Below are 57,671 nucleotides of genomic sequence, written 5' to 3' on the forward strand. Positions count from 1 at the left end.
CTTAAATGAATTTACTTTCAAATATAATTACCGGGGTAACAAATCGATATTCGACATATTAATTAATAAATGTGCCTTACCAATTATTGCCCCTGTCTAATGATAGGCTATTACTCTCTCAAGAGGGGAACTTGTTTTTGGAACGGAAAAAAGCTATTGCTTCTCTATTATTCATCGCAAATTCGCAATGCACGCGGGCTAACACACCCCTAACCCCTCTCAAGAGGGGAACTTGTTTTTGGAACATTTAAGTTTTTGGTCCGATACAGAGGTCAGTCGCTTTATATTGTCCTCTTCAACACCATCTTCTCTTTCCCATAATCAATTACCGCTTTATATTTCATCAATATATCACCACCTATCACGCCCAAAACTTCGGGGTGTCCAAGTTGGCGGTAGGCTATGTTTATGGTTGATAAGTCCAATACGGCGACTTCAAATTTGTCAATCAAAAGTTTGCCCAGGTGTAGATCGGTAATCAAAGCGGTCGATGATTCCATAGTTGTGGTGCCAAGCCCGGTTGACAGACGGTCGCTGATATTTAGCACGGCTTTGGCATAGGCCTGCAGCAATAGGGTTTTGTCGAATGCAGTTTTTGATGCCCCGGTGTCAAGTACCACTTTAAAGCGTTTGCCAAATACACGGATGTTTATTAACGGATGATAGCCTTCCTCATCCAGATCAATAATATGTAACGGAACGCGGTATTTTTTTGTGGTGATTTTTTCGGTTTTAGTCATGGTACGAGGCGTCTTGCGCCATTTCGATAATTATGGTGTCCATGCGCTGCAGCTCATTTTGAATATGAGCCAGCAACTCCGCGTTTGAGGGATCATCCTGGAGTAAAATAAATAGGCCCTGTAAATTAGCTAAGGGACTGCGTATTAAGTGAGACTGCTTCCAGGCCATATCTTTAATACTGTTAATATGATTCTGTATCCGTTCATAAGCACTTTTTAAATCATTCTCGGCCTTTAGCTTGGCAGTGATATCGTTTGTCATCGACAATCTTACAGGGCGGCCTTCAAATACAATGTCGTAGGCCATTATTTGTACGAAGATAATTGAACCGTCTTTTTTAAGGTGACGTACAACGCGGCTGTTGTCCCAGTTTTTCGCCTCTTTCCTGTAGCCTTCCAACTGCAGTTCATAGTCTTCTTCCGGTCGGAATACCTTTGCGTTTTTATTTACGAGTTCTTCTTTAGTATAGCCGTAAAGGCCAGCTCCGGCATCGTTTACAGCAATTATAGTTTGGTCGTCCTTGGCGATCATCCACATTGGCATAGGGTTACTATCAAAAAGCAGCCGGTATTGCTGTTCAGAAGATCTCAGTTCCTCTTCGGTTTTCTTTCGCTCGCTAATGTCAATCATCGAGCCGATAATTGTAGGCAGTCCTTCAATTTCCGCCCTGCTCCCATAAAATTCAAGCCAATTTGACGTGCCATCTTTCTTTTTACCCTTTGCCTCGTAATTCACACTTTCCACTTCGCCTGTTATCCGTCGCCTTACATTTTCAATTGCAATCCCGCGATAACTTTCATCAAGTATTTGTTCCACAGCGAAGGTATTGACCATTTCGGCGGGTTCGTAGCCAAATACCTGGGCAAAGCGAGGGTTTACGTAAGTAAATTTACCATCCTGCACAATGTACACGCCTACCATTGATTTTTCGGCGATTGTCCTGAATTTTAATTCGGCTTCCCTAAGGCCGGCTTCCATTTTTTTGCGGTAAGTGATATCGCGGGCAATTACCATTATCCGGTCGCCCTTAAAGCGCTTCACATTTACTTCAACTGTAAAAATGTACCCATCTTTTCTTATAAACCGCCGTTCACGTATCACTGGTGCGCCTTCGTTGGCCATGTTTTTTGGCAACGGGTCGATTTTTAGCTCCTCCGGGTCAATTATTTGGAGAATATTCATCTGGAGCAACTCTTCACGGGTATAGCCCATCATTTGGCACATGGCGGCGTTTACATCAGTAAACCTGCCCTGTAAATCCAAAATATAAATCGAGTCTGATGCCTGTTCAATAAGCGAGCGGTATTTGTCTTCATTGTACTGCAATTTGCCGGACTTGCCCCTAATCAAATTGATTTGAGTGCAAAGCAATACTGTACCTACCACAATATGGCAAAGCGGAAAATAAAATTTGGTAAAAGCCGAACTGATGATAAGCCCCTTAAGTGGAGTAATATCAAGCATCCAAACTATAATAGCTGCAATCCCTGCAATGATAGACATGGTGGCTATTATTAGGATTACGATATTTTTGTTTGGCTTAAACATTTGAAGATGAAAGGTCTGGCTTTAAATTTTGCTTAAATGTTTAATTAAAAGTGTAACGGCTATTAAAAATTATTCATAATCGAATAGTAAACACAAGGGCTTACTGTTAAGATAGGCAAATTTATAGCTAATATTCTTATACGCCACAGCAATTTGTAATAAATGTGTGCGAAACACCATTAAATTAACGTGAGCTCGATATAAGAATTGGCACACTTCGAACTCTTACTTCGCATCACCTAAACGGCGCAGTCCTCATGTAATAATCCTCTCCAAGGAGAGGACTTGAGCTTCGCTCCTCGAAATTTCCTTTTCAGCACCCTCTCCTTTGGAGAAAGCAGGGTGTGGCGACGAGCGGCTATTGTGGTTCTACCCGCAGCTTAATGTTTCGTATTCCTATGCCGAAATTACAATAAATTACGCAATTATTAATTAAAACGGATAGCCTATAGCAAGGTTAAATATGTAATTGCTTCCGCGCCATTTGGCATCGGTGAAATCGATGCCATTTATTGTGGTGCGCAGGCTGGCCGGCAGGCTCGGCTTTATCAGGGGGAAGCCAATATCGGTGCGTAAAATCAGTACCGTTAGATCAAACCGCAGGCCAAAACCGGCATCGACGGCCATTTGGTTGATGAAGTTGCTGCCGAACGCTGCGCCCGGTTGAAATTTATTAGGCCTTAATAGCCATATATTACCAGCATCAACAAATAAAGCGCCTTCAACAATGCTGAATAGTTTTGGGCGGAATTCGGCATTGGCTTCAATTTTTATATCTCCCGATTCGTCTGCAAGGAAGTTTGAGCCTGGTGTAAGGCTTGGCGGCAGGTTGTAGGCGCCCGGACCTATCGACCGCGCCTGGAAGCCCCTCAAACTATTTGGCCCCCCGATAAAAAATTGCTGACTGTAGGGGAGTACCGTCGAATTGCCATAGGGTAAACCTACCCCCACAAGCAGCCTGCTGGCGAATTTAATACCCGGTGTAAGTTTATGGAAAAACCGGAATTCATTCTCCAGCTTAACATACTGGTTAAAAGGCGTGCCGAACAATTTGCTGACTTTGCCGCGCAGTGTGTCGGCGCCGGTTAGTATACCGTAAAGGTTGCCCGACATGCTCACTTTGCCATTGTAATAAAAAGTATTGGTCCGGTAATCTTCAGTGGTATTGGTATACGTGTACCCGTAACTCGGGCCGAAGGTAAACTGGTTGTTGATTACGTGGGCCAGCGCCGGGTTGCGGGTATGTTTGATGCTATCCATGTAAATTTTGCTTACACTGGCGGCATCAACATATGTTATGTTTATCAAATTCAGGTCATGCTGCTTGTGCAGGCTGGGTTTCCACGAGTAGCCGAATGAACCGTTAAACGAATTTAGCGTGTATAATTTAGTACGATTGATTAATGTATAGCCCGTTGTTAAAACGGTATGCGGTATAAATGCATTGTTGGTGGTGAAATTAAACGGGCTAATAAACCTTGGCCAGCTAATGGATGGCTGGATACCTGTTTGGTAAACATTGTAGCCGTTGTTATTGCTGCCAAACTGTATATCGGTACTAGCAAACAATGTAACTGTAAACAACTCGGCGCCCTTAAAAGTGTTGCGGTTACGGAAATTGAGGTTTACCTGTGAGCCATTATAATTTGCAGATGTTTGCCGCGCCAGTAAATCGAGCGAGAGCGATTTGCGTTTGTATTGGGTGAGCTGGTAATACACATCTAAAAATGCCGAATCGGGGGTAACGTCCTCAAACCTGTTTTTAACATATTTAAATGGCCCAAGGTTTATCATCCGGTTTAGCGAGCTGTTGTGTTGCGTACGGTTGTAAACATCACCGGGATGCAGTAACACCGAGTTTTTAAAGGTAAAGGGCCTCACGGTGTTTTTGGGATCGATAACATTGTACCAGCGGTATTTTACTGCCGAATCCAATTTTGTTCCTGTATCACGTAGCGAATATTGGGGGTAGACGTAGATATTCCTGATTTTATAAATCCAACGCGCCTCGTCGGGTGTCGCGTCTTTAACCTTTACAAACATATCTATTTGGTGATTGGCTACGGTGCTGTCGTACCGCATTATCAAATCCTCCGGCGCAAAATAAAAGAAGCCTTCTTCCTTCAACCGTGCATCAATACGGACGCGCTCATTTTTGATAATGTCGAGGTTATACTTATCGCCAACTTTTAAAAACGTTTGTGCCGATGTACCGGTAACTGCCGTATCCAAATCATTTTTTTGGGTTGGGAAGGTTATGGAGCGGTAATGATACGATGGACCTGCCTGCACGGTGTAAACCGCCTTGGCGGTTTTTCCTTTACTTACTGTATCGCCATTTACCTGCGCTAAAAAGTAGCTAACATTTTGAAGTCTGTTTTGCAAAATGCCGCTGTTTTTTTCTAAATCAACATTGCTCACTAGTACAGGTGGTTCACCAAAATGGGTATTTAAATAATGCCGCAATCCTGTGCGTTTGTTGGTGCGCGTTTTATTGTATATCCATAGTTTTACCCGTAGCCCTAAAATGCTTGCATTTGGTATTGGTCGTAACAGCGCTTCCAGGTTGCCCTTTAACTCCTTTGCATCGCTCTTTTTAATATCCTTATCTACAATTTTTACTTCGCCGCCGGTGTATAGCTTTTGGTTGGCAGCCAAATACTTTGTGTTGCTGCATGCACTTGCAAACAGCGCGAACGAAATAAATATCAAATATCTTAGCTTGGCCATGGGTTAATTTGATGTTTTTTTGATTTCTGCAGGCGTCTGTACCGGTACAGCTGTCGAGTCGGCTTTTTTATCTGCAGCCTTTTGCTCTGTTTTTATCTGCTTTTGTTTGTCGTTGTATTCCTTCTGCATATCCTTATCTTGTTTCGACTTCTTCTTAAACAGCTCTTTAAAGCGGTTATACTCGTAAGTTAAGGTAAAGCCTATGCCGGTTTCAATTACCTGGCCCTCAACCACAATAAACTCATCCTTGCGGTAAACCCGTACCATGTAGCGGCCATCCTTGGTTATTTTGTAATTTACCGATACGTTGCCGGCAATGTCCGTCGATTTTTGTCCCGGCTGGTTTTGGCCTTCCAGGTTAAAGTTGTTGCCTATGGTCACCGTTAGCCGGTCGTTCAGGAATTGCTTTGAGAGGCCCACATTCAAATCCGTTCGGTTTTGCGCCGTGCCTGATGAGTAATCCTCTCCCGAAGTTAAATCGAAACTCAATTGCACGCCGCCTATCAGGTTGCCTGCCAGCTTGTTCAACTGATCGGATAATAAACTGCTCACGCTGTTGCGTATAGCGCTGCCAATACCCGCATTGCCGCCCTGACTCTGGAAGGGATTGTCGCCAATAAAATGCCCCAGCACCAGTACACCCAAAACCTGTTTGTTCAATTCGTTAGGGTCTGTTCGTATCTGTGCCAGCCGTGTGTTAACTGTTGTTATCACATCGGGCGAGACCGTGTAATTGCTATCCGGTAACGTTATATCAAAACTGATATCAGGCTTTAACAGTTCATTCTTTAATGTAAGGTCCACATGGAAAGGCAGTTTTTGCTTTAACATGGTATTGGCTGTGCTGCCGTCGTCCAGCTGGTTTACCAAATCGATAGGAGGGACATTGGCTATGTAGGTAGCAGTAAGGTTAACGTTCGCGCTGGTTGGGTCGCCGGTCCATGTAATAGTGCTGCCCGGTTTAAAGTTAAATTTACGCTTAACGGTAGCGTAGGCAAGGTTATACGAACCCTGGTTAACTGTGTAAGTACCGGTTAAGTTTATTTTACCGCTCGGGTCGATACCGGCGTTTAGCTGGGCGTCGCCTTTTAACTGCACAATATCGCCGTTTCGCTCATCAACCACAATGGTGAATTTCGCATTTTTATTTACCGTGATGTTTGCTGTTACGTCAAGCCCGGTGATGTCCGATTTTCGCAACGAATCCAACTGTTTGGCCAGGAATATAGAATCCAGCTTTGGCGCGTTGGGGTTTATAACTTCAACCACGCCTTTCCTGTCTTCAATGCTGGGGTCATCGGTTGGTAATACTATGGTCAGGTCGGTTTTGTCGTTAACAGTAAGGTTAGCATCAACTACAGGCTTGGCCATATTTCCGCGGATACGGATGCGGGTATCAATAAACAGTTTGCCATAATACAGCTTGTTATCATCCTGCGTGGAGTTTATCGCCCTGAAATTATTGGCATTAATGTCAATCCCGAACCTGTAGTCGGTAAATGTTTTGGTATAAAGCGTACCTGTTACTACCGCCTTGTTACCTAAAGAATCAACAAGATTAAAATCATTAAACAGGATGCCATCGTTATTAAATGTTATCTTTTCGTTCGGCATGGTGAAGTAGGAGTTCAGCATCGATACATTAAACCCCACTTTGTTAAAATTAATGTCGCCCCTCACCACGGGCGCGTCCGTTGTGCCCGTTATCTTTAGCTGTCCGTTAATGTCACCGCTTGAACGCCTTATGCTGCCAAAACTAAAGCCCTCAATGCTCTTCATTTTTAAAGTGATGATATTGATGTTTAAATCAAATTTACTCTCGGGTGCAGTATAATATATCCCGTTTAAATTAACCTGGTTGCCCTTGCCGGTAACCGTAACATCGGCAGCGTAGGCATTGGCGGTTTGGTTATTTACTTTAAATGCTATATCGCCAACGGTATCGGTTTTAAAGTTGAAATCCTTAACATTTAATGCAGCCGTAAATACCGGCGAGGCCTGGAAATTACTGATATGCGCGTCGCCATTTATCACGCCACCCACTTGTAACGAGTCTTGCTGAGCGGCTTTGGTGAGCGTTTCAATCTTAAAGTTTTTAAAGCCTACGGTAATGGGCGCGTTGAACTCCTGCGTATCGCTGTTGATGCTTAACACCTGGTTGTTGTTGGTAAGCGCAAAATCGCGGGCCATTATCCCTTTGCTGCCAAACTGCAGCGCGTTGTTGGCGTTAACCGTCCATGGGGTGTAATCTAATATCAGCCCATCCTGCAAAAAATTAAACTGGTACTCGTTTGGCAATACGCTGAAAATGCCCGCCAGTCGGTACCGCTCCTTTTTGGCGGCATCGCGTATTTGTAAATTAACATTCAGCTTGTTGTTTTGCGCGCTGCCGGCTAAGCTGGTGTACAACAAATCGAGGTTGGATGATGCTTTTACCTCATCAACATTAAAGCTGTAATTAAGCGCATTATTTTGAGTGTTTATCGCAAATTTTAAGTTGTTAACTGTGTTAACGCCATAAATAATCTTTGGCGCCGAGCCGTTAACGGTTAAATCGCCGGCCTGGCTATCAAAATGACCGCTTATCAATACCGGGTCAAGCCGTTTTAAATCGGGCACCAGTTTGTCTGTTATTGATGTCTTAACCAATCTTACATCAAACTTAAATTGCTGGGGCGAGTATTTTGGTTTAGGTGCATTTGTTGCAAGATTTGTGTTGTAGTATTTGTTGATTAGATCCTGTATGGCAGGGCCAACCTCTGTTAGTTTGTATTTGCCTGCCATGTGGGCATTTAGCATCGGAGCCTTTAAACGCAGGGTGCTGCTATCAGCATTTGCGGTTGATACCAGGCTTATGGTATCCAACTTAATTACCTGGTCTTTTTGAGCGACCAATAAATCGGTAACCTGTATTTTAGCATTCAAATAATTTGGGTCGGCGGTGGGCACATCGGCAACAATTTTACCATGTACACTCATCGCATTTTTGGTAAGTTTTAAGTTTTGCAGGTTGATGCTATCCAGTTGTAGAGTTGCCGCAACTGACGGGTATTTTTTGTTCATATCGGCCTTGCCATCTAATGCAAAGCTAATATTAGGGTCCTTCATGGTGGCTTTGGCGGTGTAGTTGCCGTCGTGTGCCGTGCCCGTCATCACCAGGTTTTGGTAATTATAGCCTTTTACATAAGCGCTAGCCACATTGCCGCTGAATTTCAGGCTTGCCTTTTTAGGATCGAGGCTTACGCCATTTACTTTGGCGGTCAGCGTAACAGTACCCACGGTTTGCGGCTGCTTGGTCAGTGCACCAACATTTAAATTATTTGCCTTAATATTAGCCGAATAAACTTCCTTGCCGGCGTGGTTACGGTTTTTCATCGTTGCATCCAAATCAACCGCACCATAGGTTGAGCGCAAGGCCATTCGAGTATTAAAGTCGTACATGGTGCCTTTAAAGCTGCCATTCAGCTTTAAATTGGCCGGAATACTTACCGAAGCAGGAATCATGGAAGGAGCAACCAGTTTGCTGATGTCTGCGCGACTGGTAGTCACATCATCAATCTTAACATCAAAGTATGATTTATCCATGTTGGGCAAACCCTTCATTGTTGCCGATGCCTTGATATGGGTATTTGCCAGGCCCCGTACTTCCAGGTCGGGAATACGCAGGTCGTTTACCTTACCTTTCACTTTGCCATCAATTCTGAAGACCGAATTTGGCGAGCTTTTAAATGGTTCCATTGTCGCCATTGTGGGCATTAGCAATAAAACGTCTTTCAAGCCCAGGCGGCTGCCATCTAAATTGGCATTTATATATAACTGTCCTAAATCTTTTGTAAGCGATTCGATTGACGGATAACCCACCTGTAATTGCTTCTGCAAAACAGTTTGCGGGGTTTCAACATACAAATCGTTCAGGTAAGCAGTTTTTGGTCCATATAAAAACGAGGTATGGAATTTCTTTAAAACCAAACCACTCTTTTCGCTGAAAGTGAAATCGTTTACTTTGCCTTTTATGGTGTCGGTGCTATAGGCAATATCCTGCATATTGGCATTCAGGTTTTTGATGTTCATGTGCCCAAAATCAAGGCCTTTAGCCAGGGGATTTTGTGCATTGTTATCAAACTGGATATTATCATTGGTAAAAGTAACCTTAGCCAGGTTGGCCCGCCAGCCCTTACCACTTTTAGGCGAAGCCACCAGTGTATCTAATTTTTTAACAGCTTTTACTACTTTCTCCTTAACATTTTCGGGTTTGGCAAATACAAAGCCTGCTTTAGTATCATTCAGTTCAATATTTTTAATGCCGACGATTTGATTTTTTAGGTCAATCTTGTCCATCTCCACCAAAAACTTGCCCAGGTTAACCTTACTGCTCATGTCTTTGCTGCGGTAATCAACCTTAACTTTTGATACATCGATGGTCCCCAGGTTAAGCGTCATGTTGATGGGCGTGGTTGTCGTATCCACCGGTATTACTTTGGTGCCCTCCGAAGTTACCGGCGATTGTATAATGCGGGCGTCAACATCGGACAGGTTTATTTTTGGTATGGTAAACTTCATTTTATCCATATCAAAATCCTTAATCCGGGTATCAAAATGCCCGAGGATGAATTTTACATCGTTGCCTGTTATCTTGTCTTTATAGGATACATTAATTTTATCGAGGATGATTTTATCGATAGAGAACTTCATCCTCGAGGCAGTATCAGTCGGCGTTACCGGCTTTTTTTGCTCCCCTGCAAAGGCTTTCATAATGTAATCGAAATTGAAAGTGCTGTCTGCACCGCGGCTTATATTGGTGGTAATGCCCTCCAGGTTTATTTCGTTCACTTCAACCTTATGGCTAAGTAGTTTAAACAGGCTGATGTCAACTTTTAGCTTTTCGCCGGCTATAAGGGTGTCTTTGTGCTGGTCTTCAAAATACACATCCTCCAACACAATCAGTTTGGGCAAGCCCAGGCTAATGTGTCCAATTTTTACGGGGGTGTGGATTTTGCCTTGTATAAATGATACTGCCTTATCCTTAACAAAATTTTGAACGGCAGGAACCTGTATTAAAATTACAATAAGCAGTACCAGAAAAAGCAGGCTGGCAATTATCCAGAGGATGGTTTTTAGGGCTATTCGTCCAAATCGTTCCAATTGTATAGTTTTTTCAACGGTTAAGCTTGCTTTTGTTTTTTATTATAATCAAATAACTAAGCTAAAAGTTTTGCAAACCTTTCAAAATTTTCACAAAAGGCTGATTCCTTACTTTTTTAAGGAATTTAACACCTTATAACCCACCAACTCTTCCCAGCGGGCGCCGGAAGGGCGGTAATAAACCAAAACCTGGTAGTCGTTTTCGGTTTCAAAATAGGTGCCTTCCAAAGCTGTAATGTCGGCTTTGCCCTTGTTATCAACCCAAACATAGGCGTAATCATAAACGCCCTGTTTTAAAAATATGCTGTTTACATATTTACCCAAGCCGGCATCAAAATTCATTTTGCTATGCTCATCAAGCTTATAATCATTAAAACGGCCAACTATGTAGGGAGTGCCGGCATTAGGTTGTTTGGTGGTGGCCAGACTGAACAGCATGTGTGCGTAGTCAGCATCATTGCGCGGGTCGGAGCCGTCCTGGTTAAGCACATAGAAACTGCCGTTAAGGTCGTATTCTAAGGTGTAATTTGGCTTGTTACGGTCGGGGTCAGTAAGCATCAGCACCGAGTTTGCAGTATCGCGATAAATGTGCTGTATGTTTTGCGAGTTTAACTTAAGCGTGCGCGTATCAAAGTGCCGGAACTCATTTACCGCCGGGAAATCGTTTATGGTTACATCGCTGTAAATAAGCTGGGTCCCCCGGATATAAGTTGGCTGGGTATTCATTGTCCCGGTCTCCGGGCGGTTGTTTTGCATTATCAGTGTGCGCACGTCGCGACTTGGGTTTTGCACCCGCAGGCTGCCATAATCGAGCGTAAAGTTTACTTTTTGATTGGTTTGACGGGTGGCGTTGTCATTTGATGGCACAAGCTCGGCCGCTATATTGATTTTCGGACTAACCACATACAGTTTACGGGTAAGCACCAGTTTGGTTGGGTCGCTGTTTTCATAAACCTTTAGGATATAATTGCCGGGTATTTTAGGTGCGATGTTTTCGTTTGGAAGCTTAAGCTCGTAATGGGTGTACTTTTGGACGGTGGCGATGGAGTAGCTATATGTTAATATGCGGTCGTCATTATAGTTTTTTAAATACTCCGGGGTTGAGATATTTGACGAGTTCCATTCTGCGTCGCAATGCTCAATAGTATAATGATAGTTAAGTGTGCCACCCGCAAGGTTATCAAATCCTAAGGTAACCGTTTCGCCGGAGTTTAGGGGGATAATAGGAAAGGAGGCAGGTTTAGCCGAATTGTAAAATTCGACGCTTTTTATTTCGTGGCGGTAAACGCTGTCGGTGTAGGGTTGGGCGATGGCGGAAATAGAAAAGAATACGAATAAAATTATGAGAAATCCTTTGAACAGCGTGTGATTTTTTTTCATAATACTTATCAATAATCATCATGTCATTGCGAGCGCAGCGTGGCAACCGCACGCTGTACACAACCGCCAATGCAATTTCCACAACTTTCCATCGGCTCTGTATAGTTCGCGGTTGCCACGCTGCGCTCGCAATGACAAAGTTTATATTCTACGCTTCCAACTCCATTATCTGCTCGGCCAGTGCTTCCCATTGCAGTTGAATATGGCCAAGTTCCATTTTCTTTTTATCGTAGTTGGAGTTAATCTCCTTCATTTTAGCCACATCATTGTACAACTTATCATCGGCCAGTTGGGCTTCCAGTTGCTTTACCGTTTTTTCAAGCACGGCGATCTGCTCCTCCATTTTACCCAAATCCTGGTTCAGCTTTTTCAACTGCTGATGTTTGTTTTCAGAATGTGGCTGTTTTGCCGGTGCTGCCTCTTTCTTCTCTTCTTTTTTTGGCTGAGGTGCAGGGATGGCGGCCTTTGGCTCCAGCTTGCGCTTGGCAAACCAAACATCAAACTCGGCATAAGTGCCTGGATATTGTTTTATTTGCTGGTCTTCAATAAACCAAATTTTGTTGGCGATATTATCCAGGAAATACCTGTCGTGCGATACAACAATGAAAGTACCTTCAAACTGTTGCAAAGCCTGTATCAATATATTTACCGACTGTATATCAAGGTGGTTAGTGGGCTCATCCAGCACCAAAAAATTGGCATCCGCAGTAAGCGCTTTTGCCAGTGCCACGCGCGATTTCTCGCCACCCGAAAGCACTTTTATCTTTTTAAATACATCATCGCCGGTGAACAAAAACGAACCTAAAATGCTGCGCAGTTCGGTTTCAGTATGTTTTGGGGCAAAGGACTGCAGTTCCTGCAACGCGGTGTTTTCCAAATGCAATGCCTCCAGTTGGTGCTGTGCAAAAAACGTTTGGGTAACATTATGGCCTGTTTCGGCTTTGCCGGTAAATTCGTGGTCGGCACCGGCAATTATGCGCAGCAGGGTTGACTTACCTTTACCGTTGGCACCAATCAATGCAATTTTATCACCTTTTTCAATAATAGCTTCAGCCCCGCTTAAAATATCGATGGCGGGGTATTTCTTCGTTACGTTTTCCAGCGTAATCACATGACGGCCGCTTTGCTTCGAGAATTTGAAGCTGAAGTTAACAGATGGATTGTCGTCATCCACATCATCAACCCGCTCCATTTTATCAAGCATTTTTATACGACTCTGCGCCATTTTTGCTTTGGATGCTTTGGCGCGGAAACGCTCTATAAGGCGCTCTTCCTGCTTGATTTTTGACTGCTGGTTTTTAAACTCGCCACGCTGAATTTCTTCGCGCTGTGATTTTTCCTCCAAATAAAATGTGTAGTTGCCCGAATAAACGGTCAACTTGCCTTTGCGCGACTCAACCGTTCGGTTAATCACTTTATCCAAAAACCATCTGTCGTGCGATACGATAACAATTGCACCATCGAACGCTTTCAGGTAGTCTTCCAGCCAAACAATTGATGGTAAGTCGAGGTGGTTGGTAGGCTCATCCAGCAGCAAAATATCAGGTGCCTGCAATAATATTTTTGCCAGCATTACCCGCATGCGCCAGCCACCCGAAAAGGTGCTGAGCTTACGGTGTGTATCGGCCTCGCTAAAGCCAAGGCCCGCTAAAATTTCGTGTGCTTTATATTCAATATTATAGCCGTCGAGGGCTTCAAATTCATGCTGCTTGTCGCTAAGCTTGTGCAGCAGGTCTTCACTATAATCGGTTTCTAACTTGTGGAGTATAGTTTCAATCTCGTCGTGCAACTGGTTTTGGCGCTCAAAAGCTTCCATAGCCACATGCAGGATGTTTTTATCCGAAGAATACGACAGCAAATCCTGGTTAAGGTAGCCTAAAGTAAGGTCCTTAGCCATTGATATGGAACCCGAGGTAGGCGTATAATCACCTACAATAATTTTGAGCAGGGTGGTTTTTCCGGTACCATTGGCGCCGATCAGGCCAATTTTTTCCCCCGGTTTAATGTGCCAGTTAGCTTCATCATATAGAGCGCGCGCACCAATCTCGAACGTAAGGTTATTTATAGCTATCATTTGCGCGCAAAGGTACGATTTTTGGGGGAAGTCCGAAAGTCCGAAAGTCGGTAAAGTCCGAAAGACCGAAAATCTTCCGTAATCATTTAACCATTTTACCCCTTACCTTTCGCCTTTAACCTTTAACCCACACTTGCCATCCACGTTTTCGCCATTAACGCTTCACCCGCTATGCTGGGATGGACGCCATCGAGCGTCCAATAACTACCGGGCGCAAGCTCCAGGGCTTTGTCAAAAGCCGTTTGGTAGGGTACAAAGGCAGCATCATATTCATTAGCAATATCTTTTGCTGCTTTGCGGAACAAATCGAACGTGGGGTACCATTTATCATCAACAGCCCGCACGGCCTTTACCGCAAAGGGCTCGCAGATAACAAGTTTTACATTTGGAAGGGCCTTTTTTGTCCGATCAATTAATGCGTGATAATCGGCAATATAGTTGTCGATAGTGCCGGTATAACCATTGGTGAGGGTATGCCAAAAATCGTTAACGCCTATGTGGATGCTCAGTACGGTAGGTTTTATGCTGAGTGCATCAATATCCCAGCGCTCGGCCAGTTGGTACACTTTGTTGCCGCTTATGCCACGGTTATGTATCTGTAGGTTTAACTCCGGATATTTTATTAATAACTGCCCGGTAGTTAACAACACATAGCCGGTGCCTAAAGTGCCGGTATCGTTTGGTGCAAATTTGTTATGGTCGCGACCCCAGTCGGTGATGGAATCGCCCTGGAAAAGGATGATGTCATTTTTTTCGAGGCTGATTTTTTTAGTGCCGCTTTCGGCAACAGCAGCCTTAACAATTTGTGGCAGCGATAGTGATAGTGTTGCCAGTGTGCCTACAGAGGCGGTTTTTATAAAGCTGCGGCGGTTGGCATTGGAATTAAACTTCATAGTTGACGGTTCATAGTTCATGGCCGGAAAGCCAGTTGGTGTTGCTAATATAGAAATTAGTAGGCAATAGTTTTTGTAATTGCTCATTTTGTTACGATGCGGTGAAATACTGAAAATTGACTCGTCCGAACTTTTTCTTTCGGACTTTCCGGACTTTTCCGACTTTCGGACTTCCCCCAAAATTCCTACCTTCGCACCCATGTATTTCCTGCTGAAACCAATCCTTTTTAAGTTCGACCCGGAGCGGGTGCATTACTTTGTAACAGCTAATTTAAAGCGCTTTAACCGGTTTCCCGGCGGTGCGGCTTTGAGCAGGGCGATATGGGATGTTAAGGATGCCAGGCTTGAGCGGGAGGTGTTTGGCTTGAAGTTTCGAAACCCTGTGGGCCTTGCCGCCGGGTTTGATAAAAACGGCGAAATGATGGGCGAAATGGCTAACATGGGTTTCGGTTTTGTTGAGGTTGGTACTGTTACGCCGCTGCCGCAGCCCGGTAATCCCAAGCCGCGCATGTTCCGCTTGCCTGCTGATGGCGGACTGATCAATCGCATGGGCTTTAATAACCTTGGAGTTGACGTGGTGGCTGAACGGTTGGCGGCATTTCGCAAGAGCAAAGCCGGGCAAAAAGGATTGATTATTGGTGGCAACATCGGCAAAAATAAAGTAACGCCGAATGAGGACGCGGTTAGCGATTACATCAAATGTTTCGACCGGCTTTTTGATGTGGTCGATTATTTCGTGGTAAACGTAAGCTCCCCTAATACACCTGGACTGCGCGCCCTGCAGGAAAAAGAGCCGTTGATGGATTTGCTGAACACACTGCAAAAGCGTAACAATAAAAACAGTATCAGCAGGCCCATTCTACTAAAAATAGCGCCCGATTTAACCAACGAACAACTGGATGATATTGTGGAAATTGTGCAGCAAACCGGCATTGCGGGTATCATTGCTACCAATACGACTATCAGCCGCGAAGGGCTGACAACTCCTGGTGAACTAAAAAGCGAAACAGGCGGTCTAAGCGGCGTGCCATTAACCACGCGATCAACCGAGGTTATTGCCTACCTGCATAAAAAATCAAACGGCGCATTCCCGATAATAGGGGTGGGGGGTATACACAGTGCTGAGGATGCTATTGAGAAGCTAAATGCCGGAGCCGTGCTGGTGCAGTTGTATACCGGGTTTATTTATGAAGGGCCGGGGCTGATTGGGCGGATAAATAGGAGGATATTGAAGGGGTAGGTCTCACGTTCTACACGCGTCATTGCGAGGAATGAAGCAACCTCTGCACACGCAAATCAATGAAGCGAAAACCTTGTGGCTACCCATAAGCGGCTGCAAGGTCCGTTCGGCATAAAGGTTCATGAATGTCCTGCGTAGAGGTTGCTTCGTTCCTCGCAATGACGGGCGGGGGGGCAATAAAAAAATCCCATCGGCACAAACCAACGGGATTTATATCATTTTGATAAGCCGCAACAAATTGCAGCTCAAACTATTTAATCAAACAAAATTATTTTGCAGCTGCTGCCTTTAACAAAGCGGCATTGTTTATTGCTATTTGGTTGCCTTTTTTCTCAGCACTGCGGCTTCCGGGCTCCAGGTTGGTAGCCAATTTCAAAAACTGAACTTCTAAACGTGAAGTAGTTTTGTTTTTCCTGTCTTTTCTTTTTAAACGAGTAACGCCCATGATGGTATTATTTTAATGTTTTTAAATCTTCCGAGGTCGGGAGCGGATTCGAACCGCTGTAAAAGGTTTTGCAGACCTCTGCCTAGCCACTCGGCCACCCGACCTTTTTTCAAGGCTGCAAAAATAGCAATTATTTATTGCTTGCCAAGTTTATTTCTGCTTATTTCTGCACAAAATAATGCAGTAGCTATGCCAACGTTTAATGATTCGGCCTTACCGGCCCTCGGGATGGTCACCGCTTTGTTAATCAGCCGTTCAATTTCGGGGCGTAAACCGTTGCCTTCGTTGCCCATAATTATTAATCCTTCGTCGCCAAAATTGGTTTTATAAATATTTTCGCCATTAAGCATCGCTCCGAAAACAGGCAGCCCGACTTGTGGCAAAACTGTGGATAAATCAACATAATGCACATTTACCCGCGCCAGCGAACCCATGCTGGCCTGCACTACTTTGGGGTTGTAGGCATCAACAGTATCGTCAGAACAAACAATATCTTCAATGCCAAACCAGTCGGCAGTGCGTATTATGGTGCCCATATTGCCCGGGTCCTGCACGCCATCTAAAACTAACGAGAACTTTTGTCGCAGCTTTTGGTTATTAAGCGGTGAGTGCTGCGGAATCTTAACAAGCGCAATAACCTCCTGGGGGGTTTTCAAACTGCTTATTTTTTCGATATCTGTAACAGAAATATTATATAAGTTTATTTTTTGGGATAATTTGAGCACTTTTGGGTCGAACGAAGCGGTGTGATAAATAGCTTCAATTTTGTAGGGAGAATTAATGAATTCGATAACCGATTTATATCCTTCAACTAAAAACTGGCCGTATTCTTTACGCTCTTTTTTGTTTTGCAGGGACTTTAGTAAACTGATTTGAGACTTTGAAAGCATATATAAAACCTGTTGGTTACCGCCTTACAATATTAAGTATTTTGCTGCTCTTTATCGGGTCGGGCTGCAGTTTAACACGCAGGCTGCATGGAAACGAGTCGTTGGTGCGCAAAATTAACATAAAGGGCATTGATAAAGAGTTCGCCGACGCGGCATTATTATATGTTGATAAAGGCCAGCAGCCCAACAATGTTATTAACCTGCAGTTTTATTACCTATTCAGTAAAAATGGCAAGCGCGACATTGGCGAGCCACCTGCGATATTGGACAGCGGTTTGGTTGAATTCTCACGTGTTCAGATTGAACGTTTCTTACAAAATAAAGGCTATCTGAAGGCCAAAGTTACCGACAGTATAGAGATAAAAAAGAAAAAAGCAACGCTTACATTCACTGCGGTTGAGGGGCCTATGTTCCGGATACGCAAAATTCAGGATAGTATTGCCGACAAAACTGTACGAAATTTATACCGTGTTAACCGCCCCCGCTTTTCGCACGTGCAACCCGGTGGCCGGTTTGACATGGATAGTTTGGCTTACGACCGCGACGAGTTTTACCTGATAATGAAGCGGAACGGCTTTTACGATTTTTACCGGCAGTATGTCAATTACCAATATGACTCAACATTCCGCAGCAGCGTGATTGATCTAAAGGTAATTATTGATAATCCCGTGGGCCGGCCGTTTCACCCGGCTTACCGCATTAATAATACACTTATTACCATATCCAAAAGTAACGGGCTTACCGAGGGTAAGGCCGATACCATACAGGTTGATACGCAATTCAGGTTTGTTGATTACTCGGGCCGGTTTAAACCTCATTCCGTAACCAACTATGTTTTTCAGAAAAAAAGCGATTTTTATGATATTGATAAACAAACGCTAACAACATCGCGCCTGTCGGAACTTAACGTGTTCCGGAATGTGCCGAACCCCACCTATATAAAACTGCCCGATAGTACCAATCGCCTTGATACGAGGATTGATATTACACCGCTAAAGCATTTTAGCGACAGAATTGAAGGCGAGTTTTTGTTTGCCGGCGGTAAATTTGGTTACAATCTTGGCAATACGTTTACTGACAGGAACCTGTTCAGAAACGCTGCCATATTGCAAATAAAGACCAACTGGAGCGTGTTGTTCGATAATAATAACAATAGCATAAGTAAGGCTGCCATTTTAAACCAGGACCTAAGGATTGGCGCAAACCTGGTTTACCCGCGTTTGATAGTGCCCTTTGTAACGCTACCTATTTTTGGTAAATATGCGGTGCCGCATACCACGTTTTCTTCAAACTACCAGTTGTTTTATCAAAAAGGGCTGGTATCGCGCGAGAGCTTTACCAACTCCATAACATACGATTTCTTTGAGACCAGCCACAAGCTGCACACTTTTACGCCCATCAGCTTTGAGTTTTCGAAAGGTACAATTGACCCTGCCGCACAGGTCGAACTACTTAAAAAAGATTTATTTGCCTACAGTTATTTAATTGGCCGCACTATTTTTACCATAGGCAGCCAGTATAGCTACCAGTTAAATACCGACCGTTTAAACAGCTATGGCAACTTTACTTATTTTCGCGGCAGTGTAGATGTTGGCGGCAATACGTTGAACCTGATAAGCAAAGCTTTTAACACCAAGCGAGATACTGCCGGTAAACGCACCATTTTTGGCTATCCGTTTGCACAGTACGCTAAAGCGGAGGTTGACCTTCGCATTTATAAAAGCCTTGGCGGCGAGCGGCAATTTATCCTACGACTCAACCCCGGCGTTGGCATACCTTACGGCAACAGCGACGACCAACACTGGATTTTTGAAAAGGAATTTTATGCTGGTGGCGCAAACGATATGCGCGCCTGGCTACCACGCACGCTGGGCCCCGGGAAATTTAACCGTGCTGAATTTTATGGGCCCCCATCACCGGGGAATGACAGCCTGCGCACCCGGTTGAAATATCTTGACCAGTTTGGCGAGGTGAAAATAATTGCAAACGCCGAGTATCGCTACAAGCTTGCGGATAACTTTTTTGGCGCCAAGCTTAAAGGCGCATTTTTTATCGACGCGGGTAACGTATGGCGCCTGCACAAACAGCCGGGCGAACCCAATGCTGAGTTCAGGCTAAACAATATACTGCCATCCACAGCCATCGATATCGGCACCGGCTTCCGGTTCGATTTGGCTTTCTTTGTGTTCCGGCTCGATGCGGCGCTTAAGTTCAGAGACCCACAGTTCTCTGGTTCAAACTCATGGGTACTGGTTAATCACTTCAATGAGTTGTTTAAATCCGGCGCCTTTAAGGCTAACTATCGCGCTACCAACAGCGGCGATACCTACAACTTTATGCAGCTTAATTTTGGGGTGGGGATGCCGTTTTGAGTTAGTGGTCATTTCGCTGTGCTGTCATTGGTCATTGGTGGGGAAGCATTTGCTAAGGCAAAATTTGAACAAATGAAAAGTCACTAATAAAAAAATGTTAATTTGCATATATTATCAATCCAGCAATGAGCACGTTTCTTACTAAAATTCAAGTTAATAAGGTATTTCATCTCAAAGATTTTGTTATAGAATTGGATGCTAATGAGAAGAGGCATCTAATTTTGACTGGCAAAAATGGTTCGGGAAAGACATCGTTGTTAAATGGTATTGCAGAGTTTTTGCAACAAATAAAAGCTAATCCATCATTAAGCTTTTTAAAATTGGAAGATGGATTAAAAAGTGAGGAACATCAATTAGAAACTTTTAGGAAAATCGGCGACGGTAATTTGATCCGGTCTGCTGAACATCACATCGACACTCTCAAAAATGATATCCAAAAAATATTTGGGAAAGTCAATTTGAACTTCAGTGACAATCTTGAACTTGGAAGGAAAGTCAAGGACCAAGATTTTCTTCTATCATTTTATAGTGCGACAAGAAAAACCGATGTCGTTATACCGAAAAATCCCGAAAAACCAAATTTACAGCCGGTTTCAAATATTAAAGATTCTAAAATAAAAGAGTTTTTAAAGTTCTTAGTGGATTTGAAAGTGCAAGAAGCTTTAGCAAGAAACGAAAATCAAAATGAAGCTGCCAACGAAATCAAGGTTTGGTTCGAAAGTTTTACAGCTCTGCTTCAAAAGCTATTCGAGGGCGATGAAGTAACGTTAGATTTCAATTACAAAAATTACTCATTCACAATTAATCAGGGTGGAAGAAAATTTGGTTTTAACGAATTATCAGACGGTTACTCTGCAATAATTGTTATTATAGCGGATTTAATTATTAAAATGCAGGACCAAAATTCTTTAACCCGTGCCTACGAAAAGGAAGGAATTGTACTCATAGATGAGATAGAAACTCACTTGCATTTAAAACTACAACGTCTTATTCTTCCAATGCTTACAGGCATTTTCCCCAATATCCAATTTATAGTAACCACCCATTCTCCCTTTGTTTTAAACTCGTTGAAAAATGCGGTTGCTTTTGATTTGGAAAAATGCACCCGGTTAGAAAATTTAACTGAATATTCTTACGAAGCCCTGGCCGAAGGTTATTTTAAAGTTGAAACAGATTCTAATTTTTTGCTCGCTAAATTGGAAAGATTTCAAGAGCTTTCTGAAATTACCGAAAAGGACACTGCCGAACTCGCTGAATACAACAGCCTTGACGGCGAATTTGCATCGCTGGACGAGATGCTCACTTCACCCAACATCAAAGGGCAATATTTACAAATTAAGTTAAACAGTAAATAAGCCGTTATATGATAAGGGTTGTTAAGTCGGCTGATATTCCGCCATCTTTGTTAGTTGACATTTGTAACAGTTACGATGGCCAGGATGTGCAAAAGGCTCTTGTGGATGACCAACATCAAAAGTGTTATCTGTGTGAGCAAAAAACAACAAAAAGCTTTCAAATTGAACATCTCAAAGCAAAAGCGACGGGGTATTTTCCGGGCTTGAAATATACATGGTCGAATTTATTTCTTTCATGTCCTTACTGCAATGGTCGAAAGCCAAACGACTTCACCATTTTGGATCCGACAAGTAATAATATTGAGGATATTATTTCGCACCGGCTAAATTTGACTTCTAAGTCAGCAACTTTTGAAAGTATCAAAAATGACGATTTGCAAGATAATACAATAAGTTTACTTGATAAAATATTTAACGGGAAGAATCAACTAAGAGATATTAAAGGCGAAATTTTATATAAGGATTTAGAGCGGGAAATAGTGTTTTTTCTTGGGCTCTTAAACGATTACAAAGCACTGCCAAGCCAGGAAAATAAACAGAAGATAATAGACAGTTTATTGATAACGAAAGAATTTTTAGCGTTTAAGTATTGGATTATAAAAGACAACCCAAGCCTTTACAATGATTTTAGCAGTTACATGGTTTGGAATAAAGTGGTTCTGGTGGAATAGAAAATAATTGGAAGGAATTTGTTTATTTGCGTATGTTAAGAACAATTATCATCGCTGAAAACACCGACGTGCAATTGACCATACCTAAAGAGTATGTTGGGAAAGAAATCGAGATTACGATATTAGCCCTTGATGAACTAGCTGAGAGTAAGCCAATCAACGTTACTATGGCCGACTTTTGGAATACCATGTCGGATGATACTGCCAATACTCTTCATAAGGACGTCGAAAAATGTCGTAATGAATGGGAGTGATATATCTGATCTACACTAATCTTGTCGTGGCCTCAATAAAAAAATAAATTGATGGACACTCCCTTTACTCAAGCTTTATGACTTTCTGTTATTTTACCAGATAGGTATTTCTACGCATCAAAATCGCGTACAACTACATGGAATATTACGTGGTGGCAACCTTGCCTTATAGTTTAATTAGCTGAAACTTTGGGTTAACAAAAATCGGGTATCTGAATGGTTCGCCGGTATGATGTTTTGGAGGCTGTGCCGAAAATCCAATTGTAAAGAGTAGGCGGCTAATATATAAATCTACTACTACCATGAAATTCGTTATCAAAGGCAACCTGCGTGGTTTGCTGTGTTCTGATTGTGAGTTGCCTATAAACGGCACCTCTGTAAAAATTTATAAGCCCGCTGCCGACAGCCGCGAAACTATGCTGGCCGTGGCGGATGCAAAACAAACCTTTCACCAAACCAGCGCCGATGAGCTTAAAGCCAAAGAGAAACTATTTATAGCTGAAGGTATTTTACAAGAAAATGGCGATTTTGAAGTTGACCTGGGCGACCGCAGCGGTTATGATGGCGGTGCATTGGAGATTGACTGGTACTGTGGTACCGGCCCGATAAAAATCGGTCCCGGCCCAAGGAAGGAGCTCGATCTGCAATTTCATATCACCACGCTGCAGCCTATGTGGCAGGGCAATAAAGGTGACACTCAGTTTGCATATTTTGAATACAGTATCGACTCCAAATGGTTTTGCCGCATTTTATCACTGTTTGATATATGGGTGGTTTGCGGGATAGTTACCGATTGCGAAACCCGTAAGCCTATCAGCGGTGTAAGGGTATTTGCTTACGATGTTGATTTAATACAGGACGATACCCTCGGCGACAGCTACACTGATGCCAATGGCAAATTTACCATAGTTTACCCCGGCGATAACTTCAGAAAAACGCTGCTTTCGCCGTGGCTGAATATCGAGTGGCCCGCCGGTCCGGATTATTATTTCAGGATTGAATCATCATCGGGCACCGTGTTGCTAAGCGAAGACCGTACCCGCGGTCGCCAGGCCGACAGGCACAATGCACACAACTGCTTTTGCGTAAAACTTTGTGTAAAAGGCGGGCCGGGTATTAGCGATGTGCCATGGTTTACTTCGGTAGGCAACTTCAGCATCACATCTGACATCGACGCTGCCGGCAAAACTCAAATTGCCAAATTTGGCGCAGGTGGTGTTGGATATGGTTTCTTTGGTTCAGTTAAACTGGGCGGTTATGCTACCAAACGGGTGCCTACAGCACCGGGCAGCGCGTTGTACTACCGCTTCTTATACTCGCTTGATAATGTGAATTTCACCAAGATTACTACCGCACAAATGGAAAATACCGCGTTAAAGGTTGCCACCCGGCAAATAACCTGGCACGGTGGTGTTGCCTTCCAGGATGTGGTGATTGATATTAATCAGCCTGCGTCGGTTCCTGATAGTATCCCGGCAGATAACTATCCCCTGCCAATAGCCGACCATGTGCTGCATCCCGATGCCGATGGCTGGGTACGGGTCGACCAGCCAGCTCTTGATAATGGCTTCTATGGTTCGCTGTTTTATTTAAACACCAATACCATTTTAGCCGGTGGCGATGCAAGTGTTGGCCAGTCAGCAGGTGCTGCGGTTAGCGCTGCGGACCAAAAGAACGGCAAAATGCTTTACATACAGTTTCAAACTACCGACGATCCGTCAAACCCGGCATCGCCAAACCTGAAAACGCAGGTGCTTGTTGGCCAGATATATGTGAACAACTGGAACGAGGTAACCCTGGTGAAGCTTGAAGAGTTGTATGCAGGCGGCGGCAGCGGTTGTACCCCGGTTCAAACTCAGGCTCATATTGATTTCACGGTTGATCACGAGCTGATTGCCGGCTGGAACCTCAGTATATGGTCAAATGCAACCGGCAGCATAGGTGGTTTGCCATCGGGCAATGTGCCGCGTGGAGTAGCTGCTCAATTAAACCTGGCTACAGCTGTAGGTATTACACCGGCTTTTGCTACGTGGCCATCATGTGCTTATGAATTGTCGCTAAATACTGTGCGCAAGCTTACCACCGGTGAATATAACGATATATGGAAGTCAAATCCCGTATTGTTCTGTAAATAAAGCACTCTACATCAAATCTATGAAAGCCAAGGCGCTGCGGGAAACTGCAGTGCCTTTTTCTTTTGTCATTTCGCTGTGGTGTCATTGGTCATTTCAGTGGTCTACACTGTATGCCTGCGCTAAATCTTTGTGCCAGGATATTGATGATGAAAATAAAGTGGCTGGAAATCAGTATGTTTCATAGCGTTCCGGGTGTTCCGTTGTGAAAACGGAACGCTATGTGCCACCGATTTTTAATCGTAAAATATTTGCAGGCAACGGTGTCTTACAAATGACCAATGATAATTTATTTCCCTACTTTTATCTCAATGAAATTTAATTACCCCAAACTGCTTTTTAGGGCATTTTTGTTGCTGGTGCTGGCCGGAGTTATTGCCGGCTGCGGCAAGGAGCCATTTCAGCCTAAAACCAATGGCGTTATTTTGCGGGATTCAACCGGCGGTTCCGATACAAGCGGCACTGGCGGCATTGTTCTATTGCCCGATACCGTGCCAAGCTTTTTTAGTCCGGCGGGTGTTGCAGTTGATGGCGGCGGCAATATTTATGTTGCCGACTATGGCAATAACCTTATCAGGAAAATTACAGCATCGGGTGTAGTGAGCACGCTGGCAGGCAGCGGCAACCAGGGCTCGATAAACGCCGGCGGGGTTTTAGCATCATTTAACCAGCCAACAGGCGTAGCCGTCGACGCCACTGGGAATGTGTTTGTGGGCGATGCGGGTAACGACATTATACGAAAAATTACATCGGATGGCACGGTGACTACCTTTGCCGGAAGCGATAGCACCGGCTTTACCGATGGTGCTGCTGCCACAGCTTCGTTTTTTCACCCGGAAGGCATAACGCTTGATGGCGCCGGTAATGTGTACGTAGCCGATGCGGGTAATAACCTTATCCGCAAGGTAGCAGGTGGTACGGTATCAACCATTGCGGGTAACAAATTAGGCACCACCGCCGATAATATTTTCAGCGACCCAACTGGCGTTGCAATTGATGCCGGCGGGAATATTTATACGGCAAATTTTTTAGCAAGCAATATCCTGAAAATAAATACTGCAGGTACGGTAAGCGTTTTTGCCGGTTCGGGCAATGTTGGCTCCGCTAATGGTACGGGTATTTCTGCGTCCTTTTATTTTCCCAATAGCCTTGCAATCGACGCTACGGGGAATGTTTACGTGTCAGACGGGATTAATAACCTTATCCGCAAAATTACACCCGATGGCACTGTAAGTACATTTGCAGGAAGCGGCGTTGCCGGAGCAGCCGACGGTACAGGAGCGGCAGCCTCATTTAACGGACCAGCCGGTTTAGCGGTTGATGCCGCTGGCAATGTGTATGTTGCCGATGCCAACAATAACCGAATCCGTAAAATTACGCCAGCCGGTTTGGTAACAACCATTGCAGGCAGCGGGCATGCAGGTTCGCGTAATGGACAAATCTCAGCTATCAGAAACTCAAAAACAACGAGGGCCGTTGTTAAACAAAAACTACCGATTTTTTATAAAAGCAGTAAGTGATTTGAAAATATGATAATTTGAAGGATTGAAAATGCCAATAAATCGCCAATCCGCCAACTCACCAATTAATATCTCAAAATGTAAGTTGCTGCCTGTTTTTGCTCGTCGAGGCTTAGCAAATCGCCGTGATAAGCCCAATTGGACTGGCCATCGAAAATTATTTCGCCTAAATAATCAGGATTGGAACTGTCCGGCATTCTGGTGTTAGGTTGAGTTGTTTCCAGCGGCTCAGTAAACAGGGTCGACTCATCGCCAAAAGCATCCTTATAAATGCGGAAAGCGCCGCTGTTCTGCAGGCCTTTTTTGTCGTTTCGCTCTAAAACGGGCTCAATAATTATATTCCTTTTTGTGCCATCCTCTTTAACAAGGCTAAGCTGCAGCGGGTTAGTCATTTTATTTAATATTGATGAAGGTAATACAGCCGGCGGCAGGGATTGTTTTTAGTGATGAATAACAATTTAGCCATAAAGTGTCCTTCATAAAGTTCGCTTATAAATACAAACTACCCCTTCGTGCCGTTTCCACTAGCTATCCCTTGCATCTCTGAAAAAAAGTCTTTTTTGGCGTGATAATGTAAAGTACTAAAAGCCATATTGTTGTAAATTATCTTTTTGAGATATAAAATTAATTTTAGAAAAATTTATTTTCCTTTATAGACTGGCATCATATTTATGCAGGTAGTGTAACCGGATAAATTATAATTATGAAAAATTCAACATCAACCACAAATAAAGCGCTTCAAAAAATGATCGACCTCAAATTGAAGGCGCTTCTTGAAAATGATTTGCGAAATTTCAGGATAATGAACCAAGTGCAAACTAACCCTGTTAAGGCAAACCAAGCCATAGCAGCTTAATAATAAACACAAAACACAAATACCATGGAAACTACAGAAAAATCAATCGACGTATTGAACGATTTAATTGAAATTAACAACGACCGCGTTGCCGGTTTTGAAAAAGCAAGCAAAGACCTTGGCGAAGGTGAATTTGAGCTGAAAGGCATATTTGACAAGTTTGCAGCCGAGAGCAGGACGTATGAGTCGGAACTATCATCGGAAATTGCCCGTGCCGGCGGTGAAGCCGAAACCGGCACCAGCGGCGCCGGGGCACTCCATCGTGCATGGTTGGATGTTAAGGCTACTTTTAGCGGCCACGACCGCAAGAGTGTCTTAGAAGAATGCGAACGCGGCGAGGATGCCATCAAAAAAGCCTACCGTACCGCACTGGACCCTGAAAACGAACTTGCGTTAGAAGCTGCCGACCTAATACGCAGTCAACAGCAAGGTATAAACGCCGCGCACGATCAAATTAAAGCGCTGCGCGATAGCCAGGAGTAATAAATTATTAAATTAAATTATTTTGAAGCCGCTTCAGAAATGGAGCGGCTTTGTTATTGTTAAAAGAGTCCCTTCAACCCATCGATAACGCTTTGAAAAAATGTGGGCATGCTGAGGTTATTATGGTAATTGAAATATAGAAAAATGCAAAAGATAATAATGGCTATAATAATAAACCTTTTAAACATGTATGCTAACAATACCAATGCACACGGGATGGCCAGCAGCCATATCCAAACGATATGGATTGGGCTAAGTTTATCATCATGTTTATAAACATAGTAGAGTATGCCGCTCGAACCCTTGTCGTTTTGGTGGCGGACATACAAAAAAGTAGATTTTTCAATCTTATGACGATAAAAAGCGGTGCCTTTATCAAAAGTTAGCTGGTCGTCGATACCGTTGATACTGAAAGTAAAAACGCCGTTTACGTTTTCCTGGATTATGCCTGCGGTATCAGTGGCAATTACAGCAACTTCGCTGCGGGCGAAAGGGTTTTCCTTTATCACAAAATGTTTAATAGCAATGGTATCAGCAAACGCAAAGGTTGCTGATGCAGCTACAAGGAAAAAAAATAGTAATAACTTCTTCATTTTAATGCAGCAATCAGGCGCAATAAAAGTAACATTTTTAGGCTATCAGTTTAACAAATAAATGCTTAAATTAAGAATACTGGCAAAGCTCACCCAAAGCAGGTAAGGCACCAGCAGCCAGGCCGCTGTTTTGCTGTATTTTTTAAACCACCTTATATTTAATATGATGCTTACCCACAGCAGCAGTATGACAAACAAGGCCGGTAAAATGCCATGAAGCCCAAAAAATACCATTGACCATGAAAAATTAAATGCCAACTGGACGATATAAATGGAGGATGCTATTTTGTAGGTTTTTGAACTGTCGCGCCGTTGCCAAACCAGGTAGGCAGCAATAGCAATCATTATATAAAGTACGGTCCACACCGGGGCGAAAAGCCAGGGCGGCGGGTTAAATGTTGGTTTGTTAAGCGTGCTGTACCAACCTGCAATTTGCGGACGGGTAAATAACGATGCCACAAATCCGATTGCCAGCGTAATTACCAAGCTGATAAGAAATGGGAATAATTGGAATTTTTTTGACGCTGCTGATTCCATAAATATTTAACAATTAGTGTTTAAATGTGTTTTTAGTCGAATTTATCTGGTTGATAACTAGTAATATACAACAAAATTTAAATTAATTCTATAATGTAGATAGGAATTATAGATTTAATCTGTATGTTTGCATTAACAAAATCGTTCTTTATTTCGCTTATCCAGAAAGACTGAGGGAAAAGGCCCTGTGACGTCTTAGCAACCTGTGGGTGAAAGCTAAACATAATTGACCGAAACTACGAACATGAAATCTCGTAGGTAGGGTTAATGTTTAGACTTTAACACCAAACACAAGGTGCTAACTCCTGCTCCGTTCTCATACGGAGAAAGATAGGTTATCCCCGGCTCCCCGGTCTCCCTGGTTAAAGTGATTAAATAGTTTTTTTATAAAGTCGCGTGACCGAGAGGATAGGCTGGGGCCTGCAAAACCCCATACGGCAGTTCGAATCTGCCCGCGACGTCTGATTTAGTCATTTGCTTCGGGGCATTTCGTTTCGCTGTTATTGGTCATTCAAAAGCAGCCGGTAAATCTCTTACAAATAAGATAATCCTTCTAATTGTGTTGGCTCGTAATAGAATGGTGTAAAAAGTTCATCTGCCAATTCGCAGCTTACCAACATTGATGTGAAGGTAACATTGCCAAATATGTTGGCTATCGCCGTGTCTGCAGCATCGCGCCCCGATGCTATTTTTATTAAACCGTTTAGTGGTACGAGGCCCGTAGCATCAAACAAAACCCACTCATTGCCCAAATAGGCCTCGAAACAAGCGTGAAAGTCCGCCGGTTTTAGCTGATAGGCATAGCCGGTAAAATAACGGGCCGGTATGGTTAGCGCGCGGCACAGGGCTATACCCAGGTGTGCAAAATCGCGGCAGACACCCTGTTGTTGAGTTACAGTATCATAAGCCGACGTTTGTGCATTGGTTGAACCGCTTAAATACTGTACATTTTTATTTATCCAGCCGGTTAAAGCCACTACCTTTTCAAATGGATTAAAAATATGCCCGAACAAGTTGTTTGCCAGCCGGTAAAGCTTATCGCTTTGGCAATAGCGGCTGGGGTACAGGTAGGGGAGAATGGCATTGTCCATTTGGGCAATCGGTATTTCAACCAGGTCGCTATAATCTTTTACTTCGCAGCAGTTATCGATAGTAGCTTTGTAGGTTACTTTTATCGAACTGTTTTCAGCAATTTCAAATCTCACCACCCGGTTATCGCTCTGCAGGGATTGTAACTCCTCAATCTTAATATACGGTTCGATATTAAATGTTTCGCTTATTACAGTTTGATGAGGCGTGCGCTGTGCGTGGATGTTCAAAATCAACGTTCCCGGCGACGCTGCCGTGTATTCCATTTGGGTGAGGACGTTGAATTTCATATTTTTAATTGTTGTAAAGTTGAAATGTTTTAAAGTTGGAATGTTACTTGATTTAGCGAAGAAAACCTTTTAGTGTATAAAACTATAACCTTACAGCGTTTCAACTTTACAACCTTCCAACAAACCTAGTCCAATTTACTAAAAGCTTCGTCCATCCAGCCTTCTGATATGTTTTCGAGCGCTGTTTTCAACTCTTCGGCCCACTGGGTTGATATGTATTCCAAATCCTTTTTCTCGTAGCGTTTCTCAATAATGTGGAAGCTGTCTTTTTCATACAGCGCCACATCTATAGGGAAGTCGACATTATTTGCGCTTACCCTGGTCGAATCAAAAGAAAGGAAGCCCGTTTTAAGTGAAAGTTTTAGGCTCGAATCTTCAGTCAATATCCTGTTTAAAATAGCTTTGCCATGACCCGAGTTACCGATAATCACATACGGCGCGCCCTGGCCCAGCTCAACCCAATTGCCCTCGGGATATAACAAAAATAATTTGTGTTCGTCGTCATCCTTCAACTGCCCGCCAATTATGGTATTTAAATCAAATTTAAACCCAGCTTTTTCAAGCGCAGCTTTATCTTCGCTGGCCACTCGTTTTACTTGTTCGCCAAAAGCGTTTACGGCTTTATACAGCTTATTATATTCTGTGGTTTCAAGCAGTTCATTAAAATAAACTAAAGCCTTATCCCTCACCGACCGTAAGCCGCTGGTCATGATAAAAAGCGAAAACTTGTCTTTTTGTTCTATGGTGATTTTCTTTTTTATCGAAGTTTCCGTTCCTGATGTTATACGGGTATCTGCGATGGCCACCAGGCCTTGTTTAACTTTAATTCCTAAGCAATAAGTCATTATTAATAGTTGTGGATGAGCAAAAGTTTTACGGGGACAAATTAAGTAAATATGGGCTACAAGCAACAGCACTATTACTTAAAATAATTAACAGTATGACCAACCACTTCCTTTACGTAAAAATTCCAGGTACTCAGCGGGTCGGCGTCTGGTATAAAGTCGGTTATGGTAAATTCGCCATTGCCGGCAATGTAGCAGCAAGGGAAGGGCACCACGTCCATTTTTTGCTTTTTAAAGATGGCAATTGCCCGCCTCATATGAAAGGCCGATGTAACAAGCAGATAAGGAGGCTGGAGATGCTTTTGGGCCAGTATACTTTTTGAAAATGCCGCATTTTCGAGCGTATTGCGGCTTTGATTTTCAATAACTATCAGGCTGTCGGGTACCTTTAGCTGTTCAAGTTGAGTTTTAACCCAATCGCTTTCCCTAAAGCTACCGGCCAGCAAATTGCCGTTGCCGCCTGATATCAATATGTGCGTTGCTTTGCCAGTAGTAACTAATTTCAACGATTGTATAAATCGATCGGACGATTGATTAAAAACCCCTTCGCCGTTTGCGTCAACGCCCGAGAAACCTCCCAACACGATAACGCAGCTGTAGGTTTGATTCTTTAAAGGCACGGGCTTAATGTCCCATAGTTTTGCAAACTGGTTCATTAAAAACGGGCTGGTGAAAATGAGCATTAATACCATTCCGGTGATAAAAAAACGGCGCTTAAGATGCGGTTTGCGTACAATCAGCGACGTGATTAGGCAAACTGCAATCCAGGTAAAGGGCAAAATAAACACCAGCAGCAGTTTAGAGAGCACAAAAAACATAGTCGAAGTTAATTTCGATAAAAATAGGTTTTTTAACCGCTTTTGAGTGGCTAAAGCAGCTATTAAAACAAAAAAAGCAAACCGGGCCAGCCGGATTGCTTTTTACTATAAACAATGTTGATTGAGTATTAAAACCCGGTATCCTTCATTTTAATATAATCGTCAAGTGTGGCAACATTGGCCAGACCTTTACCTTTTACTTTTTCAATATAGGCAACAGATACGCCATGGTCCTTCAATTCTATTGCTTTTTCAAGTGACAGATCTTTAAAGCCAAGCGCTTTTATCCCGGAAATAAATTCGGGGCTAACGCCATGGTCCTTAAGTTCCTGGGCCCTGTCAAGCGAAATGTCTTTGTATCCTGCATTTTGCATTTTCTTAAAAAAATCGGGATTCACGCCATGGTCGCGTAAGTCCTGGGCTTTATCAAGGGTTAAGTCTTTATACCCCATTTCCTGCATGCTTGCTATGTATTTCGGGTTAACACCGTGATCTCTTAAGTCGGTAGCTTTATCCAGGGATATGTCGGTGTAGCCCATCTTTTTAAATTCGCTGATAAACTGCGGGCTTACCCCATGATCGCGCAATTCCAATGCCTGGTCCAACGAAAAGTTTTTGTAGCCCATTTCGTGGAAGCCGTTAATGAATTTAGCGCTCACACCATGTTCGCGCAGTTCAACAATCTTGTCGATAGGCTGGTGTCCATAATTTTCAGCTTTAAACAGATCGAAATATTCGGTTAGTTTTTTGCGGTTCAAATCCTGCTGGGCAAGGTCCCTGAACTGGTCGTTGCTGATGTCGGCATAACCATTGTCCTTCAAAAAATCAAAATAGGATTTGTTGATGTCAGTAAAAAATACGTCAAGCATCAACTGATCATCCAACTCTTTATAGCCACGCTGTTCCAGGTACGATTTAAAACCTGCATTTTCGGTAAATGCATAAGAGCCATGGCCGAAGCGGCCCTCAAAAACACCTTTGAAATCCATTTTTCCGGATTCGCGGGTTAGGGTGAACCCGCCTATTTTACCATCAGGCAATGTACCTAATTCCGACGATGGGAAGTTGCGGCCCGAGTTCCACCGGTGCCCGTAAAACTGGATATTTACCTGCCCATCTTCTACAATAGCGTCCCATGTGCCGGGTGCATGGTTCCCGTTTGAGTACCAGCCCTTGTCGTCGTCATCCTTGTCACCTTTAGCTTCTGATTTTGAGGCGGATTTGGCGGCCGATTTTGAAATGGATTTTTGCTGGGCCTGGGCACAGCCTGACAATGTTGCTAATAGCGCAAAAGCTGCTAAGCAAGGAATAAATATTTTCTTCATAATGGTTTATGTTTTATTTGCCTTCGTTGAACGAGCTTTTTAACTGCATGTATTTCCGCAGGTTATCTGATTTGAAACCTTTTTTCTGCATTTCTTCCACATATTCCGGCGTTACTCCGGTTGATTTTAAGCCCGGCAATTCATTTAATGAAATATCTGTAAAGCCCAGTTTTTTAAAGCCGTTGATATATTCGGGAGTTATGTGCAGCGATTTAAACGTTACCAAGCTATGCGCTGAGATGTCTTTGTAACCGGCATCCTGGAAGCTTTTTACAAATTCGGGTGTGATGTTTAATGATTTAAAAGTAACCAGCTGGTTGATAGGAATATCCTTATAGCCAATAGCATCAAACGGTTTAATATAATCACCGTCAATCCTTAGTGATTTAAGGGTGATTAGTTGGTTTACGGGCACATTTTTATAACCCAAATCTTCAATGCTTTTAACATATTCGGGGTTAATATGCATTGATTTCATGGCCACCAGCTTATTGCAGGGGATATCATTATACCCAATAGCTTTAAAGCTGTTGATATAAGCTTCGTCAACATGCAGCGATGTCATAGCCACCAAATTATTGGCGGTTAACTCATTGTAACCGTTTTTCTGCAGCATTTCAACATAGCTTTTTTGCAAGTCGACCAGGAAAAAGGCAAACGCATGGCGATCGCGCACATCGGCAATATTGTGGCTTTTTATGAATTCGCTAAATGAGTTGTCGGCGGTAAATTTGTAGTGGCCAAATCCTTCATCGCCATCAAACTTGCCGGTGAACAGCGTGCTGCCGGCCTCGCGTTTTAAAGTGAAATCGGCTTTCGCATCTTTAGGCAGGGCAGGGAAATCGCTCAATTTAAAGGTTGCATCGTTCGACCAGGTATGTTCGTCGTCATCGTGCTTGCTGCTGCCACGAAACTCGATGCTGATCCGGTCGCCATGGATAGTAGCAAACCAACTGCCCTCGTTGTGGTCATTATCGCCATCAATATTCACATCAGGGTTAACATCTACATCTATTTCGGGATTAATGTTTTCATTAATGCTCGTATTTACCGCGCGGTTAATGTTAGTGTTATTAACCGGGGTGATGTTTGTATTAATGGCTGTATTGATAGCCGGGTTAATATTTGCATTGACAGCTGCATTTATACTTGAAGTGATGGCCGGGTTAACGTTCGCGTTTATCGCTGCATTAACGTTTGCGTTGATAATCGGGGTAAGGTTTGCGTTAACATTTGCAGCAACGGCTGTGTTGATACTGGTGCGGACAGACTGGTTTATAACAGGGTTAACGCTTACAACGGTCTGCGCCATTGCGCCCGGGTGATAAAGAAAGCATACTATGCCGCAAAGCGCTGGCAGCAGGCGGGTTATTTTAATTTTTTTCATGATGTTGGTTCATTTGTTCGCTGGTTCATTGTTTCATTGGTGCACGCTGGGTAAGCATGGCTTGTATGTTTAAATACTCCGACAAAAATTAAAGGTTACCAACTTTTTATTTTTTTTAATCTCCAACTTTTCAATTAACTAAACCTTCGGCCCCTTATTAGGAAATTGATAGATTTCCGGGAGTGTACACAAGCAAAATATTCTGTTTGTACACCCGCAAATAAAATTATGCAACCGTATAATTCTAAAGTAGTCCTATAACACAAATCCAGGAATTATACTGTTCGCCAGCGTGCAATAACCATACTGTTATCGTACGTGCGTTTAAAATGGATATACTATAACACATTGATAATTAATAAATTATAAAAACGGTATAATTTTAGCCGGAGGCCTTTTACAAAAATTACCCGTCATGATAAAAAATTATCTACTCATCGCTTTCCGTAACCTTAAAAAGCACAAGGCATTCTCGTTTATCAACATAGTAGGGCTGGCCATAGGTATGGCTGCCGGGTTGCTGATCATTCAATACGTGGTATTTGAATTAAGCTATGATAATTTTCATGCGAAAAAGGAGCGGGTGTTTCGTGTTGCACAGGATAGGTATAACAACGGCAAGTTAAGCACACAATGGGCAGGAGGGGCATTTGCTGTAGGTACAAAGTTCAAAGCCAATTTTCCGGAAATTGAAGATTTTGTAAAAGTAGTTGAGGCCGGTCCGGTATTAGCTATTTATAAAGAGCAGCGGTTGAGCCTGCAGAAAACATATTTTGCGGGTAATTCGTTTTTTAATATTTTCAGCTACCAGTTCGTCAGTGGCGACCCTAAAACAGCATTGCAGGAGCCAATGTCTGTAGTGCTCACTGAAACCAATGCAAAGAAACTTTTCGGCAACGAAAACCCGGTTGGTAAACTGCTGAATTTCGGGTACGACCAACCTGTAAAAGTAACCGGCGTTATTAAGGATTTTCCTGTTAATACTCACTTTAAATCAGATGTATTGCTGTCTTATGCAACACTTTTAAAATTTGTAGGCCCTAAAAGAGACTTTGATAATCAATGGCGTAATGATGGCTGCCTTACTTACCTTTTACTAAGGCCCGGCGTTAACCCTAAAACTCTTGACGCGAAGTTTGTACCGTATGTGAATAAAGAATATGCAGCTTTTAAAGCCGACGGCGACGGAGCCAAATATTACCTGCAGCCATTGGAAAGCATCCATTTAAAATCGCACCTGATGTTTGAGGCCGAACCAAATGGCGACGGCACTTCAGTTTATTTGTTGGCCGGCATTGCCATATTTGTTATCATCATAGCCTGGATAAATTATATAAACCTGGCGACGGCACGCGGCATAGGCCGGGCTAAAGAAGTTGGCGTACGCAAAACACTGGGTTCGGCAAAAGGGCAGCTTGTTGCCCAGTTTATGATGGAGGCCATGCTGCTCAACGGGCTGGCTATTATAGTTGCTATAGCTTTAATTATTGTGTTCCTGCCGGTTTTTTCGGCTATATCGGGGCAATATATTAGTCTTACGCTGCTTATCGAGCCGGCATTTTGGGCCGGGGTTGTCGGGTTGTTCCTGTTAGGTTCATTCTTTTCCGGTTTTTACCCTGCCATGGTGTTGTCGAACTTTAAGCCCGTTGAGGTGATGAAGGGCAAACTTTCCGCATCGCCGCGTGGTATTTTATTGCGAAAAGGGATGGTTGTATTCCAGTTTGCTGCTTCCATATTTTTGCTGATTGGCTCGCTCACCGTGTTTAAGCAGATACAATTTATGGAGAAGCAGAGCCTCGGTATTAATATCAACCAAACGCTGATCATTAAACCGCCACTGGCAAAGGTCGACTCATTTTACCGCAGCATGAGCGCGTTTAAGAACGAAAGCCTACGAAATGCAGCGGTGAAAAGCGTAACCGTATCCACCTCTATCCCCGGCGAGGCAGTGAAATGGAATGCGGGCGGTATAAAACTGGTTGGTACCGCCGAAAGCGAGGGCAAACAATACCGCATTATAGGCGGCGATTTCGACTACCTGAAAGCCTATGGCGCAAAGCTTGTTGTCGGGAGGGTATTTTCGAAAGATTTTGTCACCACTGACCCAAAAACTGTAGTACTTTCTGTTAAGGCCGCTGCGCAAATGGGCTTTGATAAGCCCGCGCAGGCCATCGGCAAACAGATAGATTTTTGGGGTCAGGTGTACTCTATTATCGGGGTAGTTGAAAATTATCACCAGCAATCGCTGCATGATGCCTATGACGCGCTGATATTCCGTTGCATACCCGATGTGCGGGGCAACGTTTCGGTAAAAATTAGCACCGCCGACCTGCCGCAAACCATAGCTGCCTTAAAGGCCAACTGGAAAACCTTCTTCCCCGGCGACCAGTTTGATTATTTCTTCCTCGACCAGCATTTTAACGAGCAATACCATGCTGATAAACAATTCGGGCAGGTGTTTGCCGCTTTTACCGCTATTGGTATACTCGTAGCCTGTTTGGGCCTGTTTGGTTTGGTATCTTACACAATCGTGCAACGTACCAAGGAGATCGGGATCCGCAAGGTGCTGGGCTCCTCGGTAAAAGGAATTTTGACATTGTTGTATAAAGACTTCGCGCAGCTGATAGTTATCGCATTTTTATTTGCCATACCAATCGGCTGGTATTTTACCCATAAGTGGCTGCAGGGCTACGCATTCCGTATCGACCTTAGCTGGACGCTGTTTGCAATACCCTTTGTAATAGTGGTATTTATAGCGTTTGCCACGGTATCTTACCTAAGCTTTAAAGCTGCGCTGATGAACCCGGTGAAAAGTTTGAAGACGGAGTAGGGGGAGTCTGAAGTCGGAGGTCAGAAGGTGGAAGTCTGAAGTCGGAAGTCAGAAGTCAGAAGTCGGAAGTCGGAAGTCAGAAGTCAGAAGTCAGAAGTCGGAAGTCTGAAAAGTCTTAAGATAATGGTCAGAAGTAACTAGCGCGGGATCGCTGGGCGTTCCATTTTTGCACGCGGAACACCCGGAACGCTGTGAAACATGCTCATTATCAGGATATTCATTTTTGATAAATCAAAAACTGCGCCTTTGTTGGTGTTGTTCACCAACAAAACTATGCTTGTCGGAAGATTATCACTGCGGCATTTTGGAAAAAGTAAACATCATGCTGACCTTGTCTTGTTTGCGACAACACCAGCATGGCGCAAAAAATAAAATTCCGTCCTGCATTTTCAGCACAGGCCTGCGACCTGTGCTAGCGAATTGCGCCCCTTTGGGGCTTTTGAGAGTGGTATTCAATTTAAATGCCAGCCCTTTAAAATTATTGGGCTCAATATCTCGTAAATAAGAGGATTACCCAGCCCCAAAGGGGCGGCCTCCGTCAGCGCAGGTCGCAGGCCTGCGGTAAAGGCGATTTCTCCTAATGATTTCCCAAATTGATTTCACCCTTCATTTTACGGCAACAAAAATCCCCCACCCACTGACAAAACAGTGTCAGCACTTTAACCAAATCAACCCCTTAAATTTGTGGTAATCACTACAATCATGCAAATCAACCCACCATCCCAACGCCCGCCCATCATCGAGCAATTGCGCGCCGAAAGCCGCGGACTGCCATTCCGCCCGGCTAAAAAAACGCGCCCTGAACCCACACCACCCAATCCCGACGACATTCGCCGCATGTTTACCATCGAAAACGGTAACCGCTGGCTGGAGCTGGCCCGGCGCGAACCCGAAGCCAAACAGCTGCTTGGCGAGCTCTGGCACCAGGGCGAACTTTGTATGCTGTTTGCCGATACCAATATCGGGAAATCCATCCTTGCCGTGCAGATCGGTGAAAGCATTGCCCGCGGACAAAGTATCGCCCCTTTCACCTGCCAGGCACCGCCCGCCCGTGTGCTCTATATCGATTTCGAGCTGAGCCAAACCCAGTTCGGCCTGAGGTACAGTAAAGGCGAAGAAGACCATCAATTTTCCGGCAATTTTTTTCGTGCACAGTACAATTTCATCCCCGACCCGGCACCCAACGTCAACGAAAACGACCTGCTTATTGCAGCCATTGAATATAAAGTAAACCAGGCTAAGGCCACGGTGCTCATCATTGACAACATTACCTGCCTGCGCGGCGGCACCGAAAATTCGGCCGTAGCGCTTGCGCTCATGAAAAGCCTCAAAGCGCTAAAAACCGAACATAACCTATCCATCCTCGTGCTGGCGCATACCCCCAAACGCCGCAACGCCACACAACCCATCAGCGCCGACGACCTGCATGGCAGCAAGCTGCTCATCAACTTCGCCGACAGCGCCTTCGCCATCGGCAAAAGCACCGCTGACACCGACCTTTGCTACCTCAAGCAAATCAAACAGCGCAACACCCGCCAACGCTACGGACATGATAATGTAGCCCTGTGCCGCATCCAAAAACCCGGTACGTTTTTGCACTTCCAATTCGAAGGCAACAGCGCCGAACGCCTACACCTACTCACCCGTACTGCCGCCGATCGCAGGCAATTAGCGCATGAAATAGCCGTCCTCGCTGCCAAAGGTTTCAGCCAGCGCGACATCAGCAATCAATTGGGTATAGGCCTCGCTACAGTTAACCGCCTGCTCCGATATTCCGATCCCCTGTTGACCAATGACGTAATAACCAATGACCAGGAACAATATCCGGATGAAAAAGCGGCGGAACCGTGCGATTCCCTCCCCGGGGAGGGCAGGGAGGGGTATTCGAAGCTGGAAATAAAGTATGAAGAAAGACCTAACACAGAGCACCCAACCCCGCAAGTTATCCAGCCCCCAGCAATAACCAATGACGTTATGCCCAATGACCCAAAAGTAACGCCCGGTGTAATCCCCAAACCCTACTGGGGCATGAAAACATCAGCAATTGATATGGCACTCACGCCGGAACTGCTGGAGCATATATTACAAACAACGACGCGCGAAAATTCCATCCGGGGAAATGAGAGATGACAAAAGTGGAGTGTCAACATAACTACGGTATTGTAATTGCTTGAGGGCAAGGGCGTTCCTCCCCGCGCGTCATTGCGAGGAACGATCCGCCAGCTGGCGGACTACTAGGGACAATCAACGGACCTATACGCTTTTAGAGACCTTATAGCCGCTTGTCCTCTCCCGCGCGTCATTGCGAGGAACGAAGCAACCTCTGCTAAGGACAATCAATGGACCCTTACGTTTTTAGAGAACTTACAGCCGCTTTGTCCTCTCCCGCGCGTCATTGCGAGGAACGAAGCAACCTCTGCTAAGGACAATCAATGGACCCTTACGTTTTTAGAGAACTTACAGCCGATTGTCCTCTCCCGCGCGTCATTGCGAGGAACGAAGCAACCTCTACTAAGGACAATCAACGGACTTTTACGCTTTTAGAGACCTTACAGCCGCTTTGCCCTCCCCGCGCGTCATTGCGAACGAAGCAACCTCTACTAAGGACAATCAACGGACTTTTACGCTTTTAGAGACCTTACAGCCGCTTTGCCCTCCCCGCGCGTCATTGCGAGGAACGAAGCAACCTCTGCTAAGGACAATCAACGGACCTATACGCTTTTAGAGCCCTTACAGCCGCTTGTCCTCTCCCGCGCGTCATTGCGAGGAACGAAGCAACCTCTACTAAGGACAATCAAGGAGTAGTATCTTTGTGAAGGATGCGGCCGTTTCCTATCCACATCGTTGAAGGTTCTTGATTTGCACAGCTTAGAGTTTGCTTCGTTCCTCGCAATGACGATAAGGTGGCTTAACGATTTCCAGTTACTGCTTCAATCATCCCCTTAACCCCAAACACTCATTCCCTTCCCAAACTAAACTTCGAAGTGTTATCAAAGCCAATATAATCAATCAGCCATTTGTTTTTTGTTTTCGTCAGGGTAAAGATCATCTTGACAACGCTTGAAATTGTAAGCCTGGCAATGGCTTTGTTATAAACAATGTAACAGCGGTCGAGATGGGCTTTGTCAATATGATCCAAAATATCGGCGGTATCGTAGGTTTGCAATAGCACATCTATATCCTCCCCGTTGACTTTTACAAGGGCGTTCATTTTCGAGCCCTTTTCCAAATTCTTATCTATTGCCAAATAATAATCCCGCACATAAGCCAGCAAGGTTTCCGAAAAATAACCTGATTTCCTAAGGAAATTTTGATACGCAGCCACGCCCGCAGTATCTATACGAAGTTGCGTGGCGCTGTCAGGGTAACCGCCCTTCGTTATAGACAGCAACGTTTTACTTTCGCTTGCCGCATTTGAGGCCTGGTCCTCTTTTTTGTGCCACTTCAGAAAACGGATGAGTGTCGTTTCAATCCCGCGGCGATTAGCCAGCGATGCTGAACGTTTCCCCTGGCAATAACCGTGCGCAGCTATCCCCGAAATCAATAATAAAATAACTATCTTTTTACTTTCAATGTGAGGGAGGGTTTGGTTTAATACGCTTTCGAATTAAAGTTCGTCGGTTGAGGCGTTGCGTTGCATGGTAATAAATATGTAGCTATTTTCCGGCTTTGCAAAAGGGGGGTTGTGAGCGGGGCACTTGAACCGGCGGGGGGAAGATAATAACATTATTAAATATTATATGTAGCTTTATAAAACCATGACCAATCACAATGTTGATAGTTTAAAACTTTATAAAAGCCATATTGACTCGCTAAATAAAATTATTGCAGTAATGCATAATAATAAGAGCGCTTTTAAGATTGGCGAGGCTTCTGTACAAGCGGCTTTGATTGTTGCAGCCACAACTTTATTCACCGTTATTGTTGGTTTTATATTTAAGGACTATTTAATCCCTGGTTGGATTGAAAAAAGAACCGCCAGCCGGACGGGCCAAGCTCTATTCCAACTTTATAAGGTCAACCTTTTCCGCTCGGCCAATGCGATTAATAACCGACTACATGAGATCTACCGGACCCGATCCCACTATTTATGGAGCAATGCCCCGCTGAATACCTTTTATGATTACAAATACAAAAGCTCAATTTATAGGCTGTGCGTGCTTATGGGCTGGATCAGGGCTTACCGTATTCTGGAATCATCGATGACTATTGCCAAGAGCGATGCTAAATTCCATGAGATTTCCGGATGTATCAGCGCCCTGGAATCTGCATTAGCCGATGGACAGCGTATTGAAATGTATGTGGCGAAGGCTCTTTTCACGATTGCGAAGGTCAAGTCCGATACCGTACCATCCGATACACTGGAGAAGTTTTCAGTTGAGGTAGATCATCTGGTCAACCAGTACTTGCAGGATGACGTTCTGGATTATATTGCGGATCTCTCGCCAGCGCAGCAGGATGCTTTTATCGTTGATATAGAAAAACTTCTGGCCACTCTTAAAATCAAACATGAACCGTTGGCGGCCAACAAGGAATTAATTATGAAAGAAGTGTCTGTTAGACTTGGACTAATCTATCGTGACTGGCAACAGGGCATAGGCGACCTTATGCTGCAAAAAGACGAGCAGACCTATAATGCTATTAGTTACAAGACCTTTGAAGAATATTGGGGAATGAAAGAAGACACCTCGGAAAAGAAGTGGCTGAAACGTGCCGAAGTAATGTTCGAAAATCTCGACTTGCGCGTCGATCAGCAAAGTGATTCCCGAATCGAGCAGCTTAAACTGGTCTACGCCAGCATTTACAGTTTATTGAATGCCCTATACACTACCGAAACAGGTGTAAGCCCGATCAGTCAAGAAGATTTTAATAAAATTCCAGCGACAATTGATAGCCCCAGGAAACCATAGAATATACATCTATTCCCATATGATTTGACCAGTATCGGCAATATTCCAGGTCTCGCGGTAATTTTTTATTTCCGCGACTGATATGCAACAGGTGTTTAACGATTGAACGGGCGTCCTGCCATAATGTGCTTTTATAACTTCAAATTCAATGACCCGAATGATCTTAAACTCTGTATCGGCTATATTAGGTTTCACGGCTAAATTTCTCGTAAAAAAACTATTGCCTACACTCGGATAGGAAATGCAGTCATAATTAAAGTCGGGATTGTTGTCGTCAAACTCAAATATATTGTCAGATAGGATTGCTGATAGCATATATTCAAAATGATTTTCGTCAGCCACAGATTTGGAATACTCCCGTGCAAGTAAATTGAAATAATTGGACATGTATCGCGCTAAAAGTGGATCTTGACCGTCATTTAAAAGTTTTAAAGCCTGTAATCCCTGAGCAACTTGCGGATTTACTTTTGCTGCATGTTCACTATGCTCGATCGGATATTGAGTAAATGTTCGAGTTCGTTTTGGTGCCCAAACACTGATAGTGACAATTTTATTTTCGGCGGGACGAATTTCTTTTAAAGCGGTATCAATCGTTTCCGTAAGATATAGCAAGGTGCTGTTACAAGTACTGGCGCGATTATATCTGTTCTTCTTCTTTAAAATTTCTAATGGCGGATAAGTCAAAAACTTGACGTCGGTTATCGTTTCATTTTTACCAGTTACGCTTTCGTTAACAACCAACCGAAATAAATCGCCTGTAATAGTCGCCTGATTTGTGATCAGGCAGTTAGAATTAAAAGCATAATGAATATAATTTCTGAAATCCTGTATGTCCTTGGGTGTAAACGTCTTGTAGTCTAATACTGAAAGTTGTGTATTCAAGTCATCGTAGAATTTACCCAAAGCCTCGAACATCTCTCGTTCTTCAATACTTACTTCCTGACCCGTTTCCAACTTCCGCAAAATTTTTTGCTCCATTGTGACGTTGTTACCATTATAGATTTTAAACTCAGGAATTACCGGTAAATTTTTAAACTGTGTTAAACGCTCACCGCCACTCTCTTTGAACTTCTTCGCGGGCCCATCCCAGTAGTCGATAACCTGTTGTAAGCTTTCCCTTAAATTAGTTAAACTAGGTTTAGTTACTTTATGGTATACTAAATTTGTCCCTTGTATCTTTGAATCGAAAATCTTCGCAAATTCAAAGGTCGCGTTATCAATCAATCCAAATAGAAATTCGACAGTAGGCGCATCATGGTGATAACTGATTTCAAAGTTCGATTCCGTTATTGCTTTAAATATTTCACCATTTGATTGATGCCGATAGGTCATAATAACCTTTACTGAAAAGTGAAAGGTGCTATTAAATATGTCTGGTTTAGTGATGCCTAATTCGAAGTGAATGTCACTTTGAAAACTTCCTAAGAATTTTTCAAATGATTCGTGCTTCCATTCTAAAATCCTTGTTGGATGTGAAGTTTTAAGTGTTGTAGCAATTATATCCATTTGTATTTAGCCCCCCACTGCTCCCGCAAGCGTTTCGCTTTTTTCGCTGCCGCAAGTCTCCAGCCTTGTGGCCCGCAGACAGGTAGCAAAGTGACAGGTAGCAAACATGCTAATCGACAATATTTATAAAAGTACAGATTCCACATCATAAAAATAGCCCGCTTTGATGTAAATCGGGCTATTTAAATGCTGGCTACCTATCAGCGAACCACCCCGATGAATCGGGGCGGTAGCGAAAAATCACTTGCGGCAGCGGGGCAATACCTTTTCATATTATAACAGTCTAATTCTATTATTTAAACTAATTGGGATAAATGATAAAATCATCATACACCTTACGGGCGGGCTTATCGCCCAGGCTTTTTAACGCCTCGTTGAGTAATAACAGATCTTTAACTTTTAAAGGTAAAATATGTTCATCAGGCTGAAACCTTGTTCCTATAGGATAATCTTTCCCTGGTGTTTTGGTCATTTCTATATGATTGCCCAGGATGTAAGATATTTTGTGTTGCGAAGTAAAATCAACCAACCGCTGCGTACTTAATTTAAACGACTGCCAGTCATTTATATACAATCTTCCCGGATAAAAGCTATCACCCGATAATAATATTTTTGTTTCATAGTCATAAACAGCGATTGAAGCTTTTTGATGCCCCGGTATTGGAATTATTTCTAAAACCCTGTCACCTAAGTCTATTTTGCTATTTTGAAATGGCCAATTTTCTATTTTAAAAAACGACTTTACATCATCAACCCCCAAACCTACAACCGTTGTATTAGGATTATCTTTAAATTGTATGTCGCCGGCTGTGTGGTCCCCATGGCTATGCGTGTGGGCCACAATAAGCGCTACTTTTGTATTAGATGCCTCTTCCCATTTACTAATCAGATTGTTAACTGTCGCCCGCAAAGGAAACTGCTTTTCATCTTTTGTGGCGCCTGCATCCATCAATAAGGCTTTTTTGTGCCCTAAAAACAAAAACATAAAAGGGCCTTCATAGTTGGTGCACTTGTTCTGTCTTAATATCCAGGTATTATAATTATATTGAACAACTTGTATTGGCGGATCGCTGTTTTCTTTACAATCGGCAGCCCCATGTATCCATTCTGTTTTATCAAGCTTTATAGCAGTTTTTTGATAAACCTTGCATGATAAACATGATACCAGGGCAAAAAGTATAAATATTTTTCTCGTACCGGGTTGTCGCATTTTACTAAAGCTTTTTACTTATACCGTTTCTTTTATTTAAGATAAAATCCCGCTGTTCGAAGTCTGTGACTTCGAACGATTATGCCTGTAGTCTCTGACTACAGTACTTACATTACCCAAATTCACTGCCCCCGGCTTCCGGCCAAAACCAATCACCCACCAGGCGTGCCCTTTACTAATTGAACAAAGAGGTAAAAAATCTGCGAAAGGCCCGGAAATAAACCGTACGCTTCAAGGCAGAGGAAAACAAAAAAAATAGCCAGGTATATTTGGCCCGGGTCGTATTTCAAAATATTTTTCGACAACCATTTGTTTAACCCCGCGATGTTTGACAGGATCAGCACTAAAGTTGTTCCAAGTATCATCCCGGCTAAAATATCACTCGGATAATGTACGCCAACGGCAACCCTGCACACACCAACAGTAAGCACAGCCCACAAAAATGACAGCAAGCCCATTTTCTTGTTCGCCAAAAACACAATCGTTACCAGGGCAAAGTATAAGGTTGCGGTATCGCTCGGAAATGAATAGATCCGCTTATCGGCCGAATCCTGGCTCCATTTTAAAATATTGACAATTCCGAGCCTGTTATCGTAAACCGGCCGGACATGTATTGGAACATGCGACTGGCAAACCACGCTTATCAACACACCCAAAATGCAGGCGAGGCCACCCATTATAATCCTCACCCTCACATTAACATCATTTGTTGAGAACCATAAATAACAAATACAAAAAAATATCGGACCGCCCCTCAGCAAAGGGTTCTCCGCAAACATTGCTATAAGCGTGCCCACAATACCGCCGGATGACGCTAATTTGTTCAGAAAATATAAAACTGAGAAGTCCATTTTATCAAATTGGGGTAAATTACTACTTCAAAAAGTTCAGCAACATTTAAATAATTGGCAGGTTTTAAAATGCCGGAGACATCTTTCTCTGTTCAAAGTATGATACAATGATAAACAAAACATTAAATATTAGTTAACAACAAAAAGATACTAAATAAATAAGCGGTTGAACCCGTTTTCCTTAAACGTAGAGACGGAATATTTTCCGTCTCAAACATTCCAGGTAACGATGATTTGTGCGGCTACCTTTCACAGGAGACGCCCCGATGTATCGGGGCGTCTCTACAAAAACCCTGTAACCTTTTATCCCGCCCGGTGTCTTTATGCATAGTTGGCCACTATCCACCAATGAACTACCGCGTGCGCCGTAGCTTTAGCGGTGGCGCAATGAACAACTGAACTAATGAACCAATAACCCCCATGCTGAAAAACTACATCAAAACCGCCTGGCGCAATTTGTTAAAAAACAAATTTTACTCTGCTATCAACATTGCCGGTTTAACCGCCGGGCTTGCAATCGGCATCCTGATACTATTATGGGTGCAGGACGAACTGAGTTTCGACAGCTTTCATAAAAACGCGCCCAATATTTACCGGGTCGAGCTTTGGGGCGGTACCGGCGCCAGCAGGCAGATCTGGACGGTTGGCGTGGCGCCCATCGGTCCGCTGGCAAAACGGCAGTTGCCCGAGGTGAGGGATGCGGTGCGGCTGACCGGTAACTACGATTTTTCGCTGTTTAAATACAAGGATAAGGTTTTTGGCGATGAGCATGCTACCTACGCCGATCCTTCGTTTTTTTTGATTTTCGATTTTCATATTGTGCAGGGCGATGCGGAAAAACCTTTTGCCGCCGATAATTCGGTAGTAATTACCCGCAAGGCGGCCGAAAAGTATTTTGGCAGCGATAATCCTATCGGCAAAGTCATTATTGCTGATAACAAAGAAAACTTCACGGTTACCGGGGTGATAGATAATTTCCCGAAAAACTCCTATTTCAACTATGATATGATAATGCCGATGAGCTATCATATAAAGCTCATGCTGGCGCACAAACAGGATCTGAGCGACAACTTCAACTTTTTTAGTTACGAAACCTATGTGCTGCTGAAACCCGGCACGCCGTTGATCAGCCTGGCAAAGCGCATCACCAAAATACACCTGGCCCACAAAGCCGCCGATACCGATGCCGATTACCTGCTGCTGCCGCTCGAGAAAATGCACCTCTACAACGCCGACCTTACCGACAAAGGCATGAGCACTGTACGCATTTTTATTGTGGTGGCCTTGCTGATATTGGTGATTGCCTGTATAAACTATGTAAACCTGTCCACCGCCCGCTCCATGCTGCGCTCGAAAGAAATCAGCATGCGGAAAATTGTGGGGGCGGCAAAAACGCATTTGTTTTTGCAGTTTATCGTAGAAACTGCCCTGCTGTTTTTAATGGCGGTAGTTTTGGCGCTTGGGCTGATATTTATTTTGATGCCGGCATTTAACAAACTGGCAGGTAAGGAACTATCACTAAACATAAGCGACTACCATGTTTGGATGGTGATGCTGTTATCTATCACCGGCACGCTCGCAGCATCCAGTATTTACCCGGCGCTGCTGCTATCGTCGTTCGAGCCATTGAAAGCGCTGAAAGGGAAAATATCGGCCGGGGTTGGCGATGTGCTGTTCCGCAAAATATTGGTGGTTACACAGTTTACCTTTTCGGTGGTGCTGATAATTGGTACTATAGTTATTACCAGTCAGCTGAATTATATCCGTGCTAAAAAACTGGGGTATGATAAAACAAACGTATTCTCGTTCTGGATGCGCGACGCAGCAAAACATTACGATGCTGTTAAAGCCGAACTGCTAAAAAGCCCCGGCGTGCTCGATGTTACCCGCTCGAACCAAAATATAGTGCGTTTCGGCGGCTTCACCGGCGATAACGACTGGGACGGCAAAGAGCCGAATACCACCTTTATTGTGCACTGCATAGTTATCGATAAGGATTTTACCTCGTTTTTTAAGATGAAAATGGCCGAGGGTAATACCTTTACCGGCGCGGTGAGTGATACAGCCCATTTTGTGCTGAACGAGGCCGCCATCAAACAAATGGGCCTTAAAAACCCCATCGGCAAACGGTTTATGATGGAGGGCATTAAAGGTAAGATCATCGGCGTGGTAAAGGATTTTCATTATGCATCGATGAAGGAAAAAATAACCCCGGCCGTATTTTGGTACCAGCCGCAATATTTCAGCACCGTATATGTAAAAACCACTACAAAAGATGCGCAGAAAGCCCTTGCAGCGACCGGCGCGCAGTTTAAACAATACAATGGCGAATATCCCTTTGGCTATGCTTTTCTTGATGACGTATTTAACAGCCTCTACCAGTCGGAGCAGCGGGAAGGCTCGCTGTTTAACTACTTTGCGTCAATCGCCATATTTATATCATGCTTGGGCCTGCTTGGTCTTGCTGCCTATACCGCACAAGTCCGTACCCGCGAAATTGGAGTGCGCAAAGTGCTGGGTGCAAGTGTAAGCCGGTTAGTTGGTTTACTGGCGCAGGACTTTATAAAACTGGTGATGATAGCCATTTTAATAGCATCGCCCATAGCCTGGTTTGCCATGCACAGCTGGCTGCAGGCCTTTGCCTACCGGATAGATCTAAGCTGGTGGGTATTTATAGTAGCGGGTTTGCTCGCGGTTATCATAGCATTTGCAACCATGAGCTTCCAAACCGTAAAAGCGGCGTTAACAAATCCGGTGAAGAGTCTTAGGAGTGAGTAGGCAGTTGGCAGTAGGCAGTTTGCAGTAGTGGAGTTTTCAGTTGGCATTTTGCAGAGTCCGGGAACTGCCAACTGCTAACCTTCATCTGCAAACTAATTACCTACTGCCAACTGCAAACCGCCAACTGGAAACTAAAAAAATATTCTCCCGTTACGTAACAGAATTACTACTTTGGCGCCTAATTATAAACCGGTTGTTCAGGGCGCATTTAAAAGGGTGTTGAATATCAATTAGCCCGGTTGTTTAACAGGGTTACATGAAGTTTTTTTTCTCGATTATTGTTATCTTATTTGTATCGACCAGGCTTTACGCACAGCAAAGCCCGGTTCCCATTAAGCGGATTCCGGTACTCCGCAATGGACTCGTAAAAGATACTATCCGGGTTGATACTTTGGAGAGGCCGCCAAAAGTGCCGTTGTCAAAACAGGAAGATATAGGTGATGCACTGTCGAAATTGTTTCACAGCAAGCCCACACCGGCGGTAGACAGTATTACCAGTAAACCTGAAATTTCCATTGCCCCGGCTATTGGATACACGTTGCTTTCAAAGTTTGCATTGGTGCTATCGGGTAATGCCATTTTTAAAACGGCGCCACAATCGCGTATTTCCACAATAATCGCCAGTACCTCTTACACCCAGAATAAACAGTTTACCCTGCCCATCCAAACCAACATCTGGAGCAAAGACAATACCTATAACTTTGTAGGCGAGTACCAATACTTCAAATATCCGCAAAGCACCTACGGCCTGGGCAGCAGCTCGAACATCAAAAACGAAGATCCGATGGATTACTCGTTTTTTAAATTTTACCAAACGGTGCAGCGCCATGTGGTTGGCAATTTATACGCCGGCCTTGGCTTCATTTTCGACTCGCACTGGAATATATCTGACAAGGGTAACCGTAACGGAACACCTGACGATTATACAACCTATGGCAAGCACTCGCACACTGTTGCGTCGGGCCTTACCTTCAACATGGTGCTCGACTCGCGTGATAATGCCATCAACCCGTTTAAAGGGGGATATGCAGCCCTGCAATACCGCGATAATTATGAATTTTTTGGAAGTAGTATGCCATGGCGGTCGCTGATACTGGACGTGCGCAAGTACATCAGGTTCCCCGAAAATTCGGACAACGTACTCGCATTCTGGAATTACGACTGGCTGATTTTAAGCGGCAAACCCGGCTACCTCGATTTACCGAGCACGCAATGGGACAGCAACACCGCAACGGGTCGCGGTTACATACAGGGCCGTTTCCGGGGTGCGCAAATGGTATATGCCGAGGCCGAGTATCGCTTTAAAATTACCCGCAACGGCCTGCTTGGCGGCGTGGTATTCTTAAATGGCGAATCGTTTTCGGCCGCGCCGGGCACCAGCCTGCAGCGCATACAGCCAGGCTACGGCCCCGGCTTGCGATTGAAGCTCAACAAAACATCAAACACCAACATCACCATCGACTATGGCTTCGGCCGCCAGGGCAGTAACGGGTTGTTTATTGACATAGGGGAGGCGTTTTGATTTTTAGGTTGATTGAGTTAACCTGTATCGTGTCCCGTCGCGAACTAATCTCTATTCTCCAGTCTCTAATCTCTAACATTGTTAATTCTTGTTAAAACCTGTTAAATAACTGTTAATCAAAGGAACTGCGCTTTTTCCTGGTACTTCAATGCCTTAGCTTTGGGCAACAACAATTGAAAACCTTATGTTAAAAAGCTATTTAAAAATCGCCTGGCGCAACCTTATCCGGCATAAAAGTTTTTCATTTATCAATATCGGCGGATTATCGATAGGCATTGCAGCCTGTTTGCTGATTTCGCTGTACGTGCATTACCAGCTAAGTTTCGATGCCGCTAATAGCAAAAAAGATAGGATACTGCGGGTCAGCAACGTTATCCATACGCCCGAAAACGACAACATCACCATGGCACTAACGCCCGAATTGCTGGGCACCACGCTAAACAGCAGTTTTCCGGAAGTGCAAACAGCAGTGCGTTTTGCACCAACCAAAGGCGTAATAAAACTAAACGGACAGATTTTCAAAGAAGATGATGTTTACACCGCCGATGCCAATATATTCGATGTATTTGATTACAAGTTTGCCGAAGGCAGCCCCGCGCAGGCACTTACCGATTTGCATGGGTTAACGCTAACCAAAACCACCGCCATAAAATACTTTGGCAAAGGCAGTGCCCTTAATAAAGCCATTACCTGCAACGGCAAACTCTACCACGTAAGCGCCATACTGGAAGACCTGCCCGAAAACAGCGACCTCAAATTTACCATACTGCTACCAGCCGAGTTCTATAAAACTACCAGCTGGCTGCAGGATGATTTTTCGGTTTATACCTATGTATTGTTCAAGCAAAAACCAAATGCCGCCGCTTTTGAAAAAAAGCTGGCCAAATTTTCGAAGGAAACCATCCAGCTGGAGTTTAATAAAATAGGCGCTACCAAATACTACGTTGAGTTTAATACCGAGCCGCTGGCCAATGTGCACTTCAGCGTTGGTAAGCTGGGCGATACGCCGAAAGGGGATAAGCAGCTGGTTTACATCTTTTCGCTTTTGGCGGGAGTTATTTTATTTATAGCACTGTTAAACTACATCAACCTGTCCACGGCGCGTGCTGCCGAGCGGGCCAAAGAGGTAGGCGTGCGTAAAGTAAACGGCGCGGTTCAGGCCAGCCTGGTTACCCAATTTTTGTTCGAGTCGTTTTTTGTGACGCTGATAGCGCTGGTTATAGCAATAGGAATGAGCCTGGCCATGCTGCCGCTTTTAAATAACCTGCTGCAAATAAAAATCTCCTTCTTTAGTTCGGGCTTTACTTTCCTGTTGATTTGCGGATTGGTTTTGGCGTCGTCGCTGTTAACTGGTTTGTACCCGGCGTTTGTGCTGTCGGCCTTTACACCGGTTGCAGCCCTTAAGGCAAATTTTACACACGCGGCGAAAGGCCTTACCCTGCGCAAGGTTATCACTGTTACCCAATTTGTAGTAGCCACGGTGATGATTGCGGGTGCGTTTATTATGAACAAACAAATAAACTTTGTCCAGCACCGCTCGCTGGGTTACGATAAAACCCAGGTGCTTAATGTGTCGCTTCCTGATGATTCAATAGCGTTGACGCGCTTGCCGGCGTTCAACAATACACTGAGGCAAATGAGCCAGGTAAAAGGTACATCGGTACAAAGCGGTTTGAATGTTGATAACGGCGGACAGGCAAAATCAACTACTATGGTTACAGCCAATGGTAAAAAGCGCGAACTGATGTCGAATTATTTTTCTATCGATGACAAGTTTATCCCGTTACTAAAAATGCAACTGGTAGCCGGTCGTAACTTCTCGGAACAAATGATTACTGATAAAAAGCAAGGCTTTATAGTAAACGAAGCATTTGTTAAACAATTAGGTTGGAAACAGCCCATTGGTCAGCCTATCAAGGGGATGGAACACGAAGGGTATGTAGTAGGTGTGATAAAAAACTTTCACTACGAATCGATGCACAACCCGGTGGCGCCAACGGTATTTGTTTACACCGGGCCAAAACCGGCCGCTGTGCTGGTAAAAATTAGCCCCAAATACCTGCCGCTGGTTAAAAACGCCTGGCAAACATACTTCCCCGATTATCCTTTTAATTACGAATTTATAGATACGGCCCTAAATGATCTGTATAAAAAGGATGTTACCAGCATCAGGCTGTTTAATTATTTCACGCTGCTGTCAATTATCCTTGCCTGTCTCGGCTTGTACGGGCTGGCCCATTTGATTGCCATACAGCGCACCAAAGAGATTGGCATCCGCAAAGTACTGGGCGCCGCCCTAATCCAGTTGCTGGTACTGCTGGCAAAGGATTTTGTGAAACTGGTGGCCATTGCCGCGCTAATTGCCATACCTGTTACCCTTATTGTAATGAATAAATGGCTTACCAGCTATGCCTACCACATCAGCATAAATTGGTGGCTGCTGGCATCGCCGGTGTTTGTTATTTTGTTGATCTCTGTTTTGGTAATAAGTTATCAAACCATAAAAGTGGCAGTTACCAACCCGGTGAAAAGTTTAAAAAGCGAATAATACCTGTACCATATCCAAAAAACTTACGGAGTTTTAAAAACTTCGTAAGTTTAAATTCCGATTTGTTCTATATTTGCAGCATTGCTCCCGTAGTTCAACGGATAGAATTATGGTTTCCGGTACCATCGATATGAGTTCGAATCTCGTCGGGAGCACCCAGCGGGACAACGTCAGATTTGAGTCAGTTGTCCCGTTTTTTTTTACTTACTAAGTTACTGTTAGTCAGATAGATAGTCTTAAATATATCGGTTAATTCAATAGCTCGAAGTTCTAAATCCTCCAAAGTGAAGTTTTCGGCATATATCGAACTAATTGATTTTTTTAGTCTAATTGTTTTATTTACAGTAGATTACGTCAATATCGGTTATGGTATTAGTGGCCTTGTCAATAAGGCTATTGAATTCGCCGGATGGTAGAAAATCGCTTTTTAACTCGGAAATCCTCGCTTCCAATATTCTTGCTGCTGAGTCCGATTCGTTTTTAATTTCCCTGTAATCGGCAGAATCTATATCTCCGTTGAGCAAAAGTTCCCTGGCCCGCGTAATTTTTTTCGTCAGCGTGGTAATTTGATTGGAGAATATGGGGGCACTGACCACCTGATTCCGAAATGTCGAACAGGTGATTCCGTTACACATTGACCATATTAACATATTGATGGTTAATTTGATTTTTCTTTGCTTTCAACACAAATCGGTGCTCAAGAGCGCACGGAATGTACTGGTCAAGGCCTCCGGAATGTCCAGGCTCACCGGTGTTTCGCTTTAAATGTCTTCCTATCGCCAACCCAGCCCGGGCGCAACATCCTCAAAAATTGCCGACAACAGATGAACATTGTAGTCAACACCCAACGTATTGGATACAGTCAGGAGTAGTGTGTCCGCTTAATTAACATTGCGGATCGACCAATGTTCATGCCCGGCGGAAATTTTTTACATCTTTTCACTATCTTTTTCGACTCTTGAACTTGGCTCTTGACTCTTTACGCTTTTTTACAAAAAAATTATGAGACATCATAAACTTTTACTCTTTACACTTATTGATCAAAACCCAAAAGAAGGAAAAATGACAAGGGCACAGTTGGATGCCTTTATGGAAAAACACACCTGGTAATAAAGAAGAAAATGAATTTTCACTAATTAAAACGAATTTCACGAATTAAATATCTTGTTTTAAAATTCGTGAAATTCGCCTTAATTCGTGCTGATTAGTGTTTGTTAAAAAACATTTAAGGACGTAAACTCATAACCTAAATTTAAATTTTGAAAAATATTAGTCTTTATAAAGTATTGGCAGGCATTGCCGTACTTTGCCTGTTGGCTGCTTTATGGTTCATTTGGCATGATGGTATTGCCGATGCGGGCTATTATATCATAGCATTCTTTATTATGCTGGCCATTGCTTGCCGCGGGGCGCAAACGCTAAAGGGATTTTCATATACCATTATCATTTTTGCGGCGGTGACAACGGCTTTGTATTTTCCGCAATATTTTATCGAGGTGAACGGGTTCAAGCTGTCCGGGCTTATTACGCCGCTTTTACAGCTTATTATGTTTGGAATGGGCACATCAATGGGCCTGGAAGATTTTGCCGGCGTTATCAAAATGCCGAAGGGTGTGTTTATAGGTGTTGGGAGCCATTTTATAATTATGCCGCTGCTTGGTTTTACATTGGCCAAATTAAGCGGCTTTCCGCCCGAGATTGCCGCCGGAATAATCCTGGTAGGCTGCTCACCTAATGGCATGGCCTCCAATGTTATGTCATACCTGGCCAAAGCCAACCTGGCATTATCGGTTACAATAACCGCGGTTTCTACTATGCTGGCGCCCATTTTTACGCCATTGCTCATGAAGCTGCTTGGGGGAGAATTTATTAAGATCGATGCCCTTAGCATGATGTGGGATATCGTAAAAATCGTGGTCTTTCCAATAGGAGCAGGTATTCTTTTTAATAAGTATTTATTGAAGCGGGCATTATGGCTGGAAACATTGATGCCATTGGTATCAATGTTTGGTATAGCATTTATCATCGTAATTATTACCGCCGCCGGCAGGGACAGCCTGTTAAATATTGGCGGTCTGCTGGTATTACTGGTGCTTATCCATAATTTAATGGGGTACACATTGGGCTATTGGTCGGGCCGTATATTTAAAATGTCTGAACGCGACTGCCGCACCATGGCAATAGAAGTAGGGATGCAAAACGCAGGACTGGCATCAGGACTGGCAAAAGAAATGGGTAAAATTGCAACTGTTGGGCTTGCGCCGGCGGTATTTGGGCCGCTGATGAATACTACGGGTTCGTTGTTGGCTAATTATTGGCATAGGAAACCGTTAAAAGAAAAAATAGAAAATTGAATGAACAGAATTTTAACACAGCCAGCGTCCAATGCCGCCGCAATAAGCCGCCAGGGCCCCGATGATTTCCTGACGGGGATTTGGTGGGACAAACATTAAATTTAAACGAGTTAATTACCTTTGAACTTTAGGAGGGGGAAACCCTTCCTGATTTTTTTTGTCCGTTGTGTGATAAACTATCAGGATGCCTGGGCAAATTCTTCTTTAAAAACAGGCTCAACCTTAAGTTCCCTGCGAATAGCATCGTTCTCGCGGTCATCGAATTTTTCTTTCAGCTTCTTGAAAATTTCGAAACTAAAAGCGTCGTTCATTGGTAAATGGTATTTGGGAACAACCGTATCGGGATGCAGATGCAAAGCTTCCGTCGAAACTTTTAAATTTTCGTGATTGATATGTGTAAGGCCGGTTAACGGATCGGTGTCATAAATAACGAAGGTGTCTATTAATCTCCCTTCATCATCGGTATAAATTACAGTGTCATGTTCGTTGAATAGTCTCATTTTGGGCGATGTATGTGTTAAGTAAACACCGTTACAAAGTCAATTGTTTTACGCTAAAGTTAATTTTTTAAGTTATTTATATAAAATACGGTCCAGGCAAGATGTATTAAAAGGTTCGATCATAACAAGATAGCCGTAATTGCATTATAATTTATAAAAATTCTCTAAAATTAAATTATTACAAAATACATAAACAAATTTAGCTTTAACTGCTTGTGCTAATATAAATTATCAATCCATGAAAAGCACAAAATCAGACGTTCGCGAAAACAACAACAAAAAACAGGAAAACCTAGCGCTGCACACTGAGGATAGCACAGGGCAACCAATGACCACAAACACAGGTTTATTAGTTAACAACGACACAAGCAGCCTTAAAGCCGGCGAACGCGGGCCTTCTTTATTAGAAGATTTTTACCTGCGCGAAAAAATTACTCATTTCGATCATGAGCGTATACCTGAGCGCGTTGTACACGCCCGCGGTGTGGCTGCCCACGGCTATTTCCAGGCTTATGATAGCTCATTCAGTAAATATACCCAGGCAAAGTTTTTAACAGATCCCTCGCGACAAACGCCTGTGTTTTTGCGATTTTCAACAGTCGCAGGCTCGCGTGGATCGAGCGATTTAGCAAGAGATGTTCGGGGGTTTTCAATAAAATTTTATACCGAAGAAGGAATTTTTGATATGGTAGGCAACAATATGCCGGTGTTTTTTATCCAGGACGCCATAAAATTCCCCGATTTAATACACGCTGTAAAGCCTGAACCACTTAACGAAATCCCGCAGGCTGCATCAGCACACGATACTTTTTGGGATTTTATCTCGCTGACACCGGAAGCTATGCACATGATTATGTGGGTAATGTCTGACCGGGCCTTACCGCGAAGCTTACGCATGATGGATGGTTTTGGAGTACATACCTATCGTTTTGTTAACGAAGAAGGCAAGGCTACGTTTGTAAAATTCCACTTTAAGCCAACGCTGGGCGTACACTCGGTAGCGTGGGATGAGGCACAGAAGATATCAGGTAAAGATCCCGATTTTCACCGCCGCGATTTGCACGAAGCCATTGAAGCAGGCGCGTACCCCGAATGGGAGTTTGGGGTACAGTTAGTTGCGCAGGAAGATGAGCATAAATTTGATTTCGATTTGCTCGACCCGACCAAACTTATCCCCGAAGAGTTGGTGCCGGTACAACCGATTGGTAAGTTGGTGCTTAACCGCAACCCGGATAATTATTTTGCTGAAACAGAGCAGGTGGCATTTCACCCCGGCCATGTTGTGCCGGGTATTGATTTTACCAACGATCCGTTGCTGCAAGGCCGCCTGTTTTCGTACACTGATACGCAACTTACCCGCCTTGGTGGCCCTAATTTCCAGGAAATACCAATTAACCGGCCATTAAATACCGTTCATAACAACCAGCGCGACGGACACATGCGCCAGCAAATTAACCAGGGTAAAACAAGCTATCATCCAAATACCGTAGGCGGTGGCTGCCCTTTCCAGGCAATGATGAAAGATGGCGGGTTTAAGCACTTCGAGGAGCGGGTTGAGGGTAGCAAAATTCGCGCCCGCAGCAAAAGCTTTATGGACTTTTTTAGCCAGGCCACCATGTTTTTCAACAGTATGAGCGAGCCCGAACAAAGCCACCTGGTCGATGCACTTCGTTTTGAGTTAGGAAAAGTTGATATCCAGGACATCCGCAATCGTATGGTCGGTTTGTTAACTTTTGTCGACAAAACATTGGCCAGGCGTGTGGCTGAAGGCCTGGGTATGGATGTACCTGAGCCACAGCAGCCCGTAAACCACCAGTTGGGCGCGGACGCTAATCCAAAAGATTATGAGCCGGTGTTCAAAAAACCTGCAGTAGAAAAATCTGCGGCTTTAAGTATGGCCAACACAGCAAAAGATTCAATTAAGACCCGGCAAGTTGCTTTCCTGGCGGCTGGTTGCGTGGATGCTGATTCGTTGGCATCGGTAAAGAAAGCCCTCGAAGCCGAAGGTGCGGTTGTACGGGTGGTAGCCCCGCATAATGGCTTTATTAAAGACTCGGCCGGTAAACAAATTAAAGTTGATCAAAGCTTTTTAACGGCTGCTTCAGTTTTAGTTGACGCAGTTTACGTACCCGCCGGGCAAAAAAGTGTAACGGCCCTTTTAAATGAGCCAGATGCCATTCATTTTATAAATGAAGCCTATCGCCATTGTAAAGCAATAGCGGCCGATGGTGAGGGCGCTGATTTGATTAAAGCCACCTACGTTGGGGCCAAGCTCAACAATAAGGCCGGCAATGACGCCGTTGCCGGAATTGTGATAGGAAATGGCGGTAATGATTTATCTGCGGCCTTTATTGATGCTATAAAGCAACACCGCTTTTGGCAGCGTGAGAAAAAGGACAAGATACCTGCCTAAACCAAAAGGGCCGACTAATATTCGTTATCGGTCGGCCCTTTTAATTACAGTTGATGTTTCTTAAATTCTAAAAATTAGCTCTCAAAGTTACCCCATATGTCCGCGGGTTACCCAGGTGGGTCGCGCCAAAATCATAAGCATAATCAATGTAGGTTTTATTGGCAAGGTTGTGTCCCCAAACAAACACCTCATAGTTTTTAAGGCTTACACCTGCGCGGGCGTTGAAAATGTTGTAAGCTTTTTGCTCAATTTGGTTAGCCAAATCAAAATATTCGTTGCCAAGGTAGCGCCACTCGCCGCGGGCTACCAGGCGGGTGGTGTGGGTATTGTCAAGCTCGTAAGTATATTGTAGGGCCAGCATTGATGAAACCTCCGGCGTATAAACCTGGTGATTGCCTTGTAAGTTTACTGCGGTGCCGTTGCTGGCCACCAGCAGGTCCTTGTAGCGGGCGTGGGTGTAGCCAAAATTATAATCTACATCCAAACCTTTAAATAAAGTAGCGGCAATTTCGGCTTCAATACCTTTGCTTTGCAGTTTGCCGGCGTTTTTGGTTACGGTAATGGCATCAGGCAGTACCAGTGTTGGCACCTGGGCATTGTTTACAAAAGTGTAAAACGCAGCAATGTTTAATCTTACCC

Annotated in this window: 41 protein-coding genes, 3 tRNA genes and 1 riboswitch (1 of these 45 running past the window's edge); of the genes, 20 read left to right on the forward strand and 24 right to left on the reverse strand. The window is 43.8% G+C overall.

Annotated features, from left to right (window positions below):
- Positions 1–281: 281 nt before the first annotated feature.
- The 7 genes from NAF19_RS17305 to NAF19_RS17335 form a co-directional block, all read right to left on the reverse strand.
- Positions 282–740, reverse strand: coding sequence for an aspartyl protease family protein (locus NAF19_RS17305; RefSeq protein WP_252791469.1), 459 nt, complete (start codon positions 738–740; stop codon positions 282–284).
- Positions 733–2,244 carry a PAS domain-containing protein gene (locus tag NAF19_RS17310; RefSeq protein ID WP_252791471.1) on the reverse strand — a complete coding sequence of 504 codons (1,512 nt, stop codon included), beginning with the start codon at positions 2,242–2,244 and terminating at the stop codon, positions 733–735. Before NAF19_RS17310 ends, NAF19_RS17305 begins: the two co-directional genes overlap by 8 nt.
- 477 nt (positions 2,245–2,721) lie before the next feature.
- The gene (gene tamL / locus NAF19_RS17315) at positions 2,722–5,019 is read right to left on the reverse strand and encodes a translocation and assembly module lipoprotein TamL (protein ID WP_252791472.1); all 2,298 of its coding nucleotides are present in this window, start codon (positions 5,017–5,019) and stop codon (positions 2,722–2,724) included.
- A gap of 3 nt (positions 5,020–5,022) precedes the next feature.
- The gene (locus NAF19_RS17320) at positions 5,023–10,161 is read right to left on the reverse strand and encodes a translocation/assembly module TamB domain-containing protein (protein ID WP_252791474.1); all 5,139 of its coding nucleotides are present in this window, start codon (positions 10,159–10,161) and stop codon (positions 5,023–5,025) included.
- A gap of 108 nt (positions 10,162–10,269) precedes the next feature.
- Positions 10,270–11,541 carry a type IX secretion system plug protein gene (locus tag NAF19_RS17325; protein ID WP_252791476.1) on the reverse strand — a complete coding sequence of 424 codons (1,272 nt, stop codon included), beginning with the start codon at positions 11,539–11,541 and terminating at the stop codon, positions 10,270–10,272.
- Between the two features lie 148 nt (positions 11,542–11,689).
- Positions 11,690–13,615 (reverse strand): ABC-F family ATP-binding cassette domain-containing protein, encoded by a 1,926-nt coding sequence (locus NAF19_RS17330; protein WP_252791478.1) that lies wholly within the window; start codon positions 13,613–13,615, stop codon positions 11,690–11,692.
- A gap of 122 nt (positions 13,616–13,737) precedes the next feature.
- Positions 13,738–14,508 carry an SGNH/GDSL hydrolase family protein gene (locus tag NAF19_RS17335; protein WP_252791480.1) on the reverse strand — a complete coding sequence of 257 codons (771 nt, stop codon included), beginning with the start codon at positions 14,506–14,508 and terminating at the stop codon, positions 13,738–13,740.
- A gap of 199 nt (positions 14,509–14,707) precedes the next feature.
- Between NAF19_RS17335 and NAF19_RS17340 the strand changes: the two genes are divergently transcribed.
- Positions 14,708–15,748: a quinone-dependent dihydroorotate dehydrogenase gene (locus NAF19_RS17340; RefSeq protein ID WP_252791482.1), complete on the forward strand. Its 1,041-nt coding sequence runs from the start codon at positions 14,708–14,710 to the stop codon at positions 15,746–15,748.
- Between the two features lie 268 nt (positions 15,749–16,016).
- On the opposite strand, the gene NAF19_RS17345 is transcribed toward NAF19_RS17340, so the two are convergent.
- From NAF19_RS17345 to NAF19_RS17355, 3 genes are all read right to left on the reverse strand, one after another.
- Entirely contained in the window at positions 16,017–16,193 is a 177-nt protein-coding gene (locus NAF19_RS17345) for a spore protein (protein ID WP_252791484.1), read from the reverse strand.
- Positions 16,194–16,226: 33 nt separating this feature from the next.
- Positions 16,227–16,297, reverse strand: a tRNA-Cys gene (locus tag NAF19_RS17350).
- Positions 16,298–16,327: 30 nt separating this feature from the next.
- Complete coding sequence (locus NAF19_RS17355; protein ID WP_252791486.1) at positions 16,328–17,083, reverse strand: TrmH family RNA methyltransferase; 756 nt, start codon at positions 17,081–17,083, stop codon at positions 16,328–16,330.
- Here NAF19_RS17355 and tamL (NAF19_RS17360) point away from each other — a divergent pair.
- From tamL (NAF19_RS17360) to NAF19_RS17390, 7 genes are all read left to right on the forward strand, one after another.
- A complete protein-coding gene (gene tamL / locus NAF19_RS17360) occupies positions 17,074–19,455 on the forward strand; it encodes a translocation and assembly module lipoprotein TamL (RefSeq protein WP_252791488.1) in 2,382 nt (793 codons plus the stop codon). The genes NAF19_RS17355 and tamL (NAF19_RS17360) overlap by 10 nt on opposite strands.
- 125 nt (positions 19,456–19,580) lie before the next feature.
- Positions 19,581–20,810 (forward strand): AAA family ATPase, encoded by a 1,230-nt coding sequence (locus NAF19_RS17365; RefSeq protein ID WP_252791489.1) that lies wholly within the window; start codon positions 19,581–19,583, stop codon positions 20,808–20,810.
- A gap of 8 nt (positions 20,811–20,818) precedes the next feature.
- Positions 20,819–21,481 carry an HNH endonuclease gene (locus NAF19_RS17370; protein WP_252791491.1) on the forward strand — a complete coding sequence of 221 codons (663 nt, stop codon included), beginning with the start codon at positions 20,819–20,821 and terminating at the stop codon, positions 21,479–21,481.
- A 32-nt stretch (positions 21,482–21,513) separates the two neighbouring features.
- Entirely contained in the window at positions 21,514–21,735 is a 222-nt protein-coding gene (locus NAF19_RS17375) for a hypothetical protein (protein ID WP_252791493.1), read from the forward strand.
- A gap of 302 nt (positions 21,736–22,037) precedes the next feature.
- Positions 22,038–23,870 (forward strand): transthyretin-like family protein, encoded by a 1,833-nt coding sequence (locus NAF19_RS17380; RefSeq protein WP_252791495.1) that lies wholly within the window; start codon positions 22,038–22,040, stop codon positions 23,868–23,870.
- Between the two features lie 19 nt (positions 23,871–23,889).
- Positions 23,890–24,054: a hypothetical protein gene (locus tag NAF19_RS17385; protein ID WP_252791497.1), complete on the forward strand. Its 165-nt coding sequence runs from the start codon at positions 23,890–23,892 to the stop codon at positions 24,052–24,054.
- A gap of 124 nt (positions 24,055–24,178) precedes the next feature.
- On the forward strand, positions 24,179–25,387 hold the full coding sequence (locus tag NAF19_RS17390) for an NHL repeat-containing protein (protein ID WP_252791499.1): 1,209 nt from the start codon (positions 24,179–24,181) through the stop codon (positions 25,385–25,387).
- Between the two features lie 65 nt (positions 25,388–25,452).
- On the opposite strand, the gene NAF19_RS17395 is transcribed toward NAF19_RS17390, so the two are convergent.
- A complete protein-coding gene (locus NAF19_RS17395; RefSeq protein WP_252791501.1) occupies positions 25,453–25,779 on the reverse strand; it encodes a hypothetical protein in 327 nt (108 codons plus the stop codon).
- 311 nt (positions 25,780–26,090) lie between these two features.
- Here NAF19_RS17395 and NAF19_RS17400 point away from each other — a divergent pair, with 311 nt between their 5' ends.
- A complete protein-coding gene (locus NAF19_RS17400; RefSeq protein WP_252791503.1) occupies positions 26,091–26,243 on the forward strand; it encodes a hypothetical protein in 153 nt (50 codons plus the stop codon).
- 24 nt (positions 26,244–26,267) lie between these two features.
- The gene (locus tag NAF19_RS17405) at positions 26,268–26,726 is read left to right on the forward strand and encodes a ferritin-like domain-containing protein (protein ID WP_252791505.1); all 459 of its coding nucleotides are present in this window, start codon (positions 26,268–26,270) and stop codon (positions 26,724–26,726) included.
- Positions 26,727–26,785: 59 nt separating this feature from the next.
- On the opposite strand, the gene NAF19_RS17410 is transcribed toward NAF19_RS17405, so the two are convergent.
- On the reverse strand, positions 26,786–27,319 hold the full coding sequence (locus NAF19_RS17410; protein WP_252791507.1) for a hypothetical protein: 534 nt from the start codon (positions 27,317–27,319) through the stop codon (positions 26,786–26,788).
- A gap of 45 nt (positions 27,320–27,364) precedes the next feature.
- The gene (locus NAF19_RS17415) at positions 27,365–27,856 is read right to left on the reverse strand and encodes a TspO/MBR family protein (protein ID WP_252791509.1); all 492 of its coding nucleotides are present in this window, start codon (positions 27,854–27,856) and stop codon (positions 27,365–27,367) included.
- A 154-nt stretch (positions 27,857–28,010) separates the two neighbouring features.
- A riboswitch (SAM riboswitch) is annotated at positions 28,011–28,193 on the forward strand.
- A gap of 53 nt (positions 28,194–28,246) precedes the next feature.
- Here NAF19_RS17415 and NAF19_RS17420 point away from each other — a divergent pair.
- Positions 28,247–28,317, forward strand: a tRNA-Cys gene (locus NAF19_RS17420).
- A 72-nt stretch (positions 28,318–28,389) separates the two neighbouring features.
- On the opposite strand, the gene NAF19_RS17425 is transcribed toward NAF19_RS17420, so the two are convergent.
- The 5 genes from NAF19_RS17425 to NAF19_RS17445 all read right to left on the reverse strand — a co-directional run bounded on the left by NAF19_RS17425 (position 28,390) and on the right by NAF19_RS17445 (position 33,610).
- Positions 28,390–29,235 (reverse strand): transglutaminase-like domain-containing protein, encoded by an 846-nt coding sequence (locus NAF19_RS17425; RefSeq protein WP_252791511.1) that lies wholly within the window; start codon positions 29,233–29,235, stop codon positions 28,390–28,392.
- 125 nt (positions 29,236–29,360) lie between these two features.
- The gene (locus NAF19_RS17430; protein ID WP_252791512.1) at positions 29,361–30,080 is read right to left on the reverse strand and encodes a proteasome-type protease; all 720 of its coding nucleotides are present in this window, start codon (positions 30,078–30,080) and stop codon (positions 29,361–29,363) included.
- A gap of 74 nt (positions 30,081–30,154) precedes the next feature.
- Entirely contained in the window at positions 30,155–30,898 is a 744-nt protein-coding gene (locus NAF19_RS17435) for a YdcF family protein (protein WP_252791514.1), read from the reverse strand.
- A 128-nt stretch (positions 30,899–31,026) separates the two neighbouring features.
- A complete protein-coding gene (locus NAF19_RS17440; RefSeq protein ID WP_252791516.1) occupies positions 31,027–32,223 on the reverse strand; it encodes a hypothetical protein in 1,197 nt (398 codons plus the stop codon).
- 13 nt (positions 32,224–32,236) lie between these two features.
- Positions 32,237–33,610, reverse strand: a complete 1,374-nt coding sequence (locus NAF19_RS17445) for a hypothetical protein (protein ID WP_252791518.1) — start codon at positions 33,608–33,610, stop codon at positions 32,237–32,239.
- Between the two features lie 415 nt (positions 33,611–34,025).
- Between NAF19_RS17445 and NAF19_RS17450 the strand changes: the two genes are divergently transcribed.
- Together NAF19_RS17450 and NAF19_RS17455 are read left to right on the forward strand one after the other, a co-directional pair.
- Positions 34,026–36,440: an ABC transporter permease gene (locus tag NAF19_RS17450; protein WP_252791521.1), complete on the forward strand. Its 2,415-nt coding sequence runs from the start codon at positions 34,026–34,028 to the stop codon at positions 36,438–36,440.
- 702 nt (positions 36,441–37,142) lie between these two features.
- A complete protein-coding gene (locus tag NAF19_RS17455) occupies positions 37,143–38,570 on the forward strand; it encodes an AAA family ATPase (RefSeq protein ID WP_252791522.1) in 1,428 nt (475 codons plus the stop codon).
- An 826-nt stretch (positions 38,571–39,396) separates the two neighbouring features.
- On the opposite strand, the gene NAF19_RS17460 is transcribed toward NAF19_RS17455, so the two are convergent.
- Positions 39,397–39,984, reverse strand: coding sequence for a hypothetical protein (locus tag NAF19_RS17460; protein WP_252791524.1), 588 nt, complete (start codon positions 39,982–39,984; stop codon positions 39,397–39,399).
- A 214-nt stretch (positions 39,985–40,198) separates the two neighbouring features.
- Here NAF19_RS17460 and NAF19_RS17465 point away from each other — a divergent pair, with 214 nt between their 5' ends.
- Positions 40,199–41,350, forward strand: a complete 1,152-nt coding sequence (locus NAF19_RS17465; RefSeq protein ID WP_252791526.1) for a hypothetical protein — start codon at positions 40,199–40,201, stop codon at positions 41,348–41,350.
- 9 nt (positions 41,351–41,359) lie between these two features.
- On the opposite strand, the gene NAF19_RS17470 is transcribed toward NAF19_RS17465, so the two are convergent.
- The 3 genes from NAF19_RS17470 to NAF19_RS17480 all read right to left on the reverse strand — a co-directional run bounded on the left by NAF19_RS17470 (position 41,360) and on the right by NAF19_RS17480 (position 44,917).
- Positions 41,360–42,856 (reverse strand): hypothetical protein, encoded by a 1,497-nt coding sequence (locus tag NAF19_RS17470; RefSeq protein ID WP_252791528.1) that lies wholly within the window; start codon positions 42,854–42,856, stop codon positions 41,360–41,362.
- 301 nt (positions 42,857–43,157) lie between these two features.
- Positions 43,158–44,066, reverse strand: a complete 909-nt coding sequence (locus NAF19_RS17475; RefSeq protein WP_252791530.1) for an MBL fold metallo-hydrolase — start codon at positions 44,064–44,066, stop codon at positions 43,158–43,160.
- A 152-nt stretch (positions 44,067–44,218) separates the two neighbouring features.
- Positions 44,219–44,917: a phosphatase PAP2 family protein gene (locus NAF19_RS17480; RefSeq protein ID WP_252791532.1), complete on the reverse strand. Its 699-nt coding sequence runs from the start codon at positions 44,915–44,917 to the stop codon at positions 44,219–44,221.
- A gap of 420 nt (positions 44,918–45,337) precedes the next feature.
- Between NAF19_RS17480 and NAF19_RS17485 the strand changes: the two genes are divergently transcribed.
- The 5 genes from NAF19_RS17485 to NAF19_RS17505 all read left to right on the forward strand — a co-directional run bounded on the left by NAF19_RS17485 (position 45,338) and on the right by NAF19_RS17505 (position 54,119).
- Positions 45,338–47,695 (forward strand): ABC transporter permease, encoded by a 2,358-nt coding sequence (locus tag NAF19_RS17485; protein WP_252791534.1) that lies wholly within the window; start codon positions 45,338–45,340, stop codon positions 47,693–47,695.
- A 256-nt stretch (positions 47,696–47,951) separates the two neighbouring features.
- Positions 47,952–49,217 (forward strand): BamA/TamA family outer membrane protein, encoded by a 1,266-nt coding sequence (locus NAF19_RS17490; protein ID WP_252791535.1) that lies wholly within the window; start codon positions 47,952–47,954, stop codon positions 49,215–49,217.
- Positions 49,218–49,401: 184 nt separating this feature from the next.
- Entirely contained in the window at positions 49,402–51,765 is a 2,364-nt protein-coding gene (locus NAF19_RS17495) for an ABC transporter permease (RefSeq protein ID WP_252791538.1), read from the forward strand.
- A gap of 83 nt (positions 51,766–51,848) precedes the next feature.
- A tRNA-Arg gene (locus NAF19_RS17500) sits at positions 51,849–51,920 on the forward strand.
- A 1,104-nt stretch (positions 51,921–53,024) separates the two neighbouring features.
- A complete protein-coding gene (locus NAF19_RS17505; protein WP_252791540.1) occupies positions 53,025–54,119 on the forward strand; it encodes a bile acid:sodium symporter family protein in 1,095 nt (364 codons plus the stop codon).
- A gap of 179 nt (positions 54,120–54,298) precedes the next feature.
- On the opposite strand, the gene NAF19_RS17510 is transcribed toward NAF19_RS17505, so the two are convergent.
- Entirely contained in the window at positions 54,299–54,619 is a 321-nt protein-coding gene (locus NAF19_RS17510) for a hypothetical protein (protein ID WP_252791542.1), read from the reverse strand.
- A gap of 238 nt (positions 54,620–54,857) precedes the next feature.
- Here NAF19_RS17510 and NAF19_RS17515 point away from each other — a divergent pair, with 238 nt between their 5' ends.
- Positions 54,858–57,032, forward strand: a complete 2,175-nt coding sequence (locus NAF19_RS17515; protein ID WP_252791543.1) for a catalase — start codon at positions 54,858–54,860, stop codon at positions 57,030–57,032.
- Between the two features lie 67 nt (positions 57,033–57,099).
- On the opposite strand, the gene NAF19_RS17520 is transcribed toward NAF19_RS17515, so the two are convergent.
- Positions 57,100–57,671: the end of a TonB-dependent receptor gene (locus NAF19_RS17520; RefSeq protein ID WP_252791545.1), read on the reverse strand. It continues 1,789 nt past the right edge of the window; the window shows 572 of its 2,361 coding nt (coding positions 1,790–2,361); its start codon lies beyond the right edge, outside the window; its stop codon occupies positions 57,100–57,102.

Origin of the sequence: Mucilaginibacter flavidus, from assembly GCF_024055575.1 — a bacterium.
Classification (GTDB): Bacteria; Bacteroidota; Bacteroidia; order Sphingobacteriales; family Sphingobacteriaceae; genus Mucilaginibacter; species Mucilaginibacter flavidus.

Excerpts from the sequence above, each read along its gene's own strand:
- NAF19_RS17305 (WP_252791469.1), bottom strand. The coding sequence starts at position 740 with ATGACTAAAACCGAAAAAATCACCACAAAAAAATACCGCGTTCCGTTA.
- NAF19_RS17310 (WP_252791471.1), bottom strand. The coding sequence starts at position 2,244 with ATGTCTATCATTGCAGGGATTGCAGCTATTATAGTTTGGATGCTTGAT.
- tamL (WP_252791472.1), bottom strand. The coding sequence starts at position 5,019 with ATGGCCAAGCTAAGATATTTGATATTTATTTCGTTCGCGCTGTTTGCA.
- NAF19_RS17325 (WP_252791476.1), bottom strand. The coding sequence starts at position 11,541 with ATGAAAAAAAATCACACGCTGTTCAAAGGATTTCTCATAATTTTATTC.
- NAF19_RS17330 (WP_252791478.1), bottom strand. The coding sequence starts at position 13,615 with ATGATAGCTATAAATAACCTTACGTTCGAGATTGGTGCGCGCGCTCTA.
- NAF19_RS17335 (WP_252791480.1), bottom strand. The coding sequence starts at position 14,508 with ATGAAGTTTAATTCCAATGCCAACCGCCGCAGCTTTATAAAAACCGCC.
- NAF19_RS17340 (WP_252791482.1), top strand. The coding sequence starts at position 14,708 with ATGTATTTCCTGCTGAAACCAATCCTTTTTAAGTTCGACCCGGAGCGG.
- NAF19_RS17345 (WP_252791484.1), bottom strand. The coding sequence starts at position 16,193 with ATGGGCGTTACTCGTTTAAAAAGAAAAGACAGGAAAAACAAAACTACT.
- NAF19_RS17355 (WP_252791486.1), bottom strand. The coding sequence starts at position 17,083 with ATGCTTTCAAAGTCTCAAATCAGTTTACTAAAGTCCCTGCAAAACAAA.
- NAF19_RS17365 (WP_252791489.1), top strand. The coding sequence starts at position 19,581 with ATGAGCACGTTTCTTACTAAAATTCAAGTTAATAAGGTATTTCATCTC.
- NAF19_RS17370 (WP_252791491.1), top strand. The coding sequence starts at position 20,819 with ATGATAAGGGTTGTTAAGTCGGCTGATATTCCGCCATCTTTGTTAGTT.
- NAF19_RS17375 (WP_252791493.1), top strand. The coding sequence starts at position 21,514 with ATGTTAAGAACAATTATCATCGCTGAAAACACCGACGTGCAATTGACC.
- NAF19_RS17380 (WP_252791495.1), top strand. The coding sequence starts at position 22,038 with ATGAAATTCGTTATCAAAGGCAACCTGCGTGGTTTGCTGTGTTCTGAT.
- NAF19_RS17385 (WP_252791497.1), top strand. The coding sequence starts at position 23,890 with ATGAAAGCCAAGGCGCTGCGGGAAACTGCAGTGCCTTTTTCTTTTGTC.
- NAF19_RS17390 (WP_252791499.1), top strand. The coding sequence starts at position 24,179 with ATGAAATTTAATTACCCCAAACTGCTTTTTAGGGCATTTTTGTTGCTG.
- NAF19_RS17395 (WP_252791501.1), bottom strand. The coding sequence starts at position 25,779 with ATGACTAACCCGCTGCAGCTTAGCCTTGTTAAAGAGGATGGCACAAAA.
- NAF19_RS17400 (WP_252791503.1), top strand. The coding sequence starts at position 26,091 with ATGAAAAATTCAACATCAACCACAAATAAAGCGCTTCAAAAAATGATC.
- NAF19_RS17405 (WP_252791505.1), top strand. The coding sequence starts at position 26,268 with ATGGAAACTACAGAAAAATCAATCGACGTATTGAACGATTTAATTGAA.
- NAF19_RS17410 (WP_252791507.1), bottom strand. The coding sequence starts at position 27,319 with ATGAAGAAGTTATTACTATTTTTTTTCCTTGTAGCTGCATCAGCAACC.
- NAF19_RS17415 (WP_252791509.1), bottom strand. The coding sequence starts at position 27,856 with ATGGAATCAGCAGCGTCAAAAAAATTCCAATTATTCCCATTTCTTATC.
- NAF19_RS17425 (WP_252791511.1), bottom strand. The coding sequence starts at position 29,235 with ATGAAATTCAACGTCCTCACCCAAATGGAATACACGGCAGCGTCGCCG.
- NAF19_RS17430 (WP_252791512.1), bottom strand. The coding sequence starts at position 30,080 with ATGACTTATTGCTTAGGAATTAAAGTTAAACAAGGCCTGGTGGCCATC.
- NAF19_RS17435 (WP_252791514.1), bottom strand. The coding sequence starts at position 30,898 with ATGTTTTTTGTGCTCTCTAAACTGCTGCTGGTGTTTATTTTGCCCTTT.
- NAF19_RS17440 (WP_252791516.1), bottom strand. The coding sequence starts at position 32,223 with ATGAAGAAAATATTTATTCCTTGCTTAGCAGCTTTTGCGCTATTAGCA.
- NAF19_RS17445 (WP_252791518.1), bottom strand. The coding sequence starts at position 33,610 with ATGAAAAAAATTAAAATAACCCGCCTGCTGCCAGCGCTTTGCGGCATA.
- NAF19_RS17450 (WP_252791521.1), top strand. The coding sequence starts at position 34,026 with ATGATAAAAAATTATCTACTCATCGCTTTCCGTAACCTTAAAAAGCAC.
- NAF19_RS17455 (WP_252791522.1), top strand. The coding sequence starts at position 37,143 with ATGCAAATCAACCCACCATCCCAACGCCCGCCCATCATCGAGCAATTG.
- NAF19_RS17465 (WP_252791526.1), top strand. The coding sequence starts at position 40,199 with ATGACCAATCACAATGTTGATAGTTTAAAACTTTATAAAAGCCATATT.
- NAF19_RS17470 (WP_252791528.1), bottom strand. The coding sequence starts at position 42,856 with ATGGATATAATTGCTACAACACTTAAAACTTCACATCCAACAAGGATT.
- NAF19_RS17475 (WP_252791530.1), bottom strand. The coding sequence starts at position 44,066 with ATGCGACAACCCGGTACGAGAAAAATATTTATACTTTTTGCCCTGGTA.
- NAF19_RS17480 (WP_252791532.1), bottom strand. The coding sequence starts at position 44,917 with ATGGACTTCTCAGTTTTATATTTTCTGAACAAATTAGCGTCATCCGGC.
- NAF19_RS17485 (WP_252791534.1), top strand. The coding sequence starts at position 45,338 with ATGCTGAAAAACTACATCAAAACCGCCTGGCGCAATTTGTTAAAAAAC.
- NAF19_RS17490 (WP_252791535.1), top strand. The coding sequence starts at position 47,952 with ATGAAGTTTTTTTTCTCGATTATTGTTATCTTATTTGTATCGACCAGG.
- NAF19_RS17495 (WP_252791538.1), top strand. The coding sequence starts at position 49,402 with ATGTTAAAAAGCTATTTAAAAATCGCCTGGCGCAACCTTATCCGGCAT.
- NAF19_RS17510 (WP_252791542.1), bottom strand. The coding sequence starts at position 54,619 with ATGAGACTATTCAACGAACATGACACTGTAATTTATACCGATGATGAA.
- NAF19_RS17515 (WP_252791543.1), top strand. The coding sequence starts at position 54,858 with ATGAAAAGCACAAAATCAGACGTTCGCGAAAACAACAACAAAAAACAG.